This is a genomic window from Aquabacterium sp. (genome assembly GCF_036273115.1).
GTDB lineage: Bacteria > Pseudomonadota > Gammaproteobacteria > Burkholderiales > Burkholderiaceae_C > Aquabacterium.
The window spans coordinates 1-56,607 of the sequence record NZ_DASUIN010000032.1; the positions used below are offsets into that span (position 1 = coordinate 1).

The 56,607-nt window shown below is 61.3% G+C and carries 53 protein-coding genes and 1 tRNA gene (1 of these 54 only partly in view); 44 read left to right on the top strand and 10 right to left on the bottom strand.

The features are described from left to right. Positions 1-41 precede the first annotated feature (41 nt). Genes VFW72_RS14610 through VFW72_RS14640 form a run of 7 tightly spaced genes read left to right on the top strand, consistent with a single transcriptional unit; the run spans position 42 to position 6,439 of the window. Positions 42-1,010 carry a serine/threonine-protein kinase gene (locus VFW72_RS14610; protein ID WP_329675042.1) on the top strand — a complete coding sequence of 323 codons (969 nt, stop codon included), beginning with the start codon at positions 42-44 and terminating at the stop codon, positions 1,008-1,010. Between the two features lie 7 nt (positions 1,011-1,017). Continuing rightward, positions 1,018-1,962 carry a PP2C family serine/threonine-protein phosphatase gene (locus VFW72_RS14615; protein WP_329675043.1) on the top strand — a complete coding sequence of 315 codons (945 nt, stop codon included), beginning with the start codon at positions 1,018-1,020 and terminating at the stop codon, positions 1,960-1,962. A gap of 19 nt (positions 1,963-1,981) precedes the next feature. Further along, positions 1,982-2,722, top strand: coding sequence for a ribonuclease PH (gene rph, locus VFW72_RS14620; protein ID WP_329675044.1), 741 nt, complete (start codon positions 1,982-1,984; stop codon positions 2,720-2,722). After that, on the top strand, positions 2,719-3,381 hold the full coding sequence (gene rdgB, locus VFW72_RS14625; RefSeq protein ID WP_329675045.1) for an RdgB/HAM1 family non-canonical purine NTP pyrophosphatase: 663 nt from the start codon (positions 2,719-2,721) through the stop codon (positions 3,379-3,381). Before rph ends, rdgB begins: the two co-directional genes overlap by 4 nt. After that, the gene (hemW, locus tag VFW72_RS14630) at positions 3,378-4,583 is read left to right on the top strand and encodes a radical SAM family heme chaperone HemW (protein WP_329675046.1); all 1,206 of its coding nucleotides are present in this window, start codon (positions 3,378-3,380) and stop codon (positions 4,581-4,583) included. The genes rdgB and hemW overlap by 4 nt, the downstream gene beginning before the upstream one ends. A 21-nt stretch (positions 4,584-4,604) precedes the next feature. Further along, entirely contained in the window at positions 4,605-5,096 is a 492-nt protein-coding gene (locus tag VFW72_RS14635; protein WP_329675047.1) for a hypothetical protein, read from the top strand. Further along, positions 5,093-6,439 carry a GAF domain-containing protein gene (locus VFW72_RS14640; RefSeq protein WP_329675048.1) on the top strand — a complete coding sequence of 449 codons (1,347 nt, stop codon included), beginning with the start codon at positions 5,093-5,095 and terminating at the stop codon, positions 6,437-6,439. The genes VFW72_RS14635 and VFW72_RS14640 overlap by 4 nt, the downstream gene beginning before the upstream one ends. A 38-nt stretch (positions 6,440-6,477) precedes the next feature. On the opposite strand, the gene VFW72_RS14645 is transcribed toward VFW72_RS14640, so the two are convergent. Together VFW72_RS14645 and VFW72_RS14650 are read right to left on the bottom strand one after the other, a co-directional pair. Beyond that, complete coding sequence (locus tag VFW72_RS14645) at positions 6,478-7,182, bottom strand: hemerythrin domain-containing protein (RefSeq protein ID WP_329675049.1); 705 nt, start codon at positions 7,180-7,182, stop codon at positions 6,478-6,480. 175 nt (positions 7,183-7,357) lie between these two features. Beyond that, positions 7,358-9,064 (bottom strand): long-chain-fatty-acid--CoA ligase, encoded by a 1,707-nt coding sequence (locus VFW72_RS14650; protein WP_329675050.1) that lies wholly within the window; start codon positions 9,062-9,064, stop codon positions 7,358-7,360. A gap of 269 nt (positions 9,065-9,333) precedes the next feature. Between VFW72_RS14650 and VFW72_RS14655 the strand changes: the two genes are divergently transcribed. Next, a complete protein-coding gene (locus tag VFW72_RS14655) occupies positions 9,334-9,870 on the top strand; it encodes a hypothetical protein (RefSeq protein ID WP_329675051.1) in 537 nt (178 codons plus the stop codon). After that, positions 9,867-11,477 (top strand): GMC family oxidoreductase, encoded by a 1,611-nt coding sequence (locus VFW72_RS14660; protein ID WP_329675052.1) that lies wholly within the window; start codon positions 9,867-9,869, stop codon positions 11,475-11,477. Before VFW72_RS14655 ends, VFW72_RS14660 begins: the two co-directional genes overlap by 4 nt. On the opposite strand, the gene VFW72_RS14665 is transcribed toward VFW72_RS14660, so the two are convergent. Next, complete coding sequence (locus VFW72_RS14665) at positions 11,413-12,273, bottom strand: hypothetical protein (RefSeq protein WP_329675053.1); 861 nt, start codon at positions 12,271-12,273, stop codon at positions 11,413-11,415. The genes VFW72_RS14660 and VFW72_RS14665 overlap by 65 nt on opposite strands. Before the next feature lie 116 nt (positions 12,274-12,389). Continuing rightward, a complete protein-coding gene (ompA, locus tag VFW72_RS14670; RefSeq protein ID WP_329675054.1) occupies positions 12,390-13,055 on the bottom strand; it encodes an outer membrane protein OmpA in 666 nt (221 codons plus the stop codon). A 244-nt stretch (positions 13,056-13,299) separates the two neighbouring features. Here ompA and gyrA point away from each other — a divergent pair, with 244 nt between their 5' ends. The 10 genes from gyrA to lapB all read left to right on the top strand — a co-directional run bounded on the left by gyrA (position 13,300) and on the right by lapB (position 25,638). Beyond that, positions 13,300-15,954 carry a DNA gyrase subunit A gene (gene gyrA, locus VFW72_RS14675; RefSeq protein ID WP_329675055.1) on the top strand — a complete coding sequence of 885 codons (2,655 nt, stop codon included), beginning with the start codon at positions 13,300-13,302 and terminating at the stop codon, positions 15,952-15,954. Positions 15,955-15,977: 23 nt separating this feature from the next. Continuing rightward, entirely contained in the window at positions 15,978-16,556 is a 579-nt protein-coding gene (locus VFW72_RS14680) for a hypothetical protein (RefSeq protein WP_329675056.1), read from the top strand. Positions 16,557-16,567: 11 nt separating this feature from the next. Next, the gene (serC, locus tag VFW72_RS14685; protein WP_329675057.1) at positions 16,568-17,674 is read left to right on the top strand and encodes a 3-phosphoserine/phosphohydroxythreonine transaminase; all 1,107 of its coding nucleotides are present in this window, start codon (positions 16,568-16,570) and stop codon (positions 17,672-17,674) included. Further along, positions 17,667-18,785: a prephenate dehydratase gene (gene pheA, locus VFW72_RS14690; protein WP_329675058.1), complete on the top strand. Its 1,119-nt coding sequence runs from the start codon at positions 17,667-17,669 to the stop codon at positions 18,783-18,785. The genes serC and pheA overlap by 8 nt, the downstream gene beginning before the upstream one ends. Positions 18,786-18,809: 24 nt before the next feature. Then, on the top strand, positions 18,810-19,691 hold the full coding sequence (locus VFW72_RS14695; RefSeq protein WP_329675059.1) for a prephenate dehydrogenase: 882 nt from the start codon (positions 18,810-18,812) through the stop codon (positions 19,689-19,691). A gap of 12 nt (positions 19,692-19,703) precedes the next feature. Next, a complete protein-coding gene (locus VFW72_RS14700) occupies positions 19,704-21,743 on the top strand; it encodes a bifunctional 3-phosphoshikimate 1-carboxyvinyltransferase/cytidylate kinase (RefSeq protein ID WP_329675060.1) in 2,040 nt (679 codons plus the stop codon). 175 nt (positions 21,744-21,918) lie between these two features. Continuing rightward, positions 21,919-23,604: a 30S ribosomal protein S1 gene (gene rpsA / locus VFW72_RS14705; protein WP_329675061.1), complete on the top strand. Its 1,686-nt coding sequence runs from the start codon at positions 21,919-21,921 to the stop codon at positions 23,602-23,604. A gap of 143 nt (positions 23,605-23,747) precedes the next feature. Further along, a complete protein-coding gene (locus VFW72_RS14710; RefSeq protein ID WP_329675062.1) occupies positions 23,748-24,080 on the top strand; it encodes an integration host factor subunit beta in 333 nt (110 codons plus the stop codon). A gap of 4 nt (positions 24,081-24,084) precedes the next feature. Next, positions 24,085-24,462, top strand: a complete 378-nt coding sequence (locus VFW72_RS14715; RefSeq protein WP_329675063.1) for a LapA family protein — start codon at positions 24,085-24,087, stop codon at positions 24,460-24,462. An 18-nt stretch (positions 24,463-24,480) separates the two neighbouring features. Continuing rightward, on the top strand, positions 24,481-25,638 hold the full coding sequence (gene lapB, locus VFW72_RS14720; RefSeq protein ID WP_329675064.1) for a lipopolysaccharide assembly protein LapB: 1,158 nt from the start codon (positions 24,481-24,483) through the stop codon (positions 25,636-25,638). Here lapB and VFW72_RS14725 read toward each other — a convergent pair. Both VFW72_RS14725 and VFW72_RS14730 read right to left on the bottom strand, forming a co-directional pair. Next, complete coding sequence (locus VFW72_RS14725) at positions 25,632-26,150, bottom strand: copper chaperone PCu(A)C (protein WP_329675065.1); 519 nt, start codon at positions 26,148-26,150, stop codon at positions 25,632-25,634. The two genes, lapB and VFW72_RS14725, sit on opposite strands and share 7 nt — an antisense overlap. 91 nt (positions 26,151-26,241) lie before the next feature. After that, on the bottom strand, positions 26,242-27,795 hold the full coding sequence (locus VFW72_RS14730; RefSeq protein WP_329675133.1) for a YifB family Mg chelatase-like AAA ATPase: 1,554 nt from the start codon (positions 27,793-27,795) through the stop codon (positions 26,242-26,244). Positions 27,796-28,101: 306 nt separating this feature from the next. Here VFW72_RS14730 and VFW72_RS14735 point away from each other — a divergent pair, with 306 nt between their 5' ends. The 7 genes from VFW72_RS14735 (at position 28,102) to VFW72_RS14765 (ending at position 37,570) form a co-directional block, all read left to right on the top strand. Further along, on the top strand, positions 28,102-28,440 hold the full coding sequence (locus VFW72_RS14735) for a P-II family nitrogen regulator (protein WP_035039077.1): 339 nt from the start codon (positions 28,102-28,104) through the stop codon (positions 28,438-28,440). Positions 28,441-28,534: 94 nt separating this feature from the next. Continuing rightward, positions 28,535-30,073 (top strand): ammonium transporter, encoded by a 1,539-nt coding sequence (locus VFW72_RS14740; protein WP_329675066.1) that lies wholly within the window; start codon positions 28,535-28,537, stop codon positions 30,071-30,073. A 121-nt stretch (positions 30,074-30,194) separates the two neighbouring features. Continuing rightward, positions 30,195-31,487 (top strand): glutamate--cysteine ligase, encoded by a 1,293-nt coding sequence (gene gshA / locus VFW72_RS14745; protein WP_329675067.1) that lies wholly within the window; start codon positions 30,195-30,197, stop codon positions 31,485-31,487. A 61-nt stretch (positions 31,488-31,548) separates the two neighbouring features. Then, positions 31,549-33,432, top strand: coding sequence for a potassium transporter Kup (locus tag VFW72_RS14750; RefSeq protein ID WP_329675068.1), 1,884 nt, complete (start codon positions 31,549-31,551; stop codon positions 33,430-33,432). Next, the gene (locus VFW72_RS14755; RefSeq protein ID WP_329675134.1) at positions 33,429-34,643 is read left to right on the top strand and encodes a benzoate/H(+) symporter BenE family transporter; all 1,215 of its coding nucleotides are present in this window, start codon (positions 33,429-33,431) and stop codon (positions 34,641-34,643) included. Before VFW72_RS14750 ends, VFW72_RS14755 begins: the two co-directional genes overlap by 4 nt. After that, positions 34,640-35,587, top strand: coding sequence for a glutathione synthase (gene gshB, locus VFW72_RS14760; protein ID WP_329675069.1), 948 nt, complete (start codon positions 34,640-34,642; stop codon positions 35,585-35,587). Before VFW72_RS14755 ends, gshB begins: the two co-directional genes overlap by 4 nt. A 45-nt stretch (positions 35,588-35,632) precedes the next feature. Continuing rightward, entirely contained in the window at positions 35,633-37,570 is a 1,938-nt protein-coding gene (locus VFW72_RS14765; protein ID WP_329675070.1) for an ATP-binding cassette domain-containing protein, read from the top strand. Here VFW72_RS14765 and ptsP read toward each other — a convergent pair. Then, positions 37,557-39,353 (bottom strand): phosphoenolpyruvate--protein phosphotransferase, encoded by a 1,797-nt coding sequence (gene ptsP, locus VFW72_RS14770; RefSeq protein WP_329675071.1) that lies wholly within the window; start codon positions 39,351-39,353, stop codon positions 37,557-37,559. The two genes, VFW72_RS14765 and ptsP, sit on opposite strands and share 14 nt — an antisense overlap. A gap of 135 nt (positions 39,354-39,488) precedes the next feature. On the opposite strand from ptsP, the gene VFW72_RS14775 reads away from it, so the two are divergent. The 6 genes from VFW72_RS14775 (at position 39,489) to VFW72_RS14800 (ending at position 45,625) form a co-directional block, all read left to right on the top strand. Next, the gene (locus VFW72_RS14775; protein WP_329675135.1) at positions 39,489-40,349 is read left to right on the top strand and encodes a GNAT family N-acetyltransferase; all 861 of its coding nucleotides are present in this window, start codon (positions 39,489-39,491) and stop codon (positions 40,347-40,349) included. Between the two features lie 50 nt (positions 40,350-40,399). Beyond that, the gene (gene rsmB, locus VFW72_RS14780) at positions 40,400-41,743 is read left to right on the top strand and encodes a 16S rRNA (cytosine(967)-C(5))-methyltransferase RsmB (protein ID WP_329675072.1); all 1,344 of its coding nucleotides are present in this window, start codon (positions 40,400-40,402) and stop codon (positions 41,741-41,743) included. An 11-nt stretch (positions 41,744-41,754) separates the two neighbouring features. Further along, a complete protein-coding gene (locus tag VFW72_RS14785) occupies positions 41,755-42,348 on the top strand; it encodes a DUF4390 domain-containing protein (protein WP_329675073.1) in 594 nt (197 codons plus the stop codon). A 6-nt stretch (positions 42,349-42,354) separates the two neighbouring features. Further along, entirely contained in the window at positions 42,355-44,685 is a 2,331-nt protein-coding gene (locus VFW72_RS14790; RefSeq protein ID WP_329675074.1) for a sensor histidine kinase, read from the top strand. Positions 44,686-44,718: 33 nt separating this feature from the next. Next, positions 44,719-45,495: a response regulator gene (locus VFW72_RS14795; RefSeq protein ID WP_329675075.1), complete on the top strand. Its 777-nt coding sequence runs from the start codon at positions 44,719-44,721 to the stop codon at positions 45,493-45,495. Positions 45,496-45,549: 54 nt separating this feature from the next. Next, positions 45,550-45,625, top strand: a tRNA-Phe gene (locus VFW72_RS14800). Positions 45,626-45,919: 294 nt separating this feature from the next. Here the strand turns inward: VFW72_RS14800 and VFW72_RS14805 are convergent. From VFW72_RS14805 to VFW72_RS14815, 3 genes are all read right to left on the bottom strand, one after another. Beyond that, positions 45,920-46,150 (bottom strand): DUF2188 domain-containing protein, encoded by a 231-nt coding sequence (locus VFW72_RS14805; protein ID WP_153163706.1) that lies wholly within the window; start codon positions 46,148-46,150, stop codon positions 45,920-45,922. A 71-nt stretch (positions 46,151-46,221) separates the two neighbouring features. Further along, positions 46,222-47,187 (bottom strand): hypothetical protein, encoded by a 966-nt coding sequence (locus VFW72_RS14810; RefSeq protein WP_329675077.1) that lies wholly within the window; start codon positions 47,185-47,187, stop codon positions 46,222-46,224. A gap of 3 nt (positions 47,188-47,190) precedes the next feature. Beyond that, positions 47,191-48,426, bottom strand: coding sequence for a hypothetical protein (locus tag VFW72_RS14815; protein ID WP_184038886.1), 1,236 nt, complete (start codon positions 48,424-48,426; stop codon positions 47,191-47,193). Between the two features lie 244 nt (positions 48,427-48,670). Here VFW72_RS14815 and VFW72_RS14820 point away from each other — a divergent pair, with 244 nt between their 5' ends. The 12 genes from VFW72_RS14820 to VFW72_RS14875 form a co-directional block, all read left to right on the top strand. Further along, entirely contained in the window at positions 48,671-49,000 is a 330-nt protein-coding gene (locus VFW72_RS14820) for a helix-turn-helix domain-containing protein (RefSeq protein WP_020200576.1), read from the top strand. A gap of 61 nt (positions 49,001-49,061) precedes the next feature. Beyond that, positions 49,062-49,943 carry an ImmA/IrrE family metallo-endopeptidase gene (locus VFW72_RS14825; RefSeq protein WP_329675078.1) on the top strand — a complete coding sequence of 294 codons (882 nt, stop codon included), beginning with the start codon at positions 49,062-49,064 and terminating at the stop codon, positions 49,941-49,943. Positions 49,944-49,961: 18 nt separating this feature from the next. Then, complete coding sequence (locus tag VFW72_RS14830; protein WP_329675079.1) at positions 49,962-50,810, top strand: hypothetical protein; 849 nt, start codon at positions 49,962-49,964, stop codon at positions 50,808-50,810. A 302-nt stretch (positions 50,811-51,112) separates the two neighbouring features. Then, a complete protein-coding gene (locus VFW72_RS14835; RefSeq protein ID WP_055451266.1) occupies positions 51,113-51,586 on the top strand; it encodes a DUF2924 domain-containing protein in 474 nt (157 codons plus the stop codon). Next, complete coding sequence (locus VFW72_RS14840) at positions 51,583-52,995, top strand: recombinase family protein (protein WP_329675080.1); 1,413 nt, start codon at positions 51,583-51,585, stop codon at positions 52,993-52,995. Before VFW72_RS14835 ends, VFW72_RS14840 begins: the two co-directional genes overlap by 4 nt. Continuing rightward, positions 52,992-53,456 (top strand): hypothetical protein, encoded by a 465-nt coding sequence (locus VFW72_RS14845; protein ID WP_295940990.1) that lies wholly within the window; start codon positions 52,992-52,994, stop codon positions 53,454-53,456. The genes VFW72_RS14840 and VFW72_RS14845 overlap by 4 nt, the downstream gene beginning before the upstream one ends. Positions 53,457-53,630: 174 nt before the next feature. After that, complete coding sequence (locus VFW72_RS14850) at positions 53,631-53,894, top strand: helix-turn-helix transcriptional regulator (protein WP_020200569.1); 264 nt, start codon at positions 53,631-53,633, stop codon at positions 53,892-53,894. Positions 53,895-53,905: 11 nt separating this feature from the next. Further along, positions 53,906-54,382 (top strand): hypothetical protein, encoded by a 477-nt coding sequence (locus tag VFW72_RS14855; RefSeq protein ID WP_020200568.1) that lies wholly within the window; start codon positions 53,906-53,908, stop codon positions 54,380-54,382. A 5-nt stretch (positions 54,383-54,387) separates the two neighbouring features. Continuing rightward, the gene (locus VFW72_RS14860) at positions 54,388-54,669 is read left to right on the top strand and encodes a hypothetical protein (RefSeq protein ID WP_329675081.1); all 282 of its coding nucleotides are present in this window, start codon (positions 54,388-54,390) and stop codon (positions 54,667-54,669) included. A 2-nt stretch (positions 54,670-54,671) separates the two neighbouring features. After that, the gene (locus VFW72_RS14865; protein WP_029043087.1) at positions 54,672-55,430 is read left to right on the top strand and encodes a BRO-N domain-containing protein; all 759 of its coding nucleotides are present in this window, start codon (positions 54,672-54,674) and stop codon (positions 55,428-55,430) included. After that, positions 55,430-56,290, top strand: coding sequence for an ATP-binding protein (locus VFW72_RS14870; RefSeq protein ID WP_329675082.1), 861 nt, complete (start codon positions 55,430-55,432; stop codon positions 56,288-56,290). The genes VFW72_RS14865 and VFW72_RS14870 overlap by 1 nt, the downstream gene beginning before the upstream one ends. Positions 56,291-56,295: 5 nt before the next feature. After that, positions 56,296-56,607: the 5' portion of a hypothetical protein gene (locus VFW72_RS14875; protein ID WP_329675083.1), read on the top strand. 318 nt of this gene lie beyond the right edge of the window; 312 of the gene's 630 nt are visible here — the first part of the coding sequence; its start codon is at positions 56,296-56,298; the stop codon falls past the right edge of the window.

A 56,607-nucleotide genomic window follows, 5' to 3' on the forward strand; every position in this document is an offset into this window, starting at 1 on the left:
GTAGACTGACATGGTTACTTGACACCAGACAAAACTCGATTATGTCAAAGCCGAAGCCAGCCCCGTTGCCTCCGGGCACAGTTGTGGGTGGTTATCAGGTCGTCAAGAAGCTTGCAGCCGGTGGTTTTGGCGTGGTTTACCTGGCCGAAGACCCTGACAAGCGGTTGGTAGCCCTGAAAGAATATCTGCCCGCCTCCCTGGCCGAACGCGCCGCGGGGGAACTCATTCCGCGCGTCAAACCGGACAAGCAGCCGCTTTACCGCCTGGGCTTGAAGAGTTTCTTTGAAGAAGGCCGTTCGCTGGCGCAGATTGCACACCCCAGTGTGGTCTCGGTGCTGAACTTCTTCCGAGAAAACGAAACCGTCTACATGGTGATGAACTACTTGCAGGGCGACACCCTGCAGGATTTCATCGTCACGGCCCGCGACCTCAAACGTGACAAGGTGTTCCGCGAGTCGACCATTCGGTCGCTGTTCGACGAAATTCTGCGTGGCTTGCGCATTGTTCACCAGCACAAGATGCTGCACCTGGACATCAAGCCCGCCAACATCTTCATCACCAACGACAACCGAGCGGTGCTGCTTGACTTCGGTGCTGCGCGCGAGGTGCTGTCCAAGGAAGGCAACTTCATTCGCCCGATGTACACACCGGGCTTTGCGGCGCCGGAAATGTATCGCCGCGACGGATCTCTGGGCCCCTGGACTGACATCTACGCGATTGGCGCCTGCATTTATGCGTGCATGCAAGGCTACCCGCCCAACGATGCGCCCCAGCGGCTTGAAAAAGACCGTCTGAGCCTGTCGCTGTCGCGCCTGCGCAATGTCTACTCTGACAACCTGCTGGAAGTCACTGAGTGGTGCATGTCGCTTGACCCATTGGCCCGGCCCCAGAGCGTGTTCGCCCTGCAAAAGGAACTCGCCCGCGAGACCGAACGCCGCTATTCGAAGCTGACCTTCTCCGAGCGGGTCAAGCTGCAACTTGAAAACCTCAAATCAGGCGCAAAGGCTTGAGGCTGGCATGAGATTCTCCGTCTACCAAATCAGCCGCAAGGGCGGTCGCGAAAAAAACGAAGACCGCATGGGCTATTGCTACACGCGGGATTCCGGCCTGTTTGCCCTGGCAGATGGCATGGGCGGCCACCCCGAAGGGGAAATGGCCTCGCAACTGGCCCTGCAAACCATGGCTGCGCTGTATCAACGTGACGCACGCCCCTCGCTGGAAGACCCCATCCGCTTCCTGCAGGACGCGGTCATGGCAGGCCACCACCAGCTGCTGCGCTACGCCAGCGAAAAGGGGCTGATGGACACGCCCCGCACCACCATCGTGGCCTGCATCATGCAAGGCAACTCAGCCTACTGGGCCCATTGCGGTGACTCTCGCCTGTATTTCGTTCGCGGCGACAAGCTGCTGGTGCGCACACGGGATCACTCCTACTCCGAGCTGCAGCAATCCCTGTCCAGCGTGGTGCCACTGAACGAGCGCTACAACCGCAACGTGTTGTTCACGTGCCTGGGCAGCCCCGGCAAGCCCGTGGTCGATACTGCCGGCCCCATCCTGCTGCAGGAAGGCGACCGCATCATGCTGTGCTCCGATGGGCTGTGGGGCACCGTGGAAGACGACGAAATCACCCGACATCTGTCGACCCGCACCATTTCCGATGCCGTACCTGAACTGGTGGAAGTGGCTTTGCGCAATGGCGGCGTGAAGTGCGACAACGTGACCGTGCTGGCCGTGGAGTGGGAATCGGCAGAGAACGACGAAGCCCCCAACGTGGAAACCGATACGCTGGGCGAAGAGGTTTTTGCCTCGACGATCCAGGCCAGCGTGGGCGGCTCGGGCGAACACACCGATCTGGGTGGCCTGGATGAACTCGACGAGGCCGAGATCGAGCGCTCGATTCGCGAAATCAACGAAGCCATTCGCCGCTCGGCCAATGCTGCCAACGGCGGCAAGAAGAACTGACTGACTCCCAGGAGCCCTCATGGCTTATCAACGCGCGCACGGTCGTGCGCATGATGCATTGCGCCCGCTCACCATTGCCCGCGGCTACACCAAACACGCAGAAGGCTCGGTTCTGATCTGCTTCGGCGACACCAAGGTGTTGTGCACTGCTTCGGTGGAAGAGCGCGTGCCCCCTCACAAGCGTGGCAGCGGCGAAGGCTGGGTCACCGCCGAGTACGGCATGCTGCCGCGATCCACTCACACCCGATCTGACCGGGAAGCTGCTCGCGGCAAGCAATCGGGCCGCACCCAGGAAATTCAACGGCTGATCGGTCGAAGCTTGCGCGCCGTGTTTGACCTGGCCGCTCTAGGTGAGCGCTCCATCGTGATCGACTGCGACGTGATTCAAGCCGATGGCGGCACTCGCACTGCAGCCATCACCGGCGCTTATGTTGCCGCCGTCGACGCCGTTCACGGCTTGATGACTCAAGGCAAGATTGCAGCCAGCCCCATCCTTCACCCTGTGGCCGCCATCAGCGTGGGCATTGTGGAAGGCACCCCCCTGCTCGACCTGGAGTACACGGAAGACTCGGCGTGCGACACCGACATGAACGTGGTCATGACCGGCGCAGGCCATTTCGTGGAAGTGCAAGGCACCGCTGAAGGCGTGGCCTTCACGCGAAGCGAGATGGACCAACTGCTGAACCTGGCAGAAAAGGGCATTCGCCAGTTGCTGGAAGCCCAAACCGCCGCGCTGGCCCAGCCGTTGAGCAAGGCATGAGCAAGACGCTGATCCTGGCGTCGAACAACGCCAAAAAGCTCAAGGAACTGCAAGCCTTGATGGCCCCGCTCAACCTGACCCTGGTGACCCAGGGATCGCTGGGCATTCCGGAAGCAGAAGAGCCCCATATCACCTTCGTCGAAAACGCCTTGGCCAAAGCACGGCATGCGGCTCGTGAAGGCCAAGGCCCCGCGATTGCCGACGACTCGGGGTTGTGTGTTCGCGCCCTGGGCGGCGCACCCGGTGTTCGCTCTGCCCGCTATGCGGTGGACGCAGGCCGCATCGCCGAAGGTCTTGACCGCGAAACCATTGACGCAGCCAACAATGCCTGGCTGCTTGACCAGATGCAGGCGCAAACTGACAGGCACGCGCACTTCATTTGCGTGCTGGTGGCGGTGCGGCACGCGGACGACCCTGAGCCGCTGATTGCACAAGGCACCTGGTCGGGCGAATTGCTCCACAAACAGCAAGGCGAACATGGCTTTGGCTACGACCCCTTGTTGTGGCTGCCAACCTATTCGCAGAGCGCTGCACAACTGGCACCCGAAATCAAAAATGGCATCAGCCATCGGGCCCAAGCCTGTGAACGCATGCTGAATCTGATTCGTGAGCAATGGGCGCCGGGTTCTGACAACTTGTGGCCCTGGCAACGCACATGATCACTTTGCACCGACCGGGGGCGCTGCAAGCCTTGCCCCCTTTGTCACTCTACATTCACCTGCCCTGGTGTTTGCGCAAGTGCCCATACTGCGATTTCAACTCGCATGCCTCACCGGCATCTGCCAATGTGCCAGCGCAAGGCATGTTGGACGCTGACACGGAAACGCGCTACCTGAATGCCTTGTGCGCCGATCTCGAGTCGGCCCTGCCGCAAATCTGGGGACGACGCGTCCACACTGTGTTCATCGGGGGCGGCACACCCAGCCTGTTTTCACCGCAAGGCATCGACCGCCTGCTGGCCGATGTGCGCGCCCGACTGCCGCTGGAACCCGACAGCGAGATCACACTGGAAGCCAACCCAGGCACCTTCGAGAAGGACCGTTTCAAGGCCTTTCGGGAAGCTGGCGTCAACCGACTGTCCATTGGCGTGCAGAGCTTTGAGGACAGCAAACTCAAAGCTCTGGGCCGAGTGCACAGCGGCGATCAAGCTCGTGCCGCCGTAGAAGAAGCCGCAACCTGCTTCGATACGTTCAACCTGGACCTGATGTACGCCCTACCCGGCCAGACCTTGGCTGACCTGCAAAGCGACATTCAGACCGCGCTGTCATTCCGCCCGCCCCACCTGTCGCTGTACCACCTGACGTTGGAGCCCAACACGGTCTTCGCTACGCGACCGCCGCAAGATCTGCCAGATGACGACACCGCATTTGACATGCTCGATTACCTGACCGAGCAAACCACGCAGGCAGGGCTGCAACGCTATGAGGTATCCGCTTATGCCCGCCAGGGGCATCAGTGCCTGCACAACCTCAACTATTGGCAGTTTGGCGATTACCTTGGCATCGGGGCTGGCGCGCACAGCAAAATCAGCTTTCCCGACCGCATCGTGCGACAGGTTCGCTGGCGTGAGCCGGCTACCTACATGGACAAGGCCATACAAGGTGCAGCCTGTTCAAACGAACAGGAAGTGGCACTGAACGCCCGCCCCTTCGAGTTCATGATGAACGCGCTGCGACTGAAAGACGGCTTCGAATTGCTCCGCTTTCAGGAACGAACTGGCTTGACACTGGCCAGCATCCAGCAAGCGATGAACCAGGCCGAAGCACAGGGCCTACTGGCTCGCGATCTGGCCCGAGCGTGGCCGACCGAAAAAGGCTTCGACTTCCTCAGCGACCTGCAAGCGCTCTTTCTGCAAGACTGAGCGCCCCCTACAATTCGGCTCATGCCAGCCGACCTGCTCAGTGACAGCACGGTGGCCTTTATCGAACGCGAAGTCGCGATTGATCTTGCCTCGTGCTCTGCCACCCTTCGCCCAAGTTCATGCCGCGGTTTTGCCTGTCGCGTGTCGGCAGACCGTCGGCGCATCACCGTGTTCGTGCGGCGCACAGAGGCTAGCCAGCTTCTGCAAGACGTACTCAGCCAGGACACGTTGGCTGCCGTCTACTGTCTGCCTGAAACCGAAGCGGCCATTCAAATCAAGGGCCATCAGATCAGCCTGCAAGCGGCGTCAACTGAAGACATGGCAGCGATTGAAGATTACTGTCAGCGCTTCCTGAACGGTATTGTTCAAATTGGATTTGATCGCACTTTCGGACAGACCCATATGTCGGTCGAGTCCGGCCAGATGGTGGCCTTGAGTTTCACACCGCTGGTGGTGTTTGAACAAACACCGGGACCTCGAGCTGGGCAACCCATTCCAGGAGCCTCGGCATGACGGTGTGTATCGCAGGCCTTCGCAACTGCTTCGAAGGCGCCATTCCCAGTGCCCTGGCCACCTGCTCGCAAGATGGCACCCCCAATATCGCATACCTCTCGCAAGTACAGTACGTCGACCATCGCCATGTGGCGCTGACCTTTCAGTTCTTCAACAAGACCCGACAGAACATTCTGAGCAACCCTTACGCCTTGCTGAAGGTCGTAGACCCGATCTCAGGCAGTGGCTACAGGCTGCACGTTCGTTACCTGCGCACTGAGACACATGGGCCGCTATTTGAGAGCATGAAAGCCAAGTTGGCGGGCATTGCATCGCACACGGGCATGGCTGACATCTTCAAGCTCCTGGGAGCCGACATCTATGAAGTGCTGGAAGTCGATACAGCGGTGGTGGCCAAGCAGATTCCTGCACTCAGCAGCGGCGATCAACTCCCCAAGCTTCGCCTGATGAGCAACATGCTCAACGCCAGCAAAGACTTGAATGAACTGCTGGATAACACGCTGTCGGCCCTGAACCTGGCTTGCAGCATTCAGCACATCATGATCCTCAAGCTGGATGAATGTGGCGAGCGCTTGTTCACCGTCGCAAGCCGGGGCTACGACAACCCCGGCGTCGGCTCCGAAATCCCGATGGGACACGGCGTGATCGGCGTTGCAGCGCGCGAGCGAACGCCCATTCGCATCTCGCACATGACCAGCGAATACATCTACGGCAAAGCCGTTCGCGCCAGTGCCGAAGCATCGGGGCTGCACCACCAACTCGAGACAGCCATTCCCATGCCCGGCCTGCCTGAAAGCCGTAGCCAGTTGGCCGTACCGATTGTGGCTGGCACGCAGCTTTACGGGGTGCTGTATGTCGAAAGCCCAGAAGACCTTCGCTTCACATACGACGATGAAGACATGCTGTCCACACTGGCGCAGCAGTTCGGCTGGATGGCCAAGGCGCTGACCTGCGCAGACGCCAGCGAAACCATCGAGGCAGACACTCCTCTCATCCAGACCAAAGAACAAGCGGCCGGGAGAGTCGTCTCGGTGCGCTACTTCTCCGCCGATCACAGCGTCTTTCTAGACGATGATTATTTGATCAAAGGCGTTGCTGGCGCCATTTTCTGGAAGCTGGTTCAAACAGCCGAACAGGAAGGCCGCTTGCACTTCACCAATCGGGAACTGCGTCTTTCACCCGAACTGGGGCTACCTGACATCAGTGACAACCTTGAGGCCAGATTGGTGCTACTGCAGCGCCGCCTGGCGGAACGGCAGGCTTGCGTACAGATGACCAAGACCGGTCGAGGGCGCTTTGCCATCTCGATTGCACACCCCTTGAAGCTGACTCAAGTCGATTAGACCAGGCAGCCAAGGGTGCGCAACGAGGAAGGAAGCCCTCAGCCATGCGTGGCAGCTTGGTAGTTCAACGCCCCTGCCAGTTTTTGCCAGGCACGCGGTGTCAACAAGGTCTGGGCAACCGCCATTTGAGAGTGAAACACCGGCTCGGGCATACCTTGCTGCATGCCGCCCAGCATGGCCACACGCTCAGGATGCGACAGGCTAGGAATCATCCACCGAAAATGAATCGCCATTTCCTCAGGAGGAATGCTCGACACCAAAGCCACATGGATGCCGCCCAACTCTTCATCTGAATAGTGCGACCACAGCACTTGGTTGTTGTGACTCTCTTCCAGCATCATGTGCTCGAGGTTATCGGCCACAAACAGACTCAGTTCCTGGTACAGCGTCAGCCAGGCATCGCCGCCATCAGCTCGCTGCTCTGGCGAGTCTGCAACTGACACCAACTGTGTCAGTTGATTGATATGCGCCATGTGCTCGACATGGTCGCCCTGACATTGTCGGGCACTACCCGGGCTACGGCGCTCCATGGCGACATGGATGAAGTCGTTTTCGTGGCTCAAATGTGCCTGGCAGATCGACAAGAGCGTGCGCACTTGCTCAAGAGCCTTGTCTCGTTCACTTGCGTCGGCAGGATCCGTCGCGCCAACCAGTTGAACCGTATCAGCCATGAATGCGCGCAGGCCCTTATGAACCGATTGATAAAGGTTCAGGCGTCCGGCTTGATTTGTCTGAGTGCTCATGATGAATTCCCTTGCTGTCCTTCGTGAATGGATGCAGGGAACTGTATCGAGGGCACACACAGCCGTTTCGTAAATGCTTGCTCAGGGAAACTTAAAAATCACTTAAGCCGCAGCCCAAAGAAAAAAGCCGCCAGCCCGTAAGGCTGACGGCTTCGCTTCCTGAGCCTTCAGGTGATCAGGCTGCCTTTTTCTCGTCGCGCAGTTCGCGGCGCAGGATCTTGCCCACATTGGTCTTGGGCAGATCAGCACGGAATTCAATGAACTTCGGACACTTGTAGCCGGTCAACTGCTCGTGGCAGAAGGCCTTCAGCGCCGCTTCGGTCAGCGACTCGTCCTTGCGTACCACATAGATCTTCACGGCTTCGCCGGACTTCTCGTCTGGCACGCCCACGGCGGCACATTCCATGACGGCCGGATGCATGTTGACGACTTGTTCCACTTCGTTCGGGTACACGTTGAAACCGGAGACCAGGATCATGTCCTTCTTGCGATCCACGATCTTGACCTGGCCCTTGGCATCCATCACGCCGACGTCACCCGTGCGGAAGAAGCCATCGGCTGTCATGACCTTGGCCGTTTCGTCGGCACGGTTCCAGTAGCCCGCCATCACCTGAGGACCGCGGATGGCGATTTCGCCCACACCGCCAATGTCGAGGTGGTTGCCGTCGTCGTCCATGATGGCGATTTCGGTGGAAGGCAGCGGCAGGCCAATGGTGCCGGTGAAATTGCGGTTATCCAGACGGTTGGCTGTTGCCACGGGCGAGGTTTCGGACAAACCATAGCCTTCGACAATCGGGCAACCCGTGACCTTCAGCCACTTCTCGGCCGTCGCTTGCTGCACAGCCATACCACCGCCCATCGACACCTTCAGGCCAGAGAAATCAACCGACGCAAACTCGGGCACGTTGGCCAGGGCATTGAACAAGGTGTTCACGGCGGGGAAGAGATTGACCTTGAACTTCTTCAGGGTGGCAATCACGGCCGGCAGATCGCGCGGGTTAGGAATCAGGATGTTCATGCCGCCCAAACGAGCCCCCATGAAGTAGCACACCGTCAAAGAGAAGATGTGATACAGCGGCAACGCACACACGATGGAGACGCCGCCAGTGCCCAGCTTCGACAGTTCGGGCTTGAACCAAGCCTCGCACTGCAGAATGTTGGAAGCCACATTGCGATGCAGCAGCGTAGCGCCCTTGGACACGCCGGTGGTGCCGCCGGTGTACTGCAGGAAAGCCACATCAGTGGCAACCATCTTCGGACGGGTGTACTTGGCAGAACGACCTTGGGCGACGGCGTCATTGAAAGCCGTGACCTGACGACCGCCCGTGGTGGGGATCTTGTAGGCCGGAACCATCTTCTTGACCTTGCGGACCACGAAGTTGACGATCGTGCCCTTCAACCAAGGCAGCATGTCGCCCATCGACGCCATCACCACGTGCTTGACGCTGGTGCGCTCGATCACTTCTTGCAGGGTGACGGCGAAGTTCTCCAGGATCACGATGGCTTCTGCACCGGCATCCTTGAGCTGGTGCTCCAACTCACGTGGGGTGTAGAGCGGGTTCACGTTCACCACCACATAGCCTGCACGCAGCACAGCCGCGATGGCCACCACGTACTGAGGGGTATTGGGCATCATCAAGGCGATGCGAGCCCCCTTGGCCAGCCCCTTGGACTGGAACCAGGCAGCCAGCGACCGAGACATCTCGTCGACCTGGGCGAAGGTCCAGCGAACGTCCATGAAAGCGGCCATGTCGCGGCTGGCGTACTGCTTGAAGGATTGATCCAGCAGATCAACCAGCGAGGCGTATTCGTTTGGGTTGATCTCTGCGGGGACACCGGGCTCATACTGAGCCAGCCAAGGTTTTGCTGCGGTCATCGCCATCCTCTTCTATATATGGACTCAAAGGGTTCAAATCGCTCGCTCCCAGACGAGCAGATCAGCAAGCGGCTTCGGGATTCTGCAACAACACGTGACAGGGGTATTCCCGGCATTTACCCGCCCCTCATGTGAGTGCGATCCCACGACAATTTCACAAAGCGGAATCATTAGGGCGAATCCCCGTGCCAAACGGGCTGCATTCAGGTGCACAATGCGAACCAATGTGACATCACATGTTTCCTGTTTGTGCAATTTGCACACGAGGTCTTTTCATGAATGATCAAGCTCGATCCTTGCCCGCCTCGCCCCGGCGACGTTGGCTGATGAAAACCGCCGTCGCCCTGGGCGCGGCGGGCGCCGCACTGGGTGGCTCCATATTCTGGCATCGCGGCATGTCCGATGGGCGCATGACCGAACACGGTCTGGAGGTTCTCAAAGGACTGGCGCGCGGCATCCTGCCAGGCTACCTTCCCACCGCCCCGGCAGCCAGACAGGCTGCACTGGACACGCATGCGCAACGCATGGGTCAATACCTCAACAACCTGCCTGAGGCAGTTCGCCTTGAAATCAACGCATTGCTTGGTCTGCTCGCGAACCCGGCAACTCGCTACCTCGTCACCGGACTGAGTCAGCCCTGGTCTCAGGCACCCGACGAAGCCATCACGCAGGCACTGGAGCGCATGCGCATGCATGCCCTTCCGACCACCCAGATGGCCTACCACGCTGTGCGCGACATCACCTGCATGATGTTCTTCACCAACCCCGACAACTGGAAGCTGGTGGGCTACCCCGGCCCGATGGAACTATGAGCAAACTGCCTGACCTTTTCCGCCAAGGGCTGCAAAGCGGCTGGAAAACCTTTCACGGCGAGCAAGGCCTGCCTGAGCGAATCACTTGCGACGTTGCCATCGTTGGCACCGGTGCAGGCGCCGGAATCACAGCTGAGATCCTGACCAAGGCTGGGCTGGATGTCGTCCTGATTGAAGAGGGCCCGCTGCGAACCAGCAGCGACTTCAACCAGCGCGAGTCAGAAGCCTACAGCACCCTGTATCAGGAAAGTGGTGCGCGCCGCAGCACCGACAAGAGCATCTCGATTCTGCAAGGTCGCTGCGTAGGCGGCACCACCGTCATCAACTGGACCAGCTCGTTCCGGACCCCACCCGACACCCTCAGTCATTGGCAAAAACAGTTCGGGCTGAACGATTTTTCCGAGGAAAGCATGGCGCCCTGGTTCGCTCAGGCTGAACAGCGGCTGAACGTCCATCCCTGGGAAGGGCAGCCCAACGCGAACAACGAGGTGCTGCGAACCGGCTCCGAGAAACTCGGCATCAAGGCCAAAGTCATTCCTCGCAACATCAAGGGCTGTTGGAATCTCGGCTCGTGCGGCATGGGCTGCCCGACCAACGCCAAGCAGTCGATGCTGATCACCACCATTCCCGCTGCACTCCAAGCCGGCGCCCGGCTCTTCTACCAGACCCGGGCTGAGCGACTGGAAATTGGCGACAAGCAAGTGCAATCGCTGATCTGCAGCGGCATCAAGGTCAACGGTGACAAAGCCTCGGACAAGATCATGCGCGTGGTAGCCCGCCACTACGTGATCGCAGGTGGCGCGATCAACTCGCCCGCGCTGTTGATGCGATCCAACGCACCCGACCCTTACAAGCTTCTGGGCAAGCGGACTTTCCTGCATCCGGTTGCTTTCTCATCCGCCGTGTTCGAGCAACGCATCGAAGGCTGGAGCGGCGCCCCACAATCGATTTACTCGGATCACTTTCTGCATACCCAGCCGATCGATGGGGAAATTGGCTACAAGCTGGAAGCGACTCCGATGCACCCGGGTCTCAGTGGCATTTTGCTGGGCGGCGTCGGGTCCACGCTGGCAGAACGGTTCAGCCACTACCCGCACACCCAACTGATGCTGGCACTGATGCGAGACGGCTTTCACCCCGAGGCCGCTGGCGGCGAGGTCAAGCTGAATCTGAATGGCTCGCCAGCGCTCGACTATGCCCTGACGCCTTACATTCTCAACGGCTTCCGCAGAGCCCTGCTGAGCATGGCGGAAATCCAGTTTGCCGCGGGAGCGAAGATGGTTCTGCCTGCTCACGAGCAAGGACAGTACTACCGCTCATGGGACGAGGCCCGCAAAGCCATCGCTGCGTTCGATATGAAACCCTATCTCACTGGCGCGGGTAGCGCCCATGTGATGGGAGGCTGTCGAATGGGCGGCGATGAAAAAATGGGCGTGATCCGCCCCGATGGCCAACACTGGCAGCTGTCCAACGTATCCGTTCATGACGGCTCGATCTTCCCCACCAGCATTGGCGCCAACCCGCAGCTGTCCATCTACGGGTTCACGAACCGGCTTGCGACGCAGTTGGCCAAGCGGCTGACAGGGAAGGACGTTCAGCTGGCCTGACCACCGCCCCCAGGCGGTAAGCCACCCACCCGCAACAGGCTGCCAAAGCGAGATGTCGAATCGCATGGCCGCTGATAGCCTGGTGGGTGGCGTCAAAGATCCAGCCATCACCCCAATCAACGGCTTGAGCCACCACAAAGCTCAACTGTGAACGCAGCCAGTCCTGCCGACTCAACAAATGACCATTGAGCGTCCACGCGCCGGCGGCGACCAACAAAACAGGCAGCATCTCAAGCCACATCAAAGGCCGCAAATCACCCACCTGATCTTGCTCGGCGGTGAAGATCCACCACACCCCACCCAGCAAGGCAGCCAGCAGGCCGACGGCAACTGCCCCCGAGTGCCCCATGCGCCGATCCACCCGCTCAGCGAGAAACGCCAGCGCGAACAGAGTCGACGCCGCCGATTTCGGCACCTGATCCCACATGAACGACGCATCATCAGGCGCATAGTGGTAGGCCATACCGCCAACGGTGGCCAGCAACTGGCACACGAAAAACCAGAACCAGATCCAGCGCAAGCGCTCGCCAGCCGGCAATCGAGACACACGCCACAGCCCCCAAATGCCCACCGGGATCAGCGGCAAATGTGACAGCACATTGAGTGCGTTCGGCAGGCCACGCCAACTCCGCTGGTCGGCAAACTGGTGCATGTGCGAGGCCAGCACCACCGGCCCCCAGGCCAACAAGCCAACCACACCGGCAAGGGCCATCGCGACCATCAGTATCAAGGTGGCCTGCCGGGTCAGCTGAGACGACATCCCCGACGGCACCGATCGGACAAAATCCTGATTCATGCGCACACCACAGGTGAAAACCTCGATGGCGCGCAGTGTGACCGCTTTCACCCACAACATCAACCCAAAAAGAAAACCCCGCCGAGGCGGGGTTTTCTGTTCAGATCAGGAAGATCTTACTTGTTGCGTGTGCCAACCACTTCGATTTCAACACGGCGGTTCTTGGCGCGACCGGCATCGGTCTTGTTGTCGGCCACTGGCTGTGCAGCGCCCTTGCCTTCGGTGTAGACGCGAGCACCGTCAATGCCCTTGGAAGTCAGGTACGACTTCACGGCGTCAGCACGCTTGACCGACAGCTTCTGGTTCAGATCAGCCGAGCCGCGCGAATCGGTGTGACCCACAGCCACGATCACTTCCAGGTTCACGCTCTTGACCTTGTCAGCCAGCTCGTCGAGCTTGGCCTTGCCTTCAGGCTTCAGATCAGCCTTGCCGGTATCGAAGAATGCGTCGGCAGCGAAGCTGACCTTTTCAGTCTGAGGGGCAGCAGGCACTGCAGCTGGAGCGGGTGCAGGAACAGGCGCTGGCACCACGACAGGAGCTGGGGCGGGAGCCGGAGCTGGGGCCGGAGCGGGCGCGGGAGCAGGTGCCGGTGCAGGAACACCATCACAACCCTGAACACCGGTTTGAGGCGTCCAGAAATTGTCACGCCAGCACAGTTCGTTGGTGCCGTTCTTCCAGACGGTGCCATCGGTGGCACGCCAGTTGTCGATGGCTTGAGCCTGAACGGCGCCAGCGGCAGCAACGAAAGCGAACAAAGCAGCGACTTTATTGAGATTGTTCATGTGGGGTCCTCACGAATTAGGTGCAGTGAATACTGCGATGCCACAAGGGTTAGTCCTTGCAACAAGGGCCTCGATGATTGTGCCATAGGGCTTTTTTCCCACCCAGCCCTGTCGCACACCGTGATCCCCTAGCTCATCACCCAGCTGTTGCGATCGCGAGACAGATTCAGCCAATTACAATCACTCCTTTGCCATCGCGCGGGCAGCTTGTGTGCTGCCCGCGCCAAAAAAGACTCCAGCTCGCATGACGCAATTCGCCAAAGAAACCCTGCCCATCAGCCTCGAAGAGGAGATGCGCCGTTCTTACCTCGATTACGCGATGAGCGTGATCGTCGGTCGTGCCCTGCCCGATGCCCGTGACGGCCTCAAGCCCGTTCACCGGCGCGTGCTGTTCGCGATGCACGAGCTCAACAACGACTGGAACCGCCCATACAAGAAGTCGGCTCGCATCGTGGGCGACGTGATCGGTAAGTACCACCCGCACGGCGACTCGGCGGTGTACGACACCATCGTGCGGATGGCGCAGGACTTCTCGCTGCGCCACATGCTGGTCGATGGCCAGGGCAACTTCGGCTCGGTGGACGGTGACAACGCCGCGGCGATGCGTTACACCGAAATTCGCCTGGCCAAGATTGCGCACGAAATGCTGGCCGACATCGACAAGGAAACCGTCGATTTCGGACCCAACTACGACGGCTCTGAAAAAGAACCGCTGGTTCTGCCCACCCGCTTGCCCAACCTGTTGGTCAACGGCTCGGCTGGTATCGCGGTGGGCATGGCCACCAACATTCCGCCTCACAACCTCAATGAGGTCGTGGACGCCTGCCTGCATTCGCTGAAGAACCCCGACTGCACGGTCGATGAGCTCATGGAGATCATCCCCGCGCCCGACTTCCCCACCGCCGGCATCATCTACGGCTTGAGCGGCGTGCGTGAAGGCTATCGCACTGGCCGTGGCCGTGTGGTCATGCGCGCCCGCGTGCACTTTGAAGACATCGGCAAGGGCGACCGTCAGGCCATCATCGTTGACGAGATCCCTTACCAAGTCAACAAGAAGAACCTGCTCGAACGCATCGCCGAGTTGGTCAACGAAAAGAAGATCGAAGGCATCAGCCACATCCAGGACGAGTCCGACAAGTCCGGCATGCGCGTGGTGATCGAACTCAAGCGCGGTGAAGTGCCTGAGGTCGTGCTGAACAATCTGTACAAGCAGACCCAGCTGCAAGACACCTTCGGCATCAACATGGTGGCGCTGATCGACGGTCAGCCCAAGCTATGCAACCTGAAGGACCTGATCACGGTCTTCCTGGAACACCGCCGCGAAGTGGTGACCCGCCGCACCGTGTACGAGCTGCGCAAGGCGCGCGAACGCGGTCACGTGCTGGAAGGCCTGGCCGTGGCGCTGGCCAACATCGACGAGTTCATCGAAACCATCAAGACCAGCCCCACCCCACCGGTGGCCAAGCAGGCCCTGATGAGCAAGAGCTGGGATTCGTCGCTGGTGCGCGAAATGCTGTCGCGCACCGAGGGCGATGCCAAGCTGTATCGCCCCGAAGGCCTGCCCATGCAGTTCGGCATGCAGCCCGATGGTCTGTACCGTCTGTCAGACGACCAAGCCAGCGAAATCCTGCAGATGCGTCTGCAACGCCTGACCGGCCTGGAGCAAGACAAGATCATTGGCGAGTACAAAGAGGTGATGGCTCACATTGCCGACCTGCTCGACATCCTGTCCAAGCCCGAGCGCGTGTCCTTCATCATCTCGGAAGAGCTGATCGCTATTCGTCAGGAATTTGGTCAAACCAAACTGGGCGCCCGCCGCTCGACCATCGAGCACAACGCGCAAGAGCTGGGCACCGAAGACCTGATCACCCCGACCGACATGGTCGTGACCATCTCGCACACCGGCTACATCAAGAGCCAGCCGCTGAGCGAGTACCGCGCCCAGAAGCGCGGCGGCCGCGGCAAGCAAGCCACCGCCACGAAGGAAGACGACTGGATCGACCAGCTCTTCATCGCCAACACCCACGACTACATCCTGTGCTTCAGCAACCGGGGTCGCGTGTACTGGGTGAAGGTGTGGGAAGTGCCACAGGGTTCGCGCAACTCGCGCGGCAAGCCCATGGTGAACATGTTCCCGCTGGAAAAGGACGAGAAGATCAACGTGGTGCTGCCGCTCACCGGCGAGTTCCGCACCTTCCCTGAAGACCACTATGTGTTCATGGCCACCGCCATGGGCACAGTCAAGAAGACCCCGCTGACCGACTTCAGTAACCCTCGCAAGGCCGGCATCATCGCCGTGGGCCTGGACGAAGGTGACGTGCTGGTGGGCGCCGCCCTGACTGACGGCAAGCACGATGTGATGCTGTTCTCTGACGGCGGCAAGGCGGTTCGCTTCGATGAAGAGGACGTGCGCCCCATGGGCCGCAGCGCCCGGGGCGTGCGCGGCATGATGCTGGAAGAAGGCCAATCGGTCATTGCCATGCTGGTGGCCGAGGACGAATCGCAGTCTGTTTTGACCGCGACCGAGAACGGTTATGGCAAGCGCACCAGCATCGTCGAGTACACCCGCCACGGCCGCGGCACCAAGGGCATGATCGCCATCCAGCAATCTGAGCGCAACGGCAAGGTCGTGGCCGCCACCTTGGTGCGCGCCGAAGACGAGATCATGCTCATCACCGACAAGGGTGTGGTCGTGCGCACCCGCGTGGCTGAAATCCGTGAGCTGGGACGCGCCACTCAAGGCGTGACCCTCATTTCTTTGGATGAAGGCGCGAAACTCATTGGCCTGCAACGGATCGCAGAGAACGACGCCAACAGCGACGCGGCCAGCGAGGCCACAGGCGAAGAAGGCGACTCCGAAACCGGCAACGACACCGACAGCGGTGCCGACGCCTCCTGAACCACTCCAACCGGATCCTGACCATGCTGAAAAAACTGGCCCTGACCACTGCCCTGATTGGCGCTCTGGTCGCCCCAGCCGCCCAGGCACAAACCGCTGCCAAAAAAGAGCTGATCAACAAGCTGCTGGTGTTGCAACAACCCGCCATTGACGCGGCCGCCCGCAACATCACCGATCAGCAACCCATGCAGATGGCTGCGGCCGCGCAAAAAATGATTGTGCAAAACGTGCCTGAAGACAAGCGCGTGGCCACGGCACAAGCGGTTGATGCTGAGCTGAAGAAGTACGTCGACACGGCCGGCCCGATCATTCAGGCCAGCGCCAACAAACTCGCTCAGTCCACCCTCACGCCAGCACTGGATGAAAAGTTCACCGAAGAAGAACTTCGTACCTTGGTGACCATTCTGGAATCGCCCGTGTTGAAAAAATTCCAGTCTTCGCTGCCGGAAATGACCGACAAGCTGCTGGAAAAAATCATTGCTGACGCCCGCCCGGCGGTCGACCCAGCCTTGAACAAGGCTGCGGCGAATGTGCGCCAGATCCTGGCCAACGCGTCCGGTGGCGCCAAAGCCGCCCCTGCCGCCAAACCCGCGAAAAAATAAGCTGAATTGCCATGAGCCGCCCATTCAATTTCTCTGCCGGCCCGGCCACCCTGCCGGAAGAAGTTCTGCAACAAGCTGCCGCCGAAATGCTCGACTGGCAGGGCAGCGGCATGGGCGTCATGGAAATGAGCCATCGCGGCAAGGAGTTCATTTCGATCGCGCAACAGGCCGAAGCCGATCTGCGTGAACTGCTGGCCATTCCGGCCAACTACAAGATCCTGTTCATGCAGGGCGGCGCCATTGCCCAAAACGCCATCCTGCCGATGAACCTGTCACGAGGCAAACGCGCCGACTACGTCATCACAGGCTCGTGGTCGCAGAAATCGGCCAAGGAAGCACGCAAGTATTGCGAGGTGCATGTGGCGGCCACCAACGAAGGCGACCACCACACCACCCTGCCCGACTACGGCAGCTGGAAGATCAGCGACAACGCCGCCTATGTGCATGTGTGCAGCAACGAAACCATTCATGGCGTCGAAATGCACGAACTGCCGGATCTGGCGGCACTCGGCACCGATGCCCCCCTGGTGATCGACTGCTCATCGCACATCGTCTCGCGCCCCATCGACTGGCGCCGCGTGGGCGTGGCCTACGCTGGTGCGCAGAAGAACATCGGCCCCGCAGGCCTGACCCTGGTCATCATTCGCGAAGACCTGATCGGCCACGCGCTGCCGATCACCCCCTCGGCCTTCGACTACAAGATCGTGGCCGACAACGAGTCGATGTACAACACCCCGCCCACCTACCCTTGGTACCTGGCCGGCCTGGTGTTTCAGTGGATCAAACGCCAGCGTGAGGGCGACCTCACGGGCATGGCAGCCATCGAGGCCCGCAACGTGGCCAAGGCCAAACTGTTCTACGACTACGTCGATGCGTCTGGCTATTACGTCAACAAAGTGGCTGCCAACTGTCGTTCGCGTATGAACATCCCGTTCTTCCTGCCCAACGACCAGCTCAACGACGCCTTCCTGGCAGGCGCGAAGGCACATGGCTTGCTTCAACTCAAAGGGCACAAGAGCGTGGGCGGCATGCGCGCGTCCATCTACAACGCCATGAACCTGGCAGGCGTCGAAGCCCTGGTCGCTTACATGAAGGATTTCGCTGCATCTCATGGCTGAGCATTTCCAACCCGACAACCGCCCCGTCGACGAACAACTCGGCGAACTGCGTGTTCAGATCGACGCCCTCGATCAGCAGCTGCTGACGCTGCTGAATCAGCGCGCGCGCTTGGCGCAGGCGGTTGGCGAAGTCAAAAAGATCGATGGCTCGCCCGTGTTCCGCCCCGATCGCGAAGCCCAGGTCATCGACCGACTCAAGCAGCGCAACCCTGGCCCCATCCTGGCTGACAGCATTGCCCCGATCTGGCGCGAGATCATGTCGGCCTGTCGTTCGCTGGAAGGGCGCCAGAAAGTGGCGTTTCTGGGGCCCATTGGCACCTTCACGGAGCAGGCCGCCATCAACTACTTCGGCTCGTCGATCGACGCGCTGGCCTGCCCGAACATCGATGAAGTCTTCCGCGCCACATCGGCTGAGGCGGCAGACTTCGGGGTGATTCCAATCGAGAACTCCACCGAAGGTGTGGTCACTCGGTCCCTGGACCTGTTGCTGCAGTCGAGGCTGACCATCGTGGGTGAAACCAGCTTGCTGGTCACCCACAATCTGCTGCGGCAGGTTCCCAATCTGGACAACATCTCAGCGGTATGTGCTCATCCGCAAGCCCTGGCTCAGTGCCAAGGCTGGCTGACCCAAAACCTGCCGCATGTCGAACGACGCGCCGTCTCAAGCAATGCCGAAGGCGCTCGCCTGGCCAGCCAGGACGCCAGCATCGCTGCCATTGCCAGCGAACGGGCCGCATCACAATACGGCGTGCATGTCGTTCAGAAGGCCATTCAGGACGACCCGCACAACCGCACGCGGTTCGTCATCATCACCACCCCCGAGAAGCACAAGCCCGCGGCACCGACGGGACACGATTGCACGAGCGTCGTGGTGTCAGTCAATAACCGACCCGGTGCGGTTCATGACATGCTGGTGCCGCTGAAGCGTCACAATGTGTCCATGAGCCGCCTGGAATCGCGGCCAGCCCGCTCGGGTCAGTGGGAATATTTGTTTTTCATCGACCTGGCCGGCCATCCGGAACAGGACAATGTGGCAGCCGCCCTGGAAGAACTGCGTCAGCAATGCTCGTTCTTCAAGCTGTTGGGCAGCTACCCATTGGATACGCACTAATTTGCCCTTGAAGGATTTCGCAGGATGTTCAACCAACTCGGCTTGATCGGCTGTGGCCTGATGGGGGGGTCCTTTGCCCTGGCTTTGAAAAAGGCTGGCCTGGTCAAACGCGTGGTCGGGTACAGCAAATCCCCCTCCACCACAGAAAAAGCCAAACGCCTGGGCGTCATCGATGTCGCCGCCGAATCGGCACTGCTGGCCGTCTCCGGCTCCGACATCGTCATCATCGCCGTGCCGGTGGCAGCCAGTGAAGGCACCTTCCGCGCCATCCGGCATCTGGTCGACCCCGGCGTGCTGTTCATGGACGTGGGCAGCACCAAGCGCGATGTGGTCGATGCGGCCCGTCGCGTGTTGAAAGAGCGGCTGCCGGCCTTCGTGCCCGCCCACCCCATTGCAGGACGCGAAGTGGCTGGCATTGAACATGCCGACCCGCTGCTGTACCAGGGCCGCAAAGTCATTCTGACGCCCTTGCCGCAAACCGACGCCACTTTGGTGCAAAAGGCCACCGACGTCTGGGCGGCCATTGGCTGCCAGGTGCTGAAGATGACGCCGGAGCACCATGACTCAGCATTCGCCGCCGTCAGCCATCTGCCTCACCTGCTGGCTTTTGCCTACATGAATGCCTTGGCCGAACAGCCTCTGGGGCAGGAGTTCCTGTCGCTGGCCGGCCCCGGCTTCCGCGACTTCACCCGCATTGCGGCCAGCGAACCCACCATCTGGCGCGACATCCTCTTGTCCAACCGGGAAGAAATCCTCAAGCAATCGGCAGCCTTCCGCGAAGCCCTGGAACACCTGGAACGCAATATGCGTGACTGGAACGGCGGCCCGTTGCAAAGCCTCATCCAGACGGCCTCCGACGCCCGCAGCCAATGGCAACTGGGCGGCAAGACTCCTGGCAGCCGCTGAATCAGAATCTGCATGTACACGACCGCTTTTCTTGACCTGCCGCCCCTGCTCGAAGCGGGCGGCAAGGTCCGACTTCCCGGCTCCAAGAGCATTTCCAACCGCGTCCTGCTGCTGGCAGGCCTGAGCGAAGGCACCACGGTCGTTCACGACCTGCTGGCCTCTGATGACACCCGCGTCATGCTCGAAGCCCTGCGCGCACTGGGTTGCGACATCCAGCAAAGCGGCGACACCGTCCACATCACGGGCCTGGCAGGCAAGCTGTCGGTCTTCAAGGCCGAATTGTTCCTGGGCAATGCGGGCACCGCCATGCGCCCGCTGACTGCGGCGCTCGCGGTCCTTTCCGCCACGCAAGGCGGCACCTTCGAGCTCAGCGGTATTCCGCGCATGCACGAGCGCCCCATTGGCGATCTGGTCGACGCCTTGCGCCCGCTGGGTTGCGACATCGAGTGTTTCGGCAAGGAAGGCTACCCGCCCCTGCGCTTGCGCGGCGGCAAACTGAACCTGTCTGCCCCCATCCGTGTACGGGGCGATGTCTCCAGCCAGTTCCTGACTGCGCTGCTGCTGGCCTTGCCCCTGGTTTCACAGAATCAGGCCCTGACCATCGAGGTCGAAGGCGAACTGATCTCCAAACCTTATATCGAGATCACGCTCAACCTGCTGGCGCGTTTCGGCATTCAAGTGCAACGCCAAGGCTGGGAGCGCTTCATCATCCCGCAAGGCTGCCGTTACCAATCTCCAGGCGAAATCCACGTTGAAGCCGATGCCTCGTCGGCCTCGTACTTCATCGCCGCTGGCGCCCTTGCCGGCATCCACGAGCCCGTGCGTGTGGAAGGCGTGGGTGCCGCTTCGATCCAGGGCGACATTCGCTTCATCGACGCGGCTCAAGCCATGGGCGCACAGGTCACCAGCGGCCCCAACTGGCTGGAAATCCGCCGTGGCGCCTGGCCCTTGAAGGCGATTGAACTGGATTGCAACCACATTCCGGATGCCGCCATGACTTTGGCGGTGATGGCCCTGTACGCCGAAGGCACCACCCGCCTGACCAACATCGCCAGCTGGCGCGTGAAGGAAACAGACCGCATCGCGGCAATGGCCTGCGAGTTGCGCAAACTGGGCGCGACCGTGGTCGAAGGGCAAGACTTCATCGAAGTCACGCCACCGGCCGGCACTTGGCAGCACGGCAGCATCCACACCTACGACGACCATCGCATGGCCATGTGCTTCTCGCTGGCGGCCTTCAGTCCGCTGGCGCCGAAGGCGCCGGGCCAGACCACCTCGGTGCGAATCGATGACCCCCGCTGCGTGGGCAAAACCTTCCCCGATTACTTCGAAACCCTGTTCCAGGTCGCCCGCACCAACCCGGATCTGATCCCGGTCATCACCATCGATGGCCCGACCGCCTCTGGCAAAGGTACCTTGGCCAGCGCCTTGGCCACCCGGCTGGGCTACAAATTCCTCGACTCGGGCTCGCTGTACCGTGTCACCGCCTTGGCCGCTGTCACGCGCGGCATCAGCACCGACGACGAAGCCGGCCTGGAGCAACTGGCGCGCAAGATCGGCCACGAACTACCCCTGCGCTTCGAAGCCCACCACGTCTGGCTGGATGGTTGCGACGTCAGCGACGAACTACGCCGCGAAGTGATTGGTCAAACGGCCTCGAAGATTTCCGCCTACCCCGGCGTGCGCCAGGCCCTGGTGGAGTTGCAGCTGTCATTCCGCGGCCTGCCTGGCCTGGTCGCCGACGGTCGCGACATGGGCACAGTGATCTTCCCGGACGCCGGCCTGAAGGTGTTTTTAACGGCCACCGTTGCAGAGCGCGCGGAACGCCGGTATAACCAATTGATTTCAAAAGGGATTTCTGCTAATCTAGAAGAGATTTGTGCAGATCTGGAAGCGCGCGACTTGCGGGATCGTACCCGCGCCATTTCGCCTCTGGTCCCTGCTGCAGACGCTCGTTTGCTCGACAACTCAGCCCTGACGATCGATGAATCGGTCGACACCGTGCTGGGCTGGTGGGTAGACGGCTGGCCTCACGTGCTGGTCAAAAACTGACCAACCGGGGCTTTTTCAAGGCTGTGACACCCAGCCCTTGCTGCCAGGCAAGGGCTTGATTCGTCAGAGCGGACCGCAAGATCCGCCCGGATGTCATGTTCTTCAACCCAACCCGTTCTGGTCGTTCCTGTCGATCCGAGCGTTTCCGCTGGCACCCGCCAGCACAGGAAATTCCATGTCTGAATCTTTTGCCGCCCTTTTTGAAGAGTCGCTGCAGCGCGCCAACATGCGCACGGGCGAAGTCATCACCGCTGAGGTGGTGGCCGTCGAACACAACTTCGTGGTTGTGAACGCAGGTCTGAAGTCTGAAGCCTACGTGCCAATCGACGAGTTCCGCAACGACCAGGGCGAGATCGAAGTCCAAGTGGGCGACTTCGTGTCGGTGGCCGTTGATGCCATCGAAAACGGCTATGGCGACACCATCCTGTCGCGCGACAAGGCCAAGCGTCTGGCTTCGTGGCTGTCGCTGGAAACCGCTCTGGAGTCTGGCGACTTCGTGACCGGTACCGTCAATGGCAAGGTCAAGGGTGGCCTGACCGTGTTGGTCAACGGCATCCGCGCCTTCCTGCCCGGTTCGCTGCTGGACACCCGCCCTGTGAAGGACATGTCTCCCTTCGAGGGCAAGACCATGGAATTCAAGGTCATCAAGCTGGACCGCAAGCGCAACAACGTCGTGCTGTCGCGCCGTGCTGTGGTTGAAGCTTCGATGGGCGAAGAGCGCGCCAAGCTGATGGAAACGCTGCGCGAAGGCGCCATCGTCCAAGGCGTGGTCAAGAACATCACCGAATACGGTGCGTTCGTGGACCTGGGCGGTATCGACGGCCTGCTGCACATCACCGACATGGCATGGCGCCGTGTCCGTCACCCTTCCGAAGTGGTGACCGTGGGCCAGGAACTGTCGGCCAAGGTCCTGAAGTTCGACGCCGAGAAGAACCGCGTCTCGCTGGGTCTGAAGCAAATGGGCGACGATCCATGGGTTGGCGTTTCCCGCCGTTACCCTGCCTCCACCCGTCTGTTCGGCAAGGTCACCAACATTGCTGACTACGGTGCATTCGTTGAGATCGAACCCGGCATCGAAGGCCTGGTGCACGTCTCCGAAATGGACTGGACCAACAAGAACGTGGCTCCCAACAAGATCGTCAACCTGGGCGACGAAGTGGAAGTCATGGTCCTGGAAATCGACGAAGACAAGCGTCGTATCTCCCTGGGCATGAAGCAATGCAAGCCGAACCCATGGGACGACTTCTCGCAGAACTTCAAGCGTGGCGACAAGGTCAAGGGCCCTGTCAAGTCCATCACTGACTTCGGCGTGTTCGTGGGCCTGGCTGCCGGCATCGACGGCCTGGTTCACCTGTCCGACCTGTCTTGGAACGAACCCGGTGAAACCGCCGTTCGCAACTACAAGAAGGGCCAAGAAGTTGAAGCCGTGGTTCTGGCCATCGACGTCGAGCGTGAGCGCATCTCGCTGGGCATCAAGCAACTGGACGCTGACCCCTTCACCAACTACACCTCGGTGAACGACCGTGGCATGAGCGTGACCGGCACCGTGGCAACCGTGGATGCCAAGGGCGCTGAAATCAAGCTGGCCGACGACGTGATGGGTTACCTGCGCGCTTCGGAAATCAGCCGTGACCGCGTTGAAGACGCTCGTAACGTGCTGAAGGAAGGCGACGAAGTCACCGCGATCATCGTCAACATCGATCGCAAGACTCGCAACATCCAGTTGTCGATCAAGGCCAAGGACAACGCAGAGCAACAAGAAGCTCTGCAGCGTCTGAGCAGCGACAACACCAAGGAAGGTTCCGGTACCACCAGCCTGGGCGCCCTGCTGAAGGCCAAACTGGACCAAAACAACGGCTGATTCAGCCTTTGATCATCGGGGGTCTATGACACCATAGTCCCATCGATACACAGCCCTGGACCTGCTACCCGCGGGTCAGGGGGCTGTGATGAATGAAACCCGCGCGGTGCATTCATCACAGCCTCAGATTTCAAGCCATTTCCATGACCCGATCCGATCTCGTGGCTCGCCTGGCCGAGCGCTTTGGACAACTCACCCAACGCGACGCCGAATTTGCCGTCAAGACCATCCTGGACGCCATGTCGGATGCGCTGGCAAGAGGCCACCGAATCGAGATTCGCGGTTTCGGCAGCTTCTCGATCAACCGTCGCCCGCCCCGCATGGGTCGTAACCCACGCTCCGGCGAGCAGGTTCTGATTCCAGAAAAACTCGTTCCGCACTTCAAGCCAGGCAAGGCCCTGCGCGAAGGCGTGGACAAACAAGGCCAGGCACAAGAAGCCGAAGCCGCCCCTTCTACTTCACCGACCCAATCCTGACACCATGCGCACCTTGAACTGGTTGTGGCGAGGCTTCCTGTTTTTCGTACTGTTCGCCTTTGCGCTGAACAACCGGCACGAGGTCGATCTGCATTGGTTCTGGGGCTATCACTGGCAAGCCCCCATGGTGATGGTGGTGCTGGCGGTATTTGGCATGGGCTGCGTATCCGGCGTACTGGCCATGTTGCCCAGCTGGTGGCGCCATCGCAAAGACGCGAAGCAGCGCCTGCGTTGGCTGCCTGATGCCATCAGCACCGGCGATGCACCGGTCAATCACACCCCTTACGCGTCGGCAGCAGCCTCACGCTCGGGCCCTGTGACCTTGCCCGCCGAGCTGCCCTTCCCACCTGATATGCCTGCGCCACGCAAACCCGCGAAGTAATCGCGGCAAAATAGGCGCATGGATTTCGAACTGCAATGGCTGCTGCTGGCCTTTCCGCTGGCATTCCTTCTGGGCTGGGTCGCCTCTCGCCTGGACCTGCGTCAACTCAAGCGTGAAGACCGCGCTTCACCTCAAGCCTATTTCAAGGGCCTGAACCTGCTGCTCAATGAGCAGCAGGACAAGGCCATCGACGCCTTCATCGAAGCCGTCCAGCACGACCCCGACACCTCCGACCTGCACTTTGCTTTGGGCAATCTGTTTCGCCGTCGAGGCGAATACGAGCGTGCCATTCGTGTGCACCAACACCTGCTGGCCCGCGCCGACCTGCGCCAGGAAGAGCGCGAAAAGGCGCAACACGCCTTGGCCAATGACTTCATGAAAGCAGGGCTGTTTGACCGCGCCGAAGAAGCCTTCAAGGCCCTGGAAGGGACCGCTTTCACCACCGACGCCCGCTTGGCCCTGCTGAACCTGCACGAACGTTCACGCAACTGGCACCCCGCCATCGAGGTGGCGCACCGCCTGGAATCGTCGGGCACGGGCTCGTTCTCGCAACGCATTGCCCATCACTGGTGCGAGGTGGCACAGGAAGCCGATGCGCGCGGACGCGGCGACGAGGCCGATCAGGCCCTGGCTCGGGCACGGGAAGCGGCCCCGCAGGCCGCCCGGCCCCTGGTCATCATCGGCCAGCGCTGGGTTCGCCAAGGCGAACCGGCCAAAGCCCTGCAGGCATGGGACGAGTTGATGGCACTGCAGCCCCAATCGTTCTCCTTGATTGCCATGGACTACGCCAAGGCCGCGCAAGCTTGCGGCGCAAGCGAAGGAGCCTTGAAAAAGCTCGATGCCCTGTATGCCCAGGTGCCATCGATCGACATTCTGAACGCGTGGAACACCATGCAGCCTGACGCGCAACTGCGTCGCCAACGGCTGATTGCCCACATCACGACCCAGCCATCGCTGTCAGCCGCGCAAGGCCTGATTCGCGAACGCCTGACCACCGATCAACCGCTGGACAAGCCAGAGATCGAAAAACTGCAAACTGCCATGGCAACCGCTGCCAAACCGCTGCAGCGTTATCGCTGCGCGGCCTGCGGGTTTGAGGGCCAGCACTACTTCTGGCAATGCCCGGGCTGCCAAGGCTGGGACACCTACCCGCCCCGGCGCCTGGAAGATCAGTGAGTGTGGTGGTGCTCTCCATGGGGGTGTGCCATTTGCTGCGCCCGCACCGGCACCTGCACGGTTTGCTTGGTGACTTTGCCGTCTGCCCCCTTGATCAACAGCGTGACGGGGATGGTGCTGCCGTCTGAGAGCGACTGCTTCAGATCGACCAGCATCAGGTGATGCCCACCAGGCTTGAGCGACACTTTGGTACCGGCTGGCAAAGCGAGGCTGTCAATGGCTCGCATGCGCATCACATCGCCATCCATGACCATTTCATGGAGTTCGGCACGCTTGGCCACTTTGGACTCAAACCCCACCAGGGTGACGGCCTGGGGGCTGGTCAAGTCCATGAATCCGCCGGTGGCTTGCTGTCCTTTGACCGTGGCTCGAACCCAGGCCCCATCGACCTGCACAACCGGGGCCTGCGCCCCCGCCTGAGCCGTAACGCTCTGCGCGTGAGCCACACCGTCGAGGCCACACAGCACCATCAAACTCAAAGCCACCAAACGCACACGATGTCGAACTTGCATTGACGCTTCCTTTCGCAAAACACACTGGCACCACCTCGAGTGGTGCGCCGATGCCTAGTCTAGGCCGAATCCTGTCAGACGCAACGGTGGGTCACGCTTGCTGAATGACACGTCGGTACTGAATGGCTTCGGCAATGTGCGTGGGCGAAACGCGCTCGGCTTCAGCCAGATCGGCCATGGTTCGAGCCAGTTTGAGCACGCGATGAAAGGCCCGACCTGACCACCCCAGACGCGTGCAGGCCTGCTGCAAGAAAGTCAGGGCAGCCGAGTCGGCGCCGACATGTTGCTCCAACGCTGAAGGGCTCAAATCAGCGTTCAGGCAACCCTGGCGTTCACGCTGACGCTGCCGAGCCCGCGCCACGCGCTCGGCGATGACCGCGGAAGGCTCCCCATCCGGGCTGCGGGCCAGCACCTCAGGAGGCACCACAGGCACTTCGACCTGCACGTCGATGCGATCCAGCAGGGGGCCGCTGAGCCGTGACTGGTAGCGCGAGACCTGATCAGGCGTGCATCGGCAAGCCTTCATGGGGTTGCCATGGTGACCACAAGGGCACGGATTCATCGCGGCCAGCATTTGAAAGCGCGCGGGGTAATCATGCCGACGCGCCGCCCGTGAAATGGTGATCTGGCCGGTCTCGAGGGGCTCTCTCAGCGCTTCGAGAGCGGCGCGCGGAAATTCCGGCAGTTCATCCAGAAACAACACGCCGTGGTGCGCGAGAGAAATTTCGCCGGGACGCGGTGGCGAGCCGCCGCCCACCAGGGCCACAGACGATGCACTGTGATGAGGCGAGCGGATGACACGCCGACGCCAATGGGCGGGCTCAAACCGCCCGACCAGACTGGAGACCGCGGCCGACTCGAGGGCTTCGGCATCCGTCATGTCTGGCAGCAAGGTGACAAAACGTTGGGCCAACATGGATTTGCCCGTCCCAGGCGGCCCCACCATGACAAGACTGTGCCCGCCAGCCGCAGCCACCTCCAGGGCTCGCTTGGCCGCGGTCTGACCTTTCACGTCCCGTAGATCCCAACCCGCATGATGGCCTGCTTGACCGACAGTCGGGGCAGCATGCACTCGCACCCACCCGGCATCTCCTGTCTGTTGATGATCCGGCCGCAGCGCTGCCACCACCTCGCTGAGATGGGTGGCACCCCACAGGATCACACCTTCGACCAAGGCGGCTTCGCGCGCACTCTCCATGGGCAACACCAGGCTGCGGGCGGCCCCGTGGGCGGCCTGATCTGTTCCCTGGCGGTGCACAGCCAAGGCCATCGGCAAGGCCCCACGGATGGGCCTCAACTCACCTCCGAGAGACAGCTCGCCCGCGAACTCCTTGTCGCATAGCTTGGCGGGGTCGATCTGCCCCATGGCCGCGAGAATGCCCAGCGCAATGGGCAGGTCAAATCGGCCCGACTCCTTGGGAAGATCAGCCGGGGCCATATTCACGGTGATGCGCTTGTTGTAGGGAAACTCCAGACCGCTGTGGGTCAGTGCCGCGCGCACGCGCTCTTTGGCCTCCTTCACTTCGGTATCGGCCAGGCCAACGAGGGTAAATGACGGCAGGCCATTGGCCAGATGCACCTCGATGGTGACTTCCGGGGCTTTGAGGCCATCAAGGGCACGACTGTGAACAACCGCGAGAGACATGGACTGCACGAGAAAGCCAGAAAACAGGGCATTGTGCAGATGGCGCCCGGAGTCCGCGCCCCCCTGAAGGGCGAGCCGCCTGCCACACCAGCCGAAAAACGCACCACGAATGTGCGCATCACCCCCCATTTCCACGAACTCATCTGGAAACGAACCAATCAGGTGCAATGCCACCTTCACACCGCCAGATCGGTGCAACGGCGACGCCTGACGTGAGGCGCAAGCCCGAGCAAATGGGTTGGCACGGTTCATGCAGATAGGCAGACGTCCCTGAATTTGTCTGCCAACCTCACCGGAGAATGAACCATGAAAATGGTGACCGCCATCGTCAAGCCCTTCAAGCTTGATGAAGTCCGCGAGGCCCTGTCTGCCATTGGCGTACAAGGCATCACGGTAACCGAAGTCAAAGGCTTCGGACGTCAGAAAGGCCATACCGAGCTGTACCGAGGCGCGGAGTATGTGGTCGATTTCCTGCCCAAAGTGAAGATCGAAGCGGCCGTGGATGAAGCCATCCTGGATCGCGTGATCGAAGCCATCGAGTCGTCGGCACGCACCGGCAAGATCGGCGACGGCAAGATCTTCGTGACCTCGCTGGAGCAGGTCATCCGCATCCGTACAGGGGAAACCGGCCAGGACGCTTTGTGATCCGCGGGCTGTACTGAATCCACCTTCCTTTCGTGGCCCACACCCCTCAGGGTGTGTGAGCTGAGCCTACTTTTTGCATTCCAAGAGGCCTTTCATGAGAAAACTCCTTGCGTCCATCGCACTGGGGCTCGCAGCCTTCGGTCTACTGGGCGTTTCCTACGCCGAGGAAGCCGCCGTTGCTGCTCCTGTTGCCGCGTCTGCCGTTGCCGCTGACGCCTCTGCCGCAGCACCTGCTGCTCCCGCTTCGGAAGCCGCGCCTGCAGAAGACGCTGCCTCGGCTGCGGCTGCCCCAGCCCCACAGCCAAACAAGGGCGACACCGCCTGGATGATGCTGTCGACCTTGCTGGTCATCCTGATGACCGTGCCCGGCCTGGCGCTGTTCTACGGCGGTCTGGTCCGCAGCAAGAACATGCTGTCCGTGCTGATGCAAGTGATGGTGACCTTCTCGCTGATCGTGGTGCTGTGGTTCGTGTACGGCTACAGCCTGGCGTTCACCGAAGGCAATGCCTTCATCGGTGGCTTGGACCGCCTGTTCATGAAGGGCATCTGGGATAACGCCGCTGGCACGTTCGCACTGGGCGCCACCTTCAGCAAGGGTGTGCCGATGTATGAAATCGTGTTCGCCGCCTTCCAAGCCACGTTCGCCGGCATCACCTGCTGTCTGATCGTGGGCGCCTTTGCTGAACGCATCAAGTTCTCGGCTGTGCTGCTGTTCATGGTGCTGTGGTTCACCTTCAGCTACGCGCCGATCGCTCACATGGTCTGGTACTGGATGGGTCCTGACGCTTACACCAGCAAGGAAGTGGTCGATGCCATGAACGGCAAGGCCGGTCTGATCTGGCAATGGGGCGCGCTGGACTTCGCCGGCGGCACCGTGGTGCACATCAACGCCGCTGTGGCTGGCCTGGTGGGTTCCTACATGGTGGGCAAGCGCATCGGCTACGGCAAGGAAGCCTTCACGCCTCACTCCCTGACTTTGACCATGGTCGGCGCCTCGCTGCTGTGGGTGGGTTGGTTCGGTTTCAACGCTGGCTCTGCCCTGGAAGCCAACGGTTTTGCAGCTCTGGCCTTCATCAACACCTTCATCGCCACGGCTGCGGCTGTGCTGGGCTGGTGCCTGGGTGAAGCGCTGCTCAAGGGCAAGGCTTCGATGCTGGGTGCGGCCTCGGGTGCCGTCGCTGGTCTGGTTGCCATCACCCCTGCTGCCGGTAACGTCGGCCTGGGTGGCGCCGTGATCATCGGTCTGCTGGCTGGTCTGATCTGCCTGTGGGGTGTGACTGGTCTGAAGAAGCTGCTGGGCGCAGACGACTCGCTGGACGTGTTCGGTGTGCACGGCGTCGGCGGCATCTTCGGTGCCCTGGTGACCGGTGTGTTCAACTCGCCCAACCTGGGTGGCCCCTCGGCTGTGGGCGACTGGGTGACCGCTTCGATGATCCCTGCCGCTGACTACTCGATCGTGGCCCAGGTCATCACACAGGCGAAGGCTGTCGGTCTGACCATCGTGTGGTCGGCAGTGGTCTCCCTGGTGGCCTACAAGATCGTTGACCTGGTCGTCGGTCTGCGTGTGCCAGAAGAGGAAGAGCGCGAAGGTCTGGACATTACTTCGCACGGCGAAACCGCCTATCACAAGTAATCTGATCGGGTATTCCGCCTAGACAAGAGGCCGCCTTCGGGCGGCCTTTTTCATGGGCGCGACACAGCAGGCGCCGAAGTTCCTAGAATGGGGGTCCAAAAAGACATCTCTCCCCACATTCATGGTTCCTCACCTGATCACCGCGTTGACCGGCCCCATCAATGAACTCGAACAGCGCATGCTGGAGTCCATGCCAGCCATCGAGCGCTGGTTCCGGCTGGAGTGGATGGAACACACCCCCCCGTTCTACACCTCGGTTGATCTGCGCAATGCGGGCTTCAAGCTGGCCCCGGTTGACACCAACCTGTACCCCGGCGGCTTCAACAACCTCACGCCCGAGATGCTGCCCCTGGCGGTTCAGGCCGCGATGGCCGCGATTGAAAAGATCTGCCCCGAGGCCAAGAACCTGCTGCTGATTCCAGAAAAGCACACCCGCAACACGTTTTACCTGTCGAACGTGGCTCGTCTGGTCCAGATCTTCAGCCTGGCCGGCTTGAATGTGCGCCTGGGCACCCTGGATGAAACCATCACAGAGCCCACCGAGCTGCAACTGGCCGACGGCAGCACCCTGACGGTGGAGCCTCTGGTGCGGACCAAGCGCCGCCTGGGTCTGAAGCATTTTGACCCCTGCACCATTTTGCTGAACAACGACCTGTCGGCGGGCATTCCGGACGTGTTGAAGGACTTGCACGAGCAATACCTGCTGCCGCCTTTGCACGCGGGCTGGGCCGTACGGCGCAAGAGTCAGCACTTTGCGGCCTACGAAGAGGTGGCCAAAAAGTTCTCCAAACTGCTGGGCATGGACCCCTGGTTGATCAATCCGATGTACGCCGTGTGCGATGAGGTGAATTTCCAGGAAGGCACCGGCATTGAATGCCTGCAAAGCCAGGTGGATGCGCTGCTCAACAAGATTCGCCGCAAATACAAGGAATACGGCATCAACGAAAAGCCGTTCGTCATCGTCAAGGCCGACAACGGTACCTACGGCATGGGCATCATGACCGTGCGTGATGCGAAAGACGTGGCCGAACTGAACCGCCGCACTCGCAACAAGATGTCGGTGGTCAAGGATGGCCAGGAAGTCAGCCGCGTCATCATCCAGGAAGGCGTGCCCACCTACGAGCAAATCAACGAAGCGGTGGCTGAACCAGTGGTGTACATGATCGATCGCTATGTGGTGGGCGGCTTCTACCGAGTGCATGCCGACCGCGGCATCGACGAAAACCTCAATGCCCCTGGCGCCAGTTTCGTGCCGCTCGCCTTCGCGGAACCCATGCAAATGCCCAAGCCGGGCACACGCCCAGGGGTCAGCGCCCCGAACCGGTTCTACATGTACGGGGTGCTGGGCCGTCTGGCGATGTTGGCCGCCAGCTATGAACTGGAAGCGACAGATCCGAACGCCGAAACCTACTGACTGACACGCGGGGGCAGAACAAGGGCAAAATAGCCCTTTCGCAGACTCGTCGAATCAGTCCGTGCATAGTTCCAATGCTTCTTTAAGCGGTCGCCAGCTGGCGGCCTTGACCCTGGGTGCCATCGGCATCGTCTACGGCGATATCGGTACGAGCCCGCTCTACGCGCTCAAGGAAGTCTTTGCGCACGGACACCTGCCCCTGACACCGACGAACATCTACGGGATCCTGTCCCTGATGTTCTGGACGCTCACGATCATCGTCACGCTCAAGTACGTGACGCTGATTCTGCGGGCCGACAACAACGGCGAAGGCGGCTTGATTGCCATGCTGGCCCTGGCGTCGACGGCGGTGAAGGACTACCCGAACTTGCGGGCCAAGCTGCTGGCCGTCGGCATTTTCGGCACGGCCATCTTCTTTGGCGATGGGGTGATCACCCCAGCCATTTCCGTCCTCTCCGCCGTGGAAGGGATGGAAGTGGCTGCGCCCGGGCTTGAGAAGTTCGTGGTGCCCATGACGCTGATCGTGCTGACATGCCTGTTTGCTGTGCAAAAGCATGGCACAGGCGGGATTGGCAAGTTTTTTGGCCCGATCACGCTGATCTGGTTCGGTGTGCTGGCCTTGCTGGGTGTGATTCACATCATCGAGAACCCGGCCGTGCTCATGGCCATGAGCCCCCATTACGCTCTGGACCTGATCATTCAGCACCCCAAGCTGGCCTACATCGCGCTGGGCGCCGTGATTCTGTGCGCCACCGGGGCTGAGGCCCTTTATGCCGACATGGGGCATTTCGGTAAACGCCCCATTCGCCTGGCCTGGTTCGGTCTGGTCATGCCGGCTCTGGTGTTGAACTACTTCGGCCAGGGTGCCATGCTGCTGCAACACCCAGAGAACGTCGAAAACCCGTTTTACGAAATGGCCCCGCAATGGGCTCTGTACCCCTTGGTGGGTCTGGCCACCTGCGCCACGGTGATTGCTTCGCAGGCTTTGATTTCAGCTGCGTTTTCCGTCACCAAGCAAGTGATTCAACTGGGTTATCTGCCCCGTCTGCGCATCCTGCACACCTCCGAGAACGAAACCGGCCAGATTTATATCCCGTTTGTGAACTGGGCGCTGTACGGCTGCATCGTGATGGCTGTGATCTTCTTCGGTTCGTCGAGCAAACTGGCTGCGGCCTACGGCATCACGGTGACCATTGACATGCTGATCACGACGGTCATGACCTTCTTCGTGATCCGCTTCGCCTGGAAGATGTCTTTGCCGCTGTGCATTCTGGCCACCTCAGCCTTCCTGATCATTGACATCATGTTCTTCAGTGCCAACGTGATCAAGGTGATCGATGGCGGCTGGTTCCCGCTGCTCATCGGCATCATCATGTTTGCCTTGATGATGACCTGGAAAGCGGGCCGCGCCCAGCTCAGCGAACGCCTGCGCTCCGACGCAATTGACCTGCATCCCTTCCTGGATGCGGTGTTCTCGAGCCCGCCTACGCGTGTTTCGGGCACCGCCGTGTTCCTGAACGCCGACGCCGGCACCACGCCCAACGCCTTGCTGCACAACCTCAAGCACAACAAAGTCCTGCACAAGCAAAACCTGTTCGTGACCGTGAAGTCGCATGAGGTGCCCTGGATCAAGCCAGAAAACCGCATTGAGCTGGAAGACCTGGGCCAGAACTGCTGGCAGGTCATGCTGCACCTGGGCTTCAAGGACGACCCCGATGTGCCAGAGGCACTGAAGCTGCTCAAAGCCCATGGCGTAGAACTTGACGACATGGAAACCAGCTATTTCCTGTCGCGCGACATCGTCATTCCCACCATTGGCAGTGGCATGGCGCCTTGGCGCGAAAAGCTGTTTGCCGGCATGCATCGCAATGCGGCGGGCGCGGCCGACTTTCTGAGTTTGCCAACCAACCGAGTGGTTGAGTTGGGCTCCAAGGTGGAGATCTGAGCCAGCCTGCCCTCCCCGGCCCCCAGGTCCTCAGGGACACCTCCCTGTCGGCCGTTTCGGCTGGCTTTGTGGCCATGCTGGTCGGCTTCACCAGCACCATTGCCCTGATCTTCCATGCAGCCCGCTCCCTGGGCGCATCGCCTGACCAGATCACCTCCTGGGTGCTGGCCTTGGGCTTGGGCATGGGCCTGACGTCGATCGGGCTGTCCGTCTGGACGCGCATCCCGGTGCTGATCACCTGGTCAACACCCGGTGCCGCCGTGATCGCCAGCGCCGCCACTGGGGTCTCGCTGGCCGAGGCCACAGGGGCCTTCTTGCTGTGCGGTGTCCTCATGTGGCTGTGTGGCGTCACGGGCTGGTTCGAGCGCATCATGAACCGCATTCCGGTCGCACTGGCCTCAGCACTGCTGGCGGGCATTCTGGCCAAGTTTGCCCTGATGGCCTTTGCAGCGGCCACCCCGCAACCGGCACTGGTCATTGGCATGCTGGTGACCTACCTGGTGGGCAAGCGCTGGTGGCCGCGCTATGCAGTACTGGGTGTGCTGGCCATGGGCACAGGGCTGGCCTGGTGGCTGGGGCAACTCAATGCCCAGGCCTTGCGCTGGGAACTGGCCCGGCCCGTGTGGGTAACGCCGGCCTGGTCCTGGCACGCCATGATCGGCATGGGGCTGCCACTGTTCATTGTGACCATGGCGTCTCAAGCCGTGCCGGGGGTGTCGGCCATTCGGGTATCAGGCTACCGCCCCCCGGTTTCATCCATGATGACCTGGTCGGGCGTGAGCACCGTCTTGCTGGCCCCGTTTGGTGGCTACACCTTCAACCTGGCCGCCATCACTGCCGCCATTGTGTTGAACCCCCACGCCCATGCAGACAGCACCAAGCGCTACAGCGCTGCAGTCATGGCAGGCCTGTTCTACATCGTGATGGGGCTGTTGGGTGGTGCTGTGGCCGGCATCTTGACCGCCTTCCCCCCCGCCCTGGTCATGGGGGTAGCTGGGTTGGCTTTGCTCGGCACCATCGGCAGTGGTCTGGCAGCCGCCCTGCGGGATGACCGCTACCGTGAAGCCGCCCTCATCACGTTCCTGGTCACCCTCTCAGGCGTGACCCTGCTGGGCGTGGCCTCGGCGTTCTGGGGCCTGGTCGCCGGCACGCTGACGCTGTTCGTGGAAAACTTCAGGGCTCAACCTGTTGATGAAACCGACTCACCATGAAGATTCTGTTCGTTGCTGACCCACTCCATACCTTCAAGACCTACAAGGACAGCACCTTCGCCATGATGCGTGAGGCGGCAGCCCGAGGGCACGAGTTGTGGGCTTGCGAACCACACGACATCGTCTGGCAGCGAGGCAGCCAGGTTCAGGCCCGCGCCCGCCGCATCACCCTGACCGGCGCGACTGAAGATTGGTTCGACGAGCAGGAAGTGGCCACCTTGGCCCTGGCCGGCTTCGACGCCGTACTGATGCGCAAGGACCCGCCCTTCGATGCCGAGTATCTCTACACCACCCACTTGCTGACCCAGGCCGAACGCGAAGGCGCGCGCGTTTTCAACAAGCCACAAGCCCTGCGCGAACACCCGGAAAAGCTGGCGATTCTCGAATTCCCGCTCTACATCGCCCCCACCCTGGTCACCCGCGACATGGACGCGGTGCGCGCCTTTCATGCCGAGCACCGCGACGTCATCCTCAAGCCCCTTGATGGCATGGGTGGCATGGGCATTTTCCGGGTCAAAGACGATGGGCTGAACCTGGGTGCCATCACCGAAAGCCTCACGCGCAATGGCACGCAAACCATCATGGTTCAGCGCTTTTTGCCCGCCATCAGCCAGGGAGACAAGCGCGTGCTGTTGATCGACGGCGAGCCCGTACCCTACGCCCTGGCGCGCATTCCCCAGGGGGGCGAGGTGCGCGGCAATCTGGCGGCCGGGGGCAAGGGCGTGGCCCAACCCTTGAGCGAATCCGACTGGGCCATTGCGCGCCACCTGGGCCCCATCCTGGCGTCACGCGGCCTGTTGCTGGTCGGTTTGGACATCATTGGCGAGCACCTCACCGAGATCAACGTCACCAGCCCCACCTGTTTCCAGGAGATCACCGACCAGATGGGTTGGAACGTAGCGGGCCGCTTCATGGATGCCCTGGAAGCCAAGGTCGCGACTTGATCGACAATGGCGGACCTTATCTGACCCGAACCCCTGTACCTGACCATGGCCATTCTGACCCTCAACGACGCCTGCCTGGCCTTTGGCCACGTGGCCCTGCTGGACCACGCCGCGTTTTCTCTTGAAACGGGCGAGCGTGTTGGTTTGATCGGCCGCAATGGCACGGGCAAATCCTCGCTGCTGAAAATCCTGGCCGGGCTGGAGAAGGCCGATGATGGCCAGCTGCAACTGCAAAGTGGCATGCAAGCGGCCTATGTGCCCCAGGAGCCTTCCTTTGCAGAAGGCGCGACCGTGTTCAGCACCGTCAGCGAAGGCCTGGCCGAAGTGAAAGACCTGCGCGCCCGCTTCGAAGCCCATGCCGAGGGTGAAGACCTGGATGCCCTGATGACCCAGATCGAGGCCCGCAACGGCTGGAACTGGGAACAGCGTGTGGACGAAACCCTTCAACGCCTGCACCTGGAGGCCGATCTGCCCATCGCAGGCCTGTCGGGTGGCACCAAAAAGCGCGTGGCCCTGGCCCGCGCCCTGGTGGCCAGCCCCGATGTGCTGCTGCTCGACGAGCCCACCAACCACCTCGACCTCGACGCCATCACCTGGCTGGAGGAATTGCTGGTGGCATTCAAGGGCAGCATCATCCTTATCAGCCATGACCGAGCCTTCCTCGACAACGTCTGCACCCGCATCGTGGAGCTCGACCGCGGAACCCTGCGCTCCTACCCAGGCAACTTTGCTGCCTATCAAACCCTGAAGGCGCAGCAACTGGCCGATGAGGCCCTGGCCAACGCCCGCTTCGACAAGCTGCTGGCCCAGGAAGAAGTCTGGATTCGCAAGGGCGTGGAGGCCCGCCGTACGCGATCGGTGGCCCGTGTGAAGCGCTTGCACGAGTTGCGCCAGGAGCGTTCCGAGCGCCGCGACGTGGTAGGCCGTGCCCGCATGGAAGTCTCGCAAGGCGACCGTGGCGGCAAAATCGTGGCCGAACTGGACAATGTCTCCAAGAGCTTCAATGGCCGCACCGTGGTCAAAGACTTCAGCGGCACCATCATGCGTGGCGACAAGGTGGGCCTCATTGGCCCCAACGGCGCCGGCAAGACCACCCTGCTGAAGATGATTCTGGGCGAGTTGCCCCCCGACAGTGGCACCGTCAAGCAAGGCGCCAATCTGAACGTGGCCTACTTCGATCAGATGCGCGACCACCTCAATCTGGACGCCACCTTGGCTGACTTCATCAGCCCCGGCAGCGAGTGGATCGAAATCAATGGTTCACGCAAGCACGTGATGGGCTATCTGCAAGATTTCCTGTTCTCGCCCGCCCGCGCCAACTCGCCGGTTCGCACCCTCAGCGGCGGCGAGCGCAACCGTCTGCTGCTGGCCCGCCTGTTTGCCAAGCCCTCGAACGTGCTGGTGCTCGACGAACCCACCAACGACCTCGACATCGAAACCCTGGACCTGCTGGAGGAACTGTTGGCGGATTACCCCGGCACAGTTTTCCTGGTCAGCCACGATCGGCGCTTCCTCGACAACGTGGTCACCAGCACCCTGGTGGCAGAAGGCAATGGTTTCTGGCGCGAGTACGAAGGCGGCGTGGAAGACTGGCTGGTTCAGTCACGCCGCGCCAAAGCCATGGCTGCGGGCAAGCCGGGCGCTGCCACCATTGCCACCGCCACCAAGCAAGGCAAAGAGGCCGATACCCGCACCCCGGTTGCCGTAGCCGCTGATCAGTCCGAGCCCGTGGCCGCCCCTGCCCCCGTGGTGGCCCAACCCAAGCGCAAGCTCAGCTACAAGGAGCAGCGCGAACTCGACGAGCTGCCTGAGCGCATTGAAGCGCTGGAAACCGAGCAAGCCGAGCTGAACAAGCAGTTGGCTGACCCCGACATCTACCGCAAGGAAGGGTCGAATGTGGCCGTCATGCACGCACGGGTCGAGGCCATTGACGAAGAACTGATGACCCTGCTGGAGCGCTGGGAAATCCTCAGCCAACGTTGAGCACCGCCTCGACGACTGGCCGGGTTTGATACCCACCGGCCAGCAGTTGATTGCAGGTCTGCTCAGGGTCTTCGCTGGACATGATCTCGGGCAGCAAACCGGCCAGACGGCGCGTATCCACGCGCAGCACCTTTTGCTTGATCGAGGCGATTTGCGTGGGGTGCATGGAGAAGCTACGCAGGCCCATGGCGAGCAGCAGCTCGGTAAAAGCCGGGTCGCCCGCCATTTCCCCGCACACGCTCACCCCTTTGCCGGCAGCACGCGCCTGGGAGATGGTGCTCAAGATCAGTTGCAGCACGGCTGGGTGCCATGGGTCGTACAAATGAGCCACCGTCTCGTCGGTACGGTCGATGGCCAGGGTGTACTGGATCAGGTCATTGGTCCCGATCGACACGAAGTCGAAATGGCGCAAGAACACGGGCAAGGTCAACGCTGCAGCGGGCACCTCGATCATGGCCCCCAGCTGGACTTCGCCAAATAGCCGCCCCGACTCGGTTAACTGCCGCTTGGCAATCGCGATGTTTTCCAGCGTCTGGTGGATCTCTCTCTGGCTGGCCAGCATGGGAATCATCACCTTCACCGGACCATGGTGCGCTGCCCGAAACAAGGCACGCAATTGCCGGCGGAACATGCTGGGTTCAGACAAGCTCCAGCGAATCGCACGCAAGCCCAAAGCCGGGTTCAAGATCGACTCATGCCGCAACTCGCTGGGCGTCATGCCGTCCAGGGGCTTATCGGCCCCGATGTCAACCGTTCGAATCGTGACCGGCAGCCCCTTCATGGCCTCGACCGCGCGCCGGTAAGCGTCGTACTGTTCTTCTTCGTCGGGCAGGTTGCCGCCCCGATTCATGAACAGGAACTCGCTCCGGAACAGTCCCACCCCCACCGAGCCAGCCTCCAGTGCAGCCGGTCCGTCTTCCGGCATTTCGATGTTGGCCAGCAACTCGATGCGTTCGCCGTCCAAGGTCACCGCCGGCGTGTGGCGCAAACGGGCCAGGCGGCTGCGCTCCAACTCGCTCTGGCGCTGGCGGAACCGGTATTCCTCCAGCACGATGGGCGACGGGTCCACAATGACCAGGCCCGCGTCGCCATCGATGATGATGCAATCGTCTTGCCGGATCAGGCTGCTGGCCTGCCGCGCACCCACCACTGCCGGGATGTCCATGCTGCGGGCCACGATCGCGGTGTGCGAGGTCTTGCCGCCCACATCGGTCACGAAGCCTTTGAACACGCTACGCTTGAAGCTCAGCATGTCGGCCGGAGCGATGTCGCTGGCCACCAGCACCAGGGGTTCGTCGCCGCCAAAATCGCGCGGCTCGGCATCGGGCATGGGGGATGGCACCCCCTTGCTCAAGCTACGCAGCAAACGCTCCACGACCTGTTCCAGGTCGGCCTTGCGCTCGCGCAGGTAGGCGTCTTCCATTTCGTCAAACTGACGCGCCAGCACTTCCAACTGAGCTGAAACGGCCCACTCGGCGTTGTAGTGGCGTTCGCGAATCCAGGTGGCCGAAGCCCCGATCAGGGCATCGTCTTGCAACAGCATCTGGTGCACGTCAAGCAAGGCGCCCAACTCGGGCGGCGCATCGGCAGGCAAATCGCGCTTGAGCACATCGAATTCAGCTGCCACGGTGTCACGGGCGGCGTACACGCGCGCCACTTCGTCATCGATCCGGGAAGGGTCGATGAAAACGTGAGGCACATCGACCCGGCTGGATGCCACCAGCACGGCCCGACCAATCGCCACCCCACGCGATACCGGCAAACCGAAAATTTGGATGCTCATATTTCAGATCCTATCAGCGCCGTTTGCCCCGTGAGTGCCCGTCATGCAACTGTCATGCGAAATTCACGTCGGCGTCACCCCTGAACGCAACACTGCAAGCCCATGAACAACATGGAATTCCCTCAGGAGTTGACGATGAAGGACTTGCCCCTGCCGACCCTGCCCATCGCAGATCTGTCTGCCCTTCGCTCGGCCGAATCGCGCGCCGCCCGGAGGTCACTTCATCCCAGCTCGCACGCCGATGCTGAGCCCCAGCAGCGCCAGGCCCTGGAAGTCGTTTGGGCTCGCACTGAGGAAGATGTTCTGGCAGCCCAGCGCCTGAGATACCAGGTTTTCGCCGAGGAAATGGGCGCCCGACTGAGCGTCCCGGCCTCGGCACCGGCCGGTCACGACGTTGATTTGTTCGATCCCTACTGCGAACACCTGCTGGTACGCCTGCAGGGCCACGATGGCGAGCCCGGCGAGGTCATTGGCACCTACCGCGTGCTGACCCCGGCCAACGCCAAACGCGTCGGCGGCCTGTACAGCGAGACCGAATTCGACCTGACGCGCCTGCGCCACCTGCGCGGCAAGATGGTGGAGTTGGGCCGCTCGTGCGTGCATCCGGACCACCGCCACGGCGGCGCCATCCTCGCCCTGTGGGGCGCCTTGGCTGAGTTCATGGTTCGCAATGACCTCGACACCATGATCGGCTGCGCCAGCATCAGCATGCGCGACGGCGGACATGTGGCAGCCAGCCTGTGGGAGCAGCTCAGCAAAACCCACCTGGCCCCGATCGAACTGCAAGTACGCCCACGCCTGCCTCTGCCCGTGGACGAACTCGACCGCCACCTGCAAGTCGACCCACCCGCCTTGATCAAGGGCTACCTGCGCTGCGGCGCCAAGGTCCTGGGCGCTCCGGCCTGGGACCCCGACTTCAACACGGCCGACTTGCCCATGCTGATGCGCATTCAGGATCTGCCGGCTCGCTACCGACGCCATTTCCTGGGCGCCTGAAAAGCGCGGCGAAGCGCCAAATGGGCCGCGCAGGGCCTAGACTGCGCGGCATGACTGCTTCGCCTCGCAAATCTTCCCAGCCCTCGCCCGTTGCCCAATCACTGCCACTGTGGCAGCTGCTGACGGGCTGCGCCCAAGCTGTTTCCGCGGTGCTGCAGGGCCAGTCGCTCAACGACGCCCTGGCCGCCCGCCCCGTAGCCGAACGCCCCGGAGTGCAAGCCCTGTCGTTCGCCGTGCTGCGTCGCCTAGGCACCGCCCAAGCCCTGCGCACCATCCTGGTCCCCAAAAAGCCTGCCCCCTGGGTAGACGGCCTGCTGCTGTCGGCCCTGGCCCTGGCCTGCGGCACCGAGTATTCCGAGCACACCCTGGTCGATCAGACGGTGGAAGCCGCCAAGCGCAAAGTCCGCCCGGCATCAGGCCTGGTCAACGCCGTCATGCGCCGGTTCCTGCGAGAGCGGCAGGCCCTGATGGCCGAAATCGAATCTGACCCGGTAGCCCATTTCAATCACCCACAGTGGTGGATCAGCCGGCTCAAACACGACTGGCCTGAGCAGTGGCAGGCGCTGTTGCAAGCCAACCAGGAAGCTGCCCCCATGGCCTTGCGGGTCAATGCCCGCCGCTCCACCCCGCAGGCCTATATGACCCGGCTGGAAGATGCGGGCCTCCCCGCCTGGCTGGACCCGACCACCGGCGGCATCGTGTTGAAACACGCCGCCCCGGTCTCACGCCTGCCCGGCTTCGACGAGGGCGATGTGTCGGTGCAAGACCTGTCGGCCCAACGCGCCGCCCCCTTGCTGCTGCAAGCTTGTCAGTTCCCCCCAGCAAGCCCCGGCACACCGCGCCCGCGGGTTCTGGACGCCTGCGCCGCCCCAGGCGGCAAAACAGCGCACCTGCTGGAACTGGCTGACCTGGACGTCACCGCACTGGACACCGACCCCACCCGTCTGGCCCGGGTGCACGACACCCTGGACCGCTTGGGCCTGCAGGCGCATGCCATTGCGGCCGACGCCAGTCGTCCCGATGCCTGGTGGGATGGCCAGCTCTACGATGCCATCTTGCTCGACGCCCCTTGCAGCGCCTCGGGCATTGTGCGTCGCCACCCGGACGTACGCTGGCTGCGCCGCGAAAGCGACATTGCCGCCCTGGCACGCACGCAAGATGCCATCCTCGACGCCTTGTGGCCCCTACTCAAACCCGGCGGCCACCTGCTGTATTGCACCTGTTCCTTGTTCAAGGAAGAGGGCCAACAACGGGTCGACGCGTTTTTGCAACGCTGCCCGCAAGCCAAGGCGCTGTCCGCCCCCGGCCACCTGCTGCCTGTGGTCGAATATGACGAGCCAGCCGGATCCGATTCCGGCGACGGGTTCTTTTACGCCCTCTTCACCAAGATCTGACAAGGTGACGAATGCCCCGGATGCGCCGCCGAGAGCTGCTCCAGCGCAGCGCCTCAGCCTTGCTCGCCCTCACGGCGATGACAGCAGGGTCGGCTGCGCGTGCCTGGCCCAACTCGCGCACGCCCGTTGACCTCAAGCAACTTCAGGTCACCCGCACCGACGACGGCGTCACCCTGAGCTACGACGTTCGTTTCGACCTACCCAAGGAAGTGGAAGACGCCTTGCTGAAAGGCGTCTCGCTGGTATTTCTGGCCGAAGCCGAAACCTACCGCAGCCGCTGGTACTGGACCGACAAACTGCGCAGCACGGCCCGACGCCGCTGGCGGTTGACCTACCAGCCTCTCACCCGACAGTGGCGCCTGAGTTTCGATGGCCTCAGCCGCCACTACAGCCGTCTGGTTGATGCCTTGAACGCCATGCGCCGCGGCAGCAACTGGCGCATTGCCGACACCCTCCCCACCGGCGACGACCAGGACTATTACGTCGACTTCAAATTCAAACTGGACACCGACGAGCTTCCCCGCCCGCTGCAACTCAGCCTCGGAATTCAAAGCGAGTGGGATCTGGCCATTGAGCGACGCATCGCCGTGCCGCCGCCCCGCTGACCCCGAATGAGCACCATCAAAGCCAATCGCTGGGCCTGGATCGTTTCCGCCGTGGCCATCACCGGCGCCGCCCTGGTCCTGGCCTTTCTGCTGGCCTTTGCCACCGAAAACGGTGAGCGCTTCGAGCCTCAGTTCGCCTGGCTGTTCTGGACCAACGTGGCCGTCGCCGGGCTCCTGTTGGCCGTCATCCTGTTTGCACTGGTGCGCCTGGCCATGCGCCTGCGCGCCCGCAAGTTCGGCAGCCGCTTGCTGCTGAAACTGGCCGGCATCTTCGGGCTAGTCGGCGTGGTGCCTGGCCTGCTGATCTACACCGTTTCCTACCAGTTCGTGTCACGCAGCATTGAAACCTGGTTCGACGTGCGAGTCGAGGGCGCACTCGAAGCCGGACTCAATCTGGGGCGCAGCACCTTGGATACCCTCACGCACGAACTGGGCACCAAGACACGCGTGGCGGCCGAGCGCCTGAGTGCCGGCAGCGATGCCACCGATCTCAACGGCTCGCCCCCCAAATTGCTCGACCTGGAGCGCATTCGCGAGCAACTGGGCGCCCACTCGGTCTCCCTGGTATCTGAAACCGGGCAAATCGAGATGACCGTGGGGGGCGACCGCTCGCGTAACCTGCTGACGGATCGACTGCCGCAGTCATGGCGCCAGGACGCCCGCAGCAAAGGCATCTTCTCGATGGTCGAAGGGCTTGACGACAAGTCTGACGGCGCCACACCCGACCCAGCAGCCATCGCCACGCCACGCCTGCTCTCGCTGGCCTGGATGCCCGACCGCAGCTTCAGCTTGCAAGCTCGGGGGCACTATTTGCTCACCACCCAGATCCTACCCAGCGAGTTGGTCAAAAACGCGCTGGATGTGCAGGCCGCCTACCGAGAATACCAACAGCGCGCACTGGGCCGCGGCGGCCTCAAGCGCATGTACATCGGCACCCTCACCCTCACCCTCATTCTGGCCGTGTTCGGGGCCGTTCTGCTGGCCGCCATACTGGGCCAACAGCTGGCGCGCCCCTTGTTGCTGCTAGCCGAGGGCGTGGGCGAAGTGGCTCGCGGCGACTTGCGCCCCAAAGCGATCTTCGCCACCAAGGACGAACTCGGTGGCCTGACCCGGTCTTTTGCGGCCATGACCCAGCAGTTGGCCGACGCCCGTGCCATGGTCAACCGCAGCGTGTCAGACCTCGACAGCGCCCGCGCCCACCTGCAAACCATCCTCGACAACCTCACCGCCGGCGTCATCGTGTTCGATGCCCAAGGCTTGATCGACATCGTCAACCCAGGCGCCACCCGCATCCTGCGATTGCCCCTTTCTGCCTACCGCGGCCGCACCCTGGCCGATGTCCCCGGCTTGCAGGACTTCGCCCAGGCCCTGAGCCAACGCTTTGAGCTGTACGCGAGCGACCCGACCCCTGGCGAGCGCCAGCAATGGCAAGAGGCATATGAACTCAAGCTGCCGCAATACCCTGAACCACTGACTCTGCTGGTTCGCGGCGCCGAATTGCCCCCCAACGAACGCCTGATCGTGTTCGACGACATCACCGAGGTGGTATCGGCCCAGCGCGCCGAGGCCTGGAGTGAAGTGGCCCGTCGCGTGGCCCACGAAATCAAGAACCCGCTCACCCCCATACAGCTATCGGCTGAGCGCCTGCAACTCAAACTCGAAAGCAAGCTCGACCCGCCTGGCCAGCAACTGTTGAACCGTTCGGTCGACACCATCGTCACCCAGGTGCAGGCACTCAAGACACTGATCAATGAGTTCCGCGACTATGCCCGCTTGCCCACAGCCAAGCTGGTGCCACTCGATTTGAACCACCTCATCAGCGATGTCCTGGCTCTGTATGGGCACGCCATCGAAAGCGGCGTGCTGCGTACCGAACTCAGTCCGGGGCTGCCCTGGATCGTGGGCGATGCGACCTTGCTGCGCCAAGTCGTCCACAATTTGGTCCAGAACGCGCTCGATGCGGTGAGCGAACACCCCCCTGTTTCGGTGCCCGCGCAGGTCCTGATCAAAACAGACACCCCCTTGAACGACGACGGCAGCGTGCGCGCGGTTCGCCTGCTGGTGAGAGACAATGGACCTGGCTTTCCGGACAAAATACTGAAGCGCGCCTTCGAGCCCTATATCACCACCAAGGCCAAAGGCACGGGCCTTGGGCTGGCCGTTGTCAAAAAAATTGCCGATGAACATGGCGCTTTGATCCGCCTTCGCAACCTCAATCGCCCCTCAGATGCCGATTTCCTAGGGAATCTCTCTGGGGCCGAGGGTTCAAGAGGGGCTCAAGTTTCGTTATCATTTTCAAAGCTGTCATTCCAACAGCCTCAAGCTGCGTCACACTAGCGATGCAGACCCTCACTTGGGGTTACCTTATTCATGGCCACCATTCTTGTTGTTGACGACGAACTGGGCATTCGCGCCCTGCTGTCAGAAATTCTGAGCGACGAAGGACACACTGTCGAAGTCGCTGAAAACGCTGCCAAGGCCCGCGCCTTGCGCGAGCAATGCAAACCCGATCTCGTCCTGCTGGACATCTGGATGCCCGATGTGGACGGCGTCACCTTGCTCAAGGAATGGTCAGCCAACGGCCAACTCACGATGCCCGTCATCATGATGTCGGGCCACGGCACCATCGACACCGCTGTAGAAGCCACCAAGTTCGGCGCCCAGTCGTTCCTGGAAAAGCCCATCACGATGCAAAAGCTGTTGCGTGCGGTTGAGCAAGGCCTGGCCAAGCCCGCTCCGCGTGCGGCACAAGCCAGCACCGGCCATGTGCACATGGCCACGGTCACCCCCATCACCGCGGCGCAGTCGTACAACAACCTCAGCGCATCCAACATGGTGGCCTCACGCCCCGAAGTGCAAAGCGCTCCGCATGGCGCCATCACTTATGGTGCCGTGACCAGCCCGGTGTCGGCCCACAACCACCACCAGCAAGGCCCCTCGCACGAACAAAGCTTCGAGCTCGATCGCCCGCTGCGTGAAGCCCGCGATGATTTTGAACGCGCCTACTTCGAGTTCCACTTGGCTCGCGAAGGCGGCAGCATGACCCGTGTGGCAGAGAAGACCGGCTTGGAGCGCACCCACCTGTATCGAAAACTCAAACAATTGGGTGTCGATTTGGGTCGAAGCAAAAAAGCAGCTCTAAATTGATGTATACTGGCGTTCTTCGCTGATCGCGACAACGAAATCGCAGTCAAGCAAAGCGGCCTGGTAGCTCAGTTGGTAGAGCAGCGGATTGAAAATCCGCGTGTCGGTGGTTCGATTCCGCCCCAGGCCACCAAAATTCAGCGCCCAACTGTTCTCAGTTGGGCGTTTTCATTTGTGCTTCCCGCATGACACGCGGGGTTCCCGCACATTCTGCGTGTGCGACCGAGGTCCTATGGCCTGGCAGGAACATCCCCGGTTGCCCTCCGTTCCGCCCTCTCTTCTCTCGAAATCGGCGCTAACTTCTTCGCCGTGGCACACGCAGACGGCGTTGTTCGTCAATCATTTATGCGTGCGCCGACGGAAATGGTTGGCTCGCGGGTTTGCACGAGCAAAGCAGAACGGCAAACCCGCGAGGCCAGCCTCCACGTCAACCCTTGGGCGGGAACGGATCGTCACCGTAGCTGTTGCGCTCACGGATCTGGCCGTTCCGCCCTTGGATGAGCATCTCGCTCTGCTGGTTGATGGCGATGTCCCGCGCACGGTCAATCGCCTGTTGCTGCGTGTTATGGATGGAGGTGAGACGGTCGTTGCCTTCTCCCCGCACACCCCATTGATCGCCGCCGTTGATGGGTACGACCCATTGGTTCTTTCCGCTCATTTCAATCTCTCCAAAAAATGAAAAAGTCAGGCTCTTGAAGTCAGCGCGAGCCAGGCGCTTCGGTGCTGAATTCATGTCATGACGTTCGCCCCCTTTCCAGTTGCCGAACACGGCATCGCATACAGTCCAGCGCGTTGCTGTGTGACGACGAGTGCCCCGTAGGCTGCCAGTCGAGCCTCGTGCTCCGGCTTGCCCTTGTCCTTCGACTTGATCTTGAACAGGTCAATCGGCTTGTCGCTCTTCTGGCCAGCGCGCTGCATGATCCTTTCGCCGTCCACCTCGGCCCCCTTGAACGACCAGAGCGCTTCGAACACCTTCGCTTGACCGTCAGTAAAGCGGATCGGCGCTGCCTGCACGTCCGGCAGCGTCGCCCACTTGAAGTCCGCCGAGAATGGCCCGTTCACAGGTGCGGCCGGATCGGCCACTGCTGGCGCTACAGACGGTACCGAAGGGATGAAGGCGATCCCGCCGCCATAGAACGTGAATCGCTCTTCCAGCGCCAGCCATTCCACACCGGAGCCGAAGGGCGATCCACGGGTCGTGCGCGGCCTGGGGGTGATTACCCGGATGTTGCTTCCCGCCACCCGAACACGATCCAGCAAGGACGGCTCATGCAGCACTCTCGTCAGCTCTCGGGCCAGCACGACCGGCGAGCTGCGGGCATTACCGAGCCGCCAAGCACCGTCGCCCAAGTCATCGATGTCGTCGCGGCTCTCGATGTCGAGCGCGAGGCGCATTTTCTGCCGCAGCCAGTCTTCGTCCAGGGCCAACGCCGCACCGTCGATTGCCTCGACAGGAACCTGGCCACACTCCGGGCACCGACAGATCCGACCACCCCTTCCATCGCTCCAGACCTGCGCCCGATGCTGCTGGCAGTGGGGGCAGAGCACAAAAGACTGATCCACCACTGTTGGCCTGACGGCTTTGCTGAGCACAGACAAAGCAGATACGTCGTGTGGCGAGAGCGTGACCCGCAGCACCGGCGTGCCGCCTGCGAACAGGCGGCAAACCAAGGCCCAGGCATCGTGCGTCGCCATTGGTCAGTCCTCGAAAGCGGATGAGGAACTGACTGGGTCGGTCTCCGGCGGCAACTCCTGGGCGCTGAGGGTCTGGCCCTTCTGCAAGATGCCCACCGCAACCAAGTAGCCTTCCAGCTGCGCCTGCATCTTCGCGTCGAACTTGTGCAGGTTCAGCCGCCCTTTGCTGGTCACTTCGATGGTGACCACCTTGGGGCGAGTCCTGCCCGGCTCGGGTGGGTAGTAGAGATTGACCTGCGCCGCCGTCACCGCCCACTGCCCCTCCAGCGGGCCCGGCAGCTTCTCCTTCAGCAAATCGTGCACCGAGCGTTGCTGGCTGGATTGCATCGCCGTGCATTCGATCTTCAGCGCCGTGTCAGGGCTGAGCAGGGTGAGTGCCTTCAACTGAACCATCGAGAAGCCGTCCTCGAACGCATCCGGCACATCGAACCCGGTGCGCAGCATCGACAGATCCAGAGTCGGCGACTTGATCTTGTGAGCGCTTGCTTTCACGCCCAGCACATGCTCCGCGAAGGCCTCGACCAGCATTTGCTGATACTTTGCGCCGCCGCGCACCAGCGTGCGCACTACACCGGTGGACTTGGCGTACTCCAGCACCATGTGGATGTTGGGGTTGCCGACCCGGCGTTTCAGGGTCGCTCCCTCGAACTCCAGGCGCAGCATCGCCATGTCCTTGACATGGACTGACAACAGGAACACGCCCGGGCTGCGCTCGACCAAGTGCGCCACGCTGCCGTCTCCGCATTGGAGTTCGCGCTTGTAGAAGGCCGAGATGGCGTGGCGCAACGCGGTCAGATTGGCATCCGAACCGTTCGGTTGGCGTTTCAGGCCAAGATCGTATTGCTGTGTCTGTTGCCCATGCTGTTCCCAAAAGCTGAAGTCATAGGCACGCTCGAACAGTGCCGGGTGGTGGACGTAGAGCCAGAAGGAACGATGGATGTCGCTTGCACACAGCGTCAAACCCGCCAAAGCGGCACCGTCGGTCACGGCCGCCTCAAACATCGCCTGCTTACCAGCCGCATCGCCCAACTGAACGCTGGCCATGAGGTTGGCCGTCATCCGGTCGCGGGCAGCAATGTCGGGCCAGACTTTGACCGCTTCGACCAGAAACTGGCTGGTCTCCGGTGTGTCATCCCAGGCAAAGCCATCGGGCACAGGCAGGCTATGGGTGGTCAGGAAGTCGCGCAGCGTGGCGTCCACCGGCAGCTCGAGCATCACGTCGACAAAGGTCTTCTTCATCTTGATCGTCCTTTCTGGATCGGCGTCGAAGGTCTGCGACCGATGTACGGACTGCACTGGCCAGCGACTAGGTTACTGAACACGCACCCCGCACAAGTAAAGCAGCGAGATACAAGCGCGATTCTGAACCTCAGATTTCCGCTTGTCAATCAAAGCGGCACATCTAGACCTTATTTGTATCTCGCGGCTATACTAGCGGTCTTGTTTTTGTTAACTGACTGTTTTCCCCTACAGGAGCATCGCTATGGCTTCAGCGTTCGGAGCACGCCTGCGACGCTTACGCGAGGCGAAGAAATTGACCTTGCAACAGGTCGCCGACGAAGTCGGCTGTACCAAGGCGTATATATGGGAACTGGAAATGAAGGACGGCCAGCGTCCCTCCGCTGAACGGGTCCAGGCCTTGGCCAGGGTGCTGGGCGTGACGATGGAGGACATCATGGGCGAGCCCATTGAACAGGTTCCTCAGGCCAGTCCAGAAGATGTGGCCTTCTTCCGCGAGTACGCTGGAATGACGGACGAGGAGAAGGATCGTTACCGTCAGGCACTCAAAATCATGTTCCCCGACAAGAACTAAGGCGGTCTGACAATTGAGCTCATCCCAGCCCCTAACTGGTTCCATCGCGGCCAGCACCGTCTTGAAATGGTTGCGGGCGTGGCACGCCGACGGCATGCCGGATGCCGTGGATCTGGAAGTCGTCCGGCAAATGCTTCCAGAGACGCCTTACGGCAAAGGGGTGCGGGAGATCAAGGCCCCGATGGTGCTGGACATCAATAGCTGCGAAGGCATGTTGGTGCGCAACCCACAGGACACCGCAGAGTGGGGCATCTTCTATAACGGCAAGGCAAACCCCGAACGCCAGCGTTTCACCATCGCTCACGAACTGGGCCACTTCATTCTTCACCGCGATCAGCGGCAAAGTTTCAACTGCGACAAGGAAAGCGTGTACTCCGGCGCTGACACTATCCGTGTCATCGAACGTGAGGCGGACGACTTTGCCAGCAACCTGCTGATGCCTGGCGACTTGCTGCGCGAGTGGATCTCGAACCAGCGCATCGACTTGCATGTCCTGAGCGCCCTAGCCAAACGGTTCCAGGTGTCGTTCGAGGCGCTGTGCATTCGGTTCATCAAATTCACCACGCAGCGGGCAATCCTTGTCTATTGGGACAACGGTTTCGTGAAGTACGAATGGCGCAGCAGTAGCGCGGTCAAGACGCGCGCCCGCATTCGGCGCACTGACGATCCACAGGAACCATTACCCGGCACCCTGGCTGCTGATTCCACCGTTGAGCAGGAGTGGGATGGCACGGAGATGTCTGCCGCGATCTGGTGCCCGGAGGAGGCACCACACATGAAGTTGCGCGAGTTCAAGCACAGCTACACCACAGGAGATCGCGTCCTGACCCTTCTGCTACTGGAAAGTGCTGAACCACGGTCATGGGATCGGTCTTGGCAAGACGGCGAGAGCTTTGACAGCTTCGATCAGTTTGTCTCCAACGGCCAGATGCCGGTTCGCTGATTGGCGGCAATACAAATCATGACCCTAAACGCCATCGTCGCCGACATCAATGCGATCCTCTCGAAGCATGGCGTTTCCGATGCCATGCAACTGCGCGACATCACCGTGACAGACAAGACCGTCAGCGACATGGCGAAACCGACCCCGAGGTTGTCGGATGCGATTACAGCCCATCTATGGCCAAGCATCAGCTCGGCGACCGTCTATCACTACACGTCGCGTGAGGCGGCAGAAAACATTCTCTCGACCGGAATCTTCCGATTGACGAATATCGAGAAGCGACTCACCGATGGGGAGATCGTCACCTTCTGCCAGACGCATGGACTGCGTGGATACCTTGAGCCTGATGCAAGTGGCGAACCGACGTATCGCGCTCTGTTGCTGCCGCAGTTGTTCTATGCATCTTTCACAGAAGCAAACCTGTCGCACGAAGACGAGGAATACTTCTGGCGAAACTTCGCTGCGTCCGATGGTGTTCGGTTGACCATCGACATCACGGCCAAGAACCCCAATTTCCGGAAGATCGTCTACGAACCGAAGCCAGGGACGCCCATCCCGCTACTGACTGATCTGGTTTCGACCATTCGGCAGCAACATGGGCGTGAGTTCGTGCTTCAAGGCATCTCCAGATTGTGTGCCTTCTACCTGTGCGGTCAGACCTACAGTCGAGAGAAGGAGTATCGGGCTCTGTTCAAAGCGTGGCCGGACTTCGGCCCTCAACCGGTAGGTACGGGGCCGACTGCGTATGTCGAAGTACCGCTGAATCAGATGACCGATTTCGGGTACGAATTCCGGATCACCGAAGTGCATGCGAGTACGCGGCCGAGCATGCCAGATCACTATTGCTTCAATCAGCGCATCAGTTAGCGCGAAGACCCGCGCACTCACGCTAAATCACGTTACGCGAAGTGCCCTTGGTTTCTAGCATGAGCAGCGTTTTCCATCGGAACGCTTGCCATGACAGAAATCGAACCTATCTCCATTTGCACATCACCTGACCGGCCACGGCACGGGCATCAAGAAATCGCTGATCTGTTAGCTGCCGCGCTGCTGCGCCTTCGTGCCCGCCAATCGCGCGACATCCCCAAAAACAGCGAGCAGGTTTGCCTTGGCTTCCCCGGCCAACAGCGCGTGAATGCGAACCCCGATCACAACAACGGAGTTCGCCCATGACAGCACACGCAACCTCACCAACGCCCGCCTCAGTCGCCGCCCGCGTCGCGGCTATTCCCCATCTTTCGATGGATGATCTTTGGGCTCTCTGGGACGACCATTTCGATGAACGGCCGAATCACCACCATCGGGTCTGGTTGGAAAGTCGCCTGGCCTACCGGATGCAAGAGCGCGCGTTTGGCGGTTTGAAACCGTCACTGCGCAAGAAGCTCGAGGAGGTTGGCGAAACCGGCATCTTGCCCAAGCAACTGCGCGGCGATAGCCAACGCCTACTGCCCGGTACCGTCCTGACACGCATCTACGACGACATTGAACATCGTGTGCTGGTGCGCGGATCGAATGATTTCGAGTACCAGGGGCAACGCTTCAAGAGCCTGTCCGCTGTAGCCAAACGCATCACAGGCAGCCATTGGTCAGGCCCGGTGTTCTTTGGTTTGAAGGCACCTGCTTCGAAGAAGGGGGCAGCATGAGCTTAGTGCGTCGAAACCAGATTCCCGCAGTCACGCCAAAGAAGCGCTGCGCCGTCTACACACGCAAGTCCACTGACGAAGGCCTCGACCAGGAATACAACAGCCTCGAGGCACAGCGTGATGCGGGCTTGGCCTTCATTGCAAGCCAACGACATGAAGGCTGGATTGCCGTCGACGACGGATACGACGACGGCGGCTACTCTGGCGGAAACATGGAACGGCCCGGGTTGCGCCGACTGATGATCGACATCGAGGCGGGGAAGATCGATACCGTGGTCGTCTACAAAATCGACCGCCTCACGCGCAGCCTGCCGGACTTCGCAAAGCTGGTCGAGGTTTTCGACCGCAACGGCGTCTCCTTTGTCGCGGTCACGCAGCAGTTCAACACCACCACATCGATGGGGCGATTGACGCTCAACATCCTTTTGTCATTCGCGCAGTTCGAACGCGAAGTCACCGGCGAACGCATCCGCGACAAGATCGCCGCCAGCAAGGCCAAAGGCATGTGGATGGGCGGAGTCCCGCCCCTCGGATACGACGTGGTCGAACGCAAGCTCGTTATCAACGACCGTGAAGCTGCGCTGGTACGTGACATCTTCCGCCGCTACGCCGAGCATGGCTCGGCTGCGCGACTCGTCCGCGAACTGGATATCGAAGGGCATACCACCAAGGCATGGGTCACCCAGTCCGGCCGGGAGCGATTGGGGCGCAGCATCGATCAGCAGTACCTCTTTACCTTGCTGCGTAACCGCATTTACCTCGGTGAAATCTGCAATCACGAGAAGTGGTACTCGGCCCAGCACGACCCCATCATTTCTCAAGAATTGTGGGACGCGGCACACGCCTTCATTGAGAGGCGAAAGCAGGCTCCGCGCGAACACCGAGCCAAGCATCCGGCACTGCTGGCGGGACTTCTGTTTGCACCGGATGGCCAACGGATGTTGCACTCCTTCGTCAAAAAGAAAAATGGTCGGCAGTACCGCTACTACGTGCCTTACCTGCACAAGCGGCGCAACGCCGGTGCCAGCCTGGCTCCACATACTCCGGACGTGGGCCACCTGCCAGCCGCCGAGATCGAAGATGCCGTGTTGACGCAAATCCATGCTGCGCTCTCATCGCCGCAAATGCTGATCGCAGTGTGGAGATCCTGCCAGCAGCATCCGGCGGGGTCGACGCTGGACGAGGCACAGGTGGTGGTCGCCATGCAGCGCATCGGTGACGTGTGGTCGCAACTGTTCCCCGCCGAGCAGCAACGGATCACACGGCTGTTGATCGAACGCGTGCAACTGCACGGGCACGGCCTGGATATCGTTTGGCGGGAGGACGGTTGGATCGGATTCGGTGCGGATATCAGCACGCACCCCTTGATCGAAGAGACCCAAGAACGTGCCGAGGAGGTTTTTGCATGAACGCCTCGACCCACCAGCGCCAGCGCGCCGTCCGCATCGAGGTCGGAGCCGAAGCGCGCAGTTACGTCAGCGAGGGGCAGCGGGTCACCTTAGTGCCCCTGACGATCAAGCGCCGCCAGAACCGGAAGCTGCTGATACCGCCAGCCCCCGAGATCGCGGACCGAATCGGTGGCTTCGATGTGCCGATGATCAAAACGCTGGGTAAGGCCTTCTACTGGAAGCGCTTGATCGACGATGGCACCTACGCCACGACAACGGACTTGGCGCACGCCATGAAAGTGGAGCCGGGGTGGGCTGCCGAGGTCTTGCGCATGACCATGCTGGCCCCCGATATCGTGGAGGCGATATTCGAAGGACGTCAGCCACGCCACCTGAATCTGCACACCTTGCGTGGCCGCCAAGATCAACTGCCGCGCGATTGGGCTGCGCAGCGTCGATTGCTCGGTTTCCCCGACGCCTGATTTGCCTCCAGACACACCCGATGACGGCGAGCCATGTGCTCGCCGTTTGCTTTTCTGCCCCGGGCCATTGGCGAACCTGGAGTTCCGTCGTGGTTCGCCATTGCGTCCCTTAAAGGTTCGCCACCCGAAGTTTGGAATGACACCTGTTACTCAACAACGTCACAGGAGCATTCCATGCAGACACCAACCAGCGGTATCCCCCGGTCGCCACAGCAGGCGATCAACACCATGTCACCCGGTGATCGCCGCGTACTCAACGAGAACGAGCTCGCGCAACGCTGGGGCGTTAGCCCCAAGACTTTGCAGCGCTGGCGCAGTGAGGGTCGCGGTCCACGCTACCTGAAGCTGTCCAAGCGTGTCGGCTACCCGGTCGACGCGATCCTCGAGTTTGAGCGCGAAGCGCTGCACGACTCGACATCCGAACGCGCGGCTGTTTGAGGAGAGATGCGATGAATGACATCACCATCTTCCCCGCCGACATCGCCGAGATGTCCGTCAGCCAGCTGGCCGCATTGCCGCCCGCGCAGAAACACGAGATCGACAAAAACCTCGATGCGGCAATCGACTGGCTGAAGAAGGCGCGCACCAAGTTCGACGCAGCATTGGATCAGTGCTACGGCGAGCAGGCACGCACCGCGCTGCGGGAATCCGGCCGTGACTTCGGCACCGCACACATCAGCGATGGCCCGCTGCACCTGAAGTTCGAGCTGCCCAAAAAGGTTAGCTGGGATCAGAAGCAACTGGCTGAGATCGCTGAACGCATCGTCGCCTCAGGCGAGAAGGTTGAGGGTTACCTCGACATCAAGTTGTCCGTCTCCGAATCCCGCTTCACGAACTGGCCGCCTGCTTTGCAACAGCAGTTCGCCGCCGCTCGCACCGTGGATTCCGGCAAGCCGTCTTTCACCCTTTCCATCGATTCGGAGTAATGACCATGAGCACCAATCTCATCGCCTCGCTGCGTCAACAGCTGCCGTCCATCTACGGCGAACACCTCCCTGACGAAATCCGGTATCGCCACGCTGACGGACAGGACGTCGTTGTCCCGCTTGATGTCGCCACTGTGGACGAGCTGGCATTTGCCATCCAGACGGCCAGCGCGGAATCGCTGGCGCTCGGTCGCCGCCGCACCGCGCTGGAAGAACTCCACACCGAGATGCGCAAACGTGCCGCGCGTGGAGTCGACCGTATCGCCGACGTGTCGTGGGAGGGCTGATCATGAGCGCGATCATTCCCTTCCAGTTCGAAGCGCACGCCGTGCGCGTCCAGGTCGATGAACTCGGGCTGCCGTGGTTCAACGCCACCGATGTCTGCGACGCCCTGGAGATGGGCAATCCGTCTCAGGCGATCAAGTCCCACGTCGATGCCGAGGATCTCCAGAAATTGGAGACCCTTACGGCGGGTGGCCGTCAACGCCAAAACCACGTCAACGAGTCGGGGCTTTACGCCCTGATCCTCGGTAGCACCAAGGATGCCGCCAAGCGCTTCAAGCGCTGGATCACCGGTGAAGTGCTGCCAGCAATCCGCAAGACAGGCGCGTATTCCGCCGCCACCACGATGGCTGCCTTGCCCGCGCCGACCCAAGATCGCGTCACCGCCATCCTGCTGATCGGCGAAGCGGTCGCCAAGGTACCGGGCGTCAAGACCGGCATTGCAATGGCTGCCACGTTGACCTGCATTCAGGAAAACACCGGCCTGACCACGGAAGTGCTGCGACGCGCTTTGCCTGCCGCCAACGAGCCGATCTGCTCGCTCAACGCCACACAGCTCGGCAAATTACTGAGTCGCTCAGCCAAGGCCACGAACCAGTTGCTGGCATCCGGCGGCCTTCAGTTCCGCAACGACCGGGACGAGTGGGAACTGACCGAGGCCGGTGAAGCATGGGCCGAAGCCATGCCGTACTCGCGCAACGGCCACAGCGGCTACCAGATCCTCTGGAATCCGGCGGTCGCGGAACAACTGAAGGAGGTGGCGTGATGTCCCTCCCGATCATTTCCGCGCAGCAGCGCTTGGCCGAGCGCAAGGGTGTGAAGTTGCTGATGCTGGGCAAATCCGGCATCGGCAAGACCACCCGGCTCAAAGACCTCGACCCTGCCACCACCTTGTTCCTCGATATCGAGGCGGGCGATCTCGCCGTGGCCGACTGGCCAGGCGACACCATCCGCCCGGCCTCGTGGCCGGAGAGCCGCGACTTTTTCGTATTCCTCGCAGGCCCGGACAAGTCACTGCCGCCGGAGAGCGCGTTCTCGCAGGCGCATTACGACCACGTCATCGAGAAATTTGGTAACCCGACGCAGCTCGACCGCTACCAGACCTTCTTTCTCGACTCGATCACGCAGCTGTCCCGGCAGTGCTTCGCATGGTGCAAGACGCAACCCGGTGCCACCAGTGACCGTAGCGGCAAACCCGATCTGCGCGCCGCATATGGCCTGCTTGGCCAGGAAATGATCGGCGCACTGACACATCTGCAGCACGCACGCGGCAAGAACGTGGTGTTCGTCGCCATCCTCGACGAACGTCTCGATGACTACAACCGCAAGGTGTTCGTGCCGCAGATCGAAGGCAGCAAGACCAGTCTGGAGCTGCCCGGCATCGTCGATGAGGTCGTGACGCTGGCCGAGATCAAGGCCGACGACGGCAGTGCCTACCGCGCCTTCATCACGCACACCGTCAATCCCTACGGCTTTCCGGCCAAAGACCGCAGCGGTCGCCTCGACCTGCTGGAGCCGCCGCATCTCGGCGCACTGATCGCCAAGTGCGCAGGCCAGTCGCCATTGCCCATGCCCATTAGCACCGGCACCCCCACTACTGAAAACACCACCGAATCCAAGGAGTAATCGCCATGTCGTCCAGCTATTTTGATTTCCAAGATGCCGATCCCCAACAGTCGGGCTTTGACCTGATCCCCAAGGGCGCTGTCGTGCCAGTGCGCATGACCATCAAGCCCGGTGGTTATGACGATCCGGAACAAGGCTGGGGCGGCGGCTACGCCACCGAGTCCTTCGAAACCGGCTCCATCTATCTCGCCGCTGAATTCGTGGTCACGGCTGGCGACCATGCCAAGCGCAAGATGTGGAGCAACATCGGCCTGCACTCCAAGAAGGGGCCGACCTGGGGCCAGATGGGGCGCAGTTTCATCCGCGCCGCGCTCAAC

Bases quoted from the DNA above. Each gene is read 5' to 3' on its own strand.
- VFW72_RS14610 (WP_329675042.1), top strand. From the start codon at position 42: ATGTCAAAGCCGAAGCCAGCCCCGTTGCCTCCGGGCACAGTTGTGGGT.
- VFW72_RS14615 (WP_329675043.1), top strand. From the start codon at position 1,018: ATGAGATTCTCCGTCTACCAAATCAGCCGCAAGGGCGGTCGCGAAAAA.
- rph (WP_329675044.1), top strand. From the start codon at position 1,982: ATGGCTTATCAACGCGCGCACGGTCGTGCGCATGATGCATTGCGCCCG.
- rdgB (WP_329675045.1), top strand. From the start codon at position 2,719: ATGAGCAAGACGCTGATCCTGGCGTCGAACAACGCCAAAAAGCTCAAG.
- hemW (WP_329675046.1), top strand. From the start codon at position 3,378: ATGATCACTTTGCACCGACCGGGGGCGCTGCAAGCCTTGCCCCCTTTG.
- VFW72_RS14635 (WP_329675047.1), top strand. From the start codon at position 4,605: ATGCCAGCCGACCTGCTCAGTGACAGCACGGTGGCCTTTATCGAACGC.
- VFW72_RS14640 (WP_329675048.1), top strand. From the start codon at position 5,093: ATGACGGTGTGTATCGCAGGCCTTCGCAACTGCTTCGAAGGCGCCATT.
- VFW72_RS14645 (WP_329675049.1), bottom strand. From the start codon at position 7,182: ATGAGCACTCAGACAAATCAAGCCGGACGCCTGAACCTTTATCAATCG.
- VFW72_RS14650 (WP_329675050.1), bottom strand. From the start codon at position 9,064: ATGGCGATGACCGCAGCAAAACCTTGGCTGGCTCAGTATGAGCCCGGT.
- VFW72_RS14655 (WP_329675051.1), top strand. From the start codon at position 9,334: ATGAATGATCAAGCTCGATCCTTGCCCGCCTCGCCCCGGCGACGTTGG.
- VFW72_RS14660 (WP_329675052.1), top strand. From the start codon at position 9,867: ATGAGCAAACTGCCTGACCTTTTCCGCCAAGGGCTGCAAAGCGGCTGG.
- VFW72_RS14665 (WP_329675053.1), bottom strand. From the start codon at position 12,273: ATGAATCAGGATTTTGTCCGATCGGTGCCGTCGGGGATGTCGTCTCAG.
- ompA (WP_329675054.1), bottom strand. From the start codon at position 13,055: ATGAACAATCTCAATAAAGTCGCTGCTTTGTTCGCTTTCGTTGCTGCC.
- gyrA (WP_329675055.1), top strand. From the start codon at position 13,300: ATGACGCAATTCGCCAAAGAAACCCTGCCCATCAGCCTCGAAGAGGAG.
- VFW72_RS14680 (WP_329675056.1), top strand. From the start codon at position 15,978: ATGCTGAAAAAACTGGCCCTGACCACTGCCCTGATTGGCGCTCTGGTC.
- serC (WP_329675057.1), top strand. From the start codon at position 16,568: ATGAGCCGCCCATTCAATTTCTCTGCCGGCCCGGCCACCCTGCCGGAA.
- pheA (WP_329675058.1), top strand. From the start codon at position 17,667: ATGGCTGAGCATTTCCAACCCGACAACCGCCCCGTCGACGAACAACTC.
- VFW72_RS14695 (WP_329675059.1), top strand. From the start codon at position 18,810: ATGTTCAACCAACTCGGCTTGATCGGCTGTGGCCTGATGGGGGGGTCC.
- VFW72_RS14700 (WP_329675060.1), top strand. From the start codon at position 19,704: ATGTACACGACCGCTTTTCTTGACCTGCCGCCCCTGCTCGAAGCGGGC.
- rpsA (WP_329675061.1), top strand. From the start codon at position 21,919: ATGTCTGAATCTTTTGCCGCCCTTTTTGAAGAGTCGCTGCAGCGCGCC.
- VFW72_RS14710 (WP_329675062.1), top strand. From the start codon at position 23,748: ATGACCCGATCCGATCTCGTGGCTCGCCTGGCCGAGCGCTTTGGACAA.
- VFW72_RS14715 (WP_329675063.1), top strand. From the start codon at position 24,085: ATGCGCACCTTGAACTGGTTGTGGCGAGGCTTCCTGTTTTTCGTACTG.
- lapB (WP_329675064.1), top strand. From the start codon at position 24,481: ATGGATTTCGAACTGCAATGGCTGCTGCTGGCCTTTCCGCTGGCATTC.
- VFW72_RS14725 (WP_329675065.1), bottom strand. From the start codon at position 26,150: ATGCAAGTTCGACATCGTGTGCGTTTGGTGGCTTTGAGTTTGATGGTG.
- VFW72_RS14730 (WP_329675133.1), bottom strand. From the start codon at position 27,795: ATGTCTCTCGCGGTTGTTCACAGTCGTGCCCTTGATGGCCTCAAAGCC.
- VFW72_RS14735 (WP_035039077.1), top strand. From the start codon at position 28,102: ATGAAAATGGTGACCGCCATCGTCAAGCCCTTCAAGCTTGATGAAGTC.
- VFW72_RS14740 (WP_329675066.1), top strand. From the start codon at position 28,535: ATGAGAAAACTCCTTGCGTCCATCGCACTGGGGCTCGCAGCCTTCGGT.
- gshA (WP_329675067.1), top strand. From the start codon at position 30,195: ATGGTTCCTCACCTGATCACCGCGTTGACCGGCCCCATCAATGAACTC.
- gshB (WP_329675069.1), top strand. From the start codon at position 34,640: ATGAAGATTCTGTTCGTTGCTGACCCACTCCATACCTTCAAGACCTAC.
- VFW72_RS14765 (WP_329675070.1), top strand. From the start codon at position 35,633: ATGGCCATTCTGACCCTCAACGACGCCTGCCTGGCCTTTGGCCACGTG.
- ptsP (WP_329675071.1), bottom strand. From the start codon at position 39,353: ATGAGCATCCAAATTTTCGGTTTGCCGGTATCGCGTGGGGTGGCGATT.
- VFW72_RS14775 (WP_329675135.1), top strand. From the start codon at position 39,489: ATGAAGGACTTGCCCCTGCCGACCCTGCCCATCGCAGATCTGTCTGCC.
- rsmB (WP_329675072.1), top strand. From the start codon at position 40,400: ATGACTGCTTCGCCTCGCAAATCTTCCCAGCCCTCGCCCGTTGCCCAA.
- VFW72_RS14785 (WP_329675073.1), top strand. From the start codon at position 41,755: ATGCCCCGGATGCGCCGCCGAGAGCTGCTCCAGCGCAGCGCCTCAGCC.
- VFW72_RS14790 (WP_329675074.1), top strand. From the start codon at position 42,355: ATGAGCACCATCAAAGCCAATCGCTGGGCCTGGATCGTTTCCGCCGTG.
- VFW72_RS14795 (WP_329675075.1), top strand. From the start codon at position 44,719: ATGGCCACCATTCTTGTTGTTGACGACGAACTGGGCATTCGCGCCCTG.
- VFW72_RS14805 (WP_153163706.1), bottom strand. From the start codon at position 46,150: ATGAGCGGAAAGAACCAATGGGTCGTACCCATCAACGGCGGCGATCAA.
- VFW72_RS14810 (WP_329675077.1), bottom strand. From the start codon at position 47,187: ATGGCGACGCACGATGCCTGGGCCTTGGTTTGCCGCCTGTTCGCAGGC.
- VFW72_RS14815 (WP_184038886.1), bottom strand. From the start codon at position 48,426: ATGAAGAAGACCTTTGTCGACGTGATGCTCGAGCTGCCGGTGGACGCC.
- VFW72_RS14820 (WP_020200576.1), top strand. From the start codon at position 48,671: ATGGCTTCAGCGTTCGGAGCACGCCTGCGACGCTTACGCGAGGCGAAG.
- VFW72_RS14830 (WP_329675079.1), top strand. From the start codon at position 49,962: ATGACCCTAAACGCCATCGTCGCCGACATCAATGCGATCCTCTCGAAG.
- VFW72_RS14835 (WP_055451266.1), top strand. From the start codon at position 51,113: ATGACAGCACACGCAACCTCACCAACGCCCGCCTCAGTCGCCGCCCGC.
- VFW72_RS14840 (WP_329675080.1), top strand. From the start codon at position 51,583: ATGAGCTTAGTGCGTCGAAACCAGATTCCCGCAGTCACGCCAAAGAAG.
- VFW72_RS14845 (WP_295940990.1), top strand. From the start codon at position 52,992: ATGAACGCCTCGACCCACCAGCGCCAGCGCGCCGTCCGCATCGAGGTC.
- VFW72_RS14850 (WP_020200569.1), top strand. From the start codon at position 53,631: ATGCAGACACCAACCAGCGGTATCCCCCGGTCGCCACAGCAGGCGATC.
- VFW72_RS14855 (WP_020200568.1), top strand. From the start codon at position 53,906: ATGAATGACATCACCATCTTCCCCGCCGACATCGCCGAGATGTCCGTC.
- VFW72_RS14860 (WP_329675081.1), top strand. From the start codon at position 54,388: ATGAGCACCAATCTCATCGCCTCGCTGCGTCAACAGCTGCCGTCCATC.
- VFW72_RS14865 (WP_029043087.1), top strand. From the start codon at position 54,672: ATGAGCGCGATCATTCCCTTCCAGTTCGAAGCGCACGCCGTGCGCGTC.
- VFW72_RS14870 (WP_329675082.1), top strand. From the start codon at position 55,430: ATGTCCCTCCCGATCATTTCCGCGCAGCAGCGCTTGGCCGAGCGCAAG.